This window comes from Streptomyces sp. NPDC058246, assembly GCF_042881985.1.
GTDB lineage: Bacteria > Actinomycetota > Actinomycetes > Streptomycetales > Streptomycetaceae > Streptomyces.
The window spans coordinates 510,343-556,284 of record NZ_JBHVWZ010000001.1 but is presented as its reverse complement, the minus strand read 5'-3'; the positions used below and the strand labels follow the sequence as shown (position 1 = coordinate 556,284).

General features: G+C 70.3%; 46 protein-coding genes and 1 pseudogene (1 of these 47 only partly in view). 27 read left to right on the top strand and 20 right to left on the bottom strand.

Translation table 11 applies throughout. The features are described from left to right. Window positions 1-92: 92 nt before the first annotated feature. Window positions 93-2,321, bottom strand: a complete 2,229-nt coding sequence (gene katG / locus ACFVXA_RS02475; RefSeq protein ID WP_390023516.1) for a catalase/peroxidase HPI — start codon at window positions 2,319-2,321, stop codon at window positions 93-95. 421 nt (window positions 2,322-2,742) lie between these two features. Between katG and ACFVXA_RS02470 the strand changes: the two genes are divergently transcribed. Further along, window positions 2,743-3,153: a Fur family transcriptional regulator gene (locus tag ACFVXA_RS02470; RefSeq protein ID WP_362030068.1), complete on the top strand. Its 411-nt coding sequence runs from the start codon at window positions 2,743-2,745 to the stop codon at window positions 3,151-3,153. Between the two features lie 45 nt (window positions 3,154-3,198). Here the strand turns inward: ACFVXA_RS02470 and ACFVXA_RS02465 are convergent, their stop codons facing one another. Further along, complete coding sequence (locus ACFVXA_RS02465) at window positions 3,199-4,422, bottom strand: GDSL-type esterase/lipase family protein (RefSeq protein WP_383745713.1); 1,224 nt, start codon at window positions 4,420-4,422, stop codon at window positions 3,199-3,201. 81 nt (window positions 4,423-4,503) lie between these two features. Next, window positions 4,504-6,303 carry a 3-oxosteroid 1-dehydrogenase gene (gene kstD, locus ACFVXA_RS02460; protein ID WP_390023514.1) on the bottom strand — a complete coding sequence of 600 codons (1,800 nt, stop codon included), beginning with the start codon at window positions 6,301-6,303 and terminating at the stop codon, window positions 4,504-4,506. A gap of 284 nt (window positions 6,304-6,587) precedes the next feature. On the opposite strand from kstD, the gene ACFVXA_RS02455 reads away from it, so the two are divergent. After that, entirely contained in the window at window positions 6,588-8,231 is a 1,644-nt protein-coding gene (locus ACFVXA_RS02455; protein WP_390023512.1) for a GMC oxidoreductase, read from the top strand. 63 nt (window positions 8,232-8,294) lie between these two features. Here the strand turns inward: ACFVXA_RS02455 and ACFVXA_RS02450 are convergent, their stop codons facing one another. Together ACFVXA_RS02450 and ACFVXA_RS02445 are read right to left on the bottom strand one after the other, a co-directional pair. Continuing rightward, window positions 8,295-8,774, bottom strand: coding sequence for a carboxymuconolactone decarboxylase family protein (locus ACFVXA_RS02450; protein ID WP_362030090.1), 480 nt, complete (start codon window positions 8,772-8,774; stop codon window positions 8,295-8,297). Window positions 8,775-8,783: 9 nt separating this feature from the next. Beyond that, the gene (locus ACFVXA_RS02445) at window positions 8,784-9,857 is read right to left on the bottom strand and encodes a dihydrodipicolinate reductase (RefSeq protein WP_383909607.1); all 1,074 of its coding nucleotides are present in this window, start codon (window positions 9,855-9,857) and stop codon (window positions 8,784-8,786) included. A gap of 147 nt (window positions 9,858-10,004) precedes the next feature. On the opposite strand from ACFVXA_RS02445, the gene ACFVXA_RS02440 reads away from it, so the two are divergent. Continuing rightward, the gene (locus ACFVXA_RS02440) at window positions 10,005-10,625 is read left to right on the top strand and encodes an L-threonylcarbamoyladenylate synthase (RefSeq protein WP_362030053.1); all 621 of its coding nucleotides are present in this window, start codon (window positions 10,005-10,007) and stop codon (window positions 10,623-10,625) included. 152 nt (window positions 10,626-10,777) lie between these two features. Here the strand turns inward: ACFVXA_RS02440 and ACFVXA_RS02435 are convergent, their stop codons facing one another. Further along, entirely contained in the window at window positions 10,778-12,052 is a 1,275-nt protein-coding gene (locus ACFVXA_RS02435; protein ID WP_389470058.1) for an ArgE/DapE family deacylase, read from the bottom strand. 171 nt (window positions 12,053-12,223) lie between these two features. Between ACFVXA_RS02435 and ACFVXA_RS02430 the strand changes: the two genes are divergently transcribed. After that, window positions 12,224-12,661 carry an Lrp/AsnC family transcriptional regulator gene (locus ACFVXA_RS02430; RefSeq protein ID WP_362030048.1) on the top strand — a complete coding sequence of 146 codons (438 nt, stop codon included), beginning with the start codon at window positions 12,224-12,226 and terminating at the stop codon, window positions 12,659-12,661. A 225-nt stretch (window positions 12,662-12,886) separates the two neighbouring features. Here the strand turns inward: ACFVXA_RS02430 and ACFVXA_RS02425 are convergent, their stop codons facing one another. After that, window positions 12,887-14,104 carry an acyl-CoA dehydrogenase family protein gene (locus tag ACFVXA_RS02425; protein WP_390023510.1) on the bottom strand — a complete coding sequence of 406 codons (1,218 nt, stop codon included), beginning with the start codon at window positions 14,102-14,104 and terminating at the stop codon, window positions 12,887-12,889. A 251-nt stretch (window positions 14,105-14,355) separates the two neighbouring features. Continuing rightward, complete coding sequence (locus ACFVXA_RS02420; protein ID WP_383745722.1) at window positions 14,356-14,436, bottom strand: putative leader peptide; 81 nt, start codon at window positions 14,434-14,436, stop codon at window positions 14,356-14,358. A gap of 467 nt (window positions 14,437-14,903) precedes the next feature. Between ACFVXA_RS02420 and ACFVXA_RS02415 the strand changes: the two genes are divergently transcribed. Together ACFVXA_RS02415 and ACFVXA_RS02410 are read left to right on the top strand one after the other, a co-directional pair. Further along, on the top strand, window positions 14,904-15,197 hold the full coding sequence (locus tag ACFVXA_RS02415; RefSeq protein WP_362030039.1) for a hypothetical protein: 294 nt from the start codon (window positions 14,904-14,906) through the stop codon (window positions 15,195-15,197). A gap of 219 nt (window positions 15,198-15,416) precedes the next feature. Continuing rightward, window positions 15,417-16,718, top strand: a pseudogene (locus tag ACFVXA_RS02410) (ISAs1 family transposase). A 168-nt stretch (window positions 16,719-16,886) separates the two neighbouring features. Here ACFVXA_RS02410 and ACFVXA_RS02405 read toward each other — a convergent pair. Then, window positions 16,887-18,668 (bottom strand): PucR family transcriptional regulator, encoded by a 1,782-nt coding sequence (locus tag ACFVXA_RS02405; RefSeq protein ID WP_390023508.1) that lies wholly within the window; start codon window positions 18,666-18,668, stop codon window positions 16,887-16,889. 485 nt (window positions 18,669-19,153) lie between these two features. Here ACFVXA_RS02405 and dnaK point away from each other — a divergent pair, with 485 nt between their 5' ends. From dnaK to ACFVXA_RS02370, 7 genes are all read left to right on the top strand, one after another. Beyond that, window positions 19,154-21,049: a molecular chaperone DnaK gene (gene dnaK / locus ACFVXA_RS02400; protein WP_390023506.1), complete on the top strand. Its 1,896-nt coding sequence runs from the start codon at window positions 19,154-19,156 to the stop codon at window positions 21,047-21,049. A 9-nt stretch (window positions 21,050-21,058) separates the two neighbouring features. Beyond that, window positions 21,059-21,604 (top strand): nucleotide exchange factor GrpE, encoded by a 546-nt coding sequence (locus tag ACFVXA_RS02395; protein WP_390023504.1) that lies wholly within the window; start codon window positions 21,059-21,061, stop codon window positions 21,602-21,604. Between the two features lie 6 nt (window positions 21,605-21,610). Further along, window positions 21,611-22,576 (top strand): DnaJ C-terminal domain-containing protein, encoded by a 966-nt coding sequence (locus tag ACFVXA_RS02390; RefSeq protein WP_362030027.1) that lies wholly within the window; start codon window positions 21,611-21,613, stop codon window positions 22,574-22,576. After that, on the top strand, window positions 22,573-22,968 hold the full coding sequence (locus ACFVXA_RS02385; protein WP_389470047.1) for a chaperone modulator CbpM: 396 nt from the start codon (window positions 22,573-22,575) through the stop codon (window positions 22,966-22,968). Before ACFVXA_RS02390 ends, ACFVXA_RS02385 begins: the two co-directional genes overlap by 4 nt. Beyond that, window positions 22,959-25,601, top strand: coding sequence for an ATP-dependent chaperone ClpB (clpB, locus tag ACFVXA_RS02380; protein WP_389470044.1), 2,643 nt, complete (start codon window positions 22,959-22,961; stop codon window positions 25,599-25,601). Before ACFVXA_RS02385 ends, clpB begins: the two co-directional genes overlap by 10 nt. Window positions 25,602-25,606: 5 nt before the next feature. After that, the gene (gene trxA / locus ACFVXA_RS02375; RefSeq protein ID WP_383745721.1) at window positions 25,607-26,050 is read left to right on the top strand and encodes a thioredoxin; all 444 of its coding nucleotides are present in this window, start codon (window positions 25,607-25,609) and stop codon (window positions 26,048-26,050) included. A gap of 116 nt (window positions 26,051-26,166) precedes the next feature. Continuing rightward, window positions 26,167-26,712 (top strand): GNAT family N-acetyltransferase, encoded by a 546-nt coding sequence (locus ACFVXA_RS02370; protein WP_384403551.1) that lies wholly within the window; start codon window positions 26,167-26,169, stop codon window positions 26,710-26,712. Here the strand turns inward: ACFVXA_RS02370 and ACFVXA_RS02365 are convergent. After that, entirely contained in the window at window positions 26,684-26,923 is a 240-nt protein-coding gene (locus tag ACFVXA_RS02365; RefSeq protein WP_362030015.1) for a DUF6296 family protein, read from the bottom strand. The two genes, ACFVXA_RS02370 and ACFVXA_RS02365, sit on opposite strands and share 29 nt — an antisense overlap. Window positions 26,924-27,098: 175 nt before the next feature. On the opposite strand from ACFVXA_RS02365, the gene ACFVXA_RS02360 reads away from it, so the two are divergent. Continuing rightward, a complete protein-coding gene (locus ACFVXA_RS02360) occupies window positions 27,099-29,831 on the top strand; it encodes a SpoIIE family protein phosphatase (RefSeq protein ID WP_384021207.1) in 2,733 nt (910 codons plus the stop codon). A gap of 31 nt (window positions 29,832-29,862) precedes the next feature. On the opposite strand, the gene ACFVXA_RS02355 is transcribed toward ACFVXA_RS02360, so the two are convergent. The 4 genes from ACFVXA_RS02355 to ACFVXA_RS02340 form a co-directional block, all read right to left on the bottom strand. After that, window positions 29,863-30,723, bottom strand: coding sequence for an ABC transporter permease (locus tag ACFVXA_RS02355; protein WP_362030009.1), 861 nt, complete (start codon window positions 30,721-30,723; stop codon window positions 29,863-29,865). Beyond that, window positions 30,683-31,483 carry an ATP-binding cassette domain-containing protein gene (locus ACFVXA_RS02350; protein WP_390023545.1) on the bottom strand — a complete coding sequence of 267 codons (801 nt, stop codon included), beginning with the start codon at window positions 31,481-31,483 and terminating at the stop codon, window positions 30,683-30,685. Before ACFVXA_RS02350 ends, ACFVXA_RS02355 begins: the two co-directional genes overlap by 41 nt. Before the next feature lie 86 nt (window positions 31,484-31,569). Next, complete coding sequence (locus tag ACFVXA_RS02345; protein WP_390023501.1) at window positions 31,570-32,025, bottom strand: MarR family winged helix-turn-helix transcriptional regulator; 456 nt, start codon at window positions 32,023-32,025, stop codon at window positions 31,570-31,572. Window positions 32,026-32,437: 412 nt separating this feature from the next. Then, window positions 32,438-32,872, bottom strand: a complete 435-nt coding sequence (locus ACFVXA_RS02340) for a MarR family transcriptional regulator (RefSeq protein ID WP_362030000.1) — start codon at window positions 32,870-32,872, stop codon at window positions 32,438-32,440. Between the two features lie 364 nt (window positions 32,873-33,236). Between ACFVXA_RS02340 and ACFVXA_RS02335 the strand changes: the two genes are divergently transcribed. Genes ACFVXA_RS02335 through ACFVXA_RS02315 form a run of 5 tightly spaced genes read left to right on the top strand, consistent with a single transcriptional unit; the run spans window position 33,237 to window position 37,819 of the window. Beyond that, window positions 33,237-34,136 (top strand): STAS domain-containing protein, encoded by a 900-nt coding sequence (locus ACFVXA_RS02335; RefSeq protein WP_383745682.1) that lies wholly within the window; start codon window positions 33,237-33,239, stop codon window positions 34,134-34,136. Beyond that, a complete protein-coding gene (locus ACFVXA_RS02330; protein WP_362029994.1) occupies window positions 34,133-34,552 on the top strand; it encodes an STAS domain-containing protein in 420 nt (139 codons plus the stop codon). Before ACFVXA_RS02335 ends, ACFVXA_RS02330 begins: the two co-directional genes overlap by 4 nt. Window positions 34,553-34,599: 47 nt before the next feature. Next, window positions 34,600-34,995 carry an anti-sigma regulatory factor gene (locus tag ACFVXA_RS02325; RefSeq protein ID WP_362030084.1) on the top strand — a complete coding sequence of 132 codons (396 nt, stop codon included), beginning with the start codon at window positions 34,600-34,602 and terminating at the stop codon, window positions 34,993-34,995. Then, window positions 34,992-36,065 carry a SpoIIE family protein phosphatase gene (locus ACFVXA_RS02320; RefSeq protein ID WP_390023499.1) on the top strand — a complete coding sequence of 358 codons (1,074 nt, stop codon included), beginning with the start codon at window positions 34,992-34,994 and terminating at the stop codon, window positions 36,063-36,065. The genes ACFVXA_RS02325 and ACFVXA_RS02320 overlap by 4 nt, the downstream gene beginning before the upstream one ends. Next, a complete protein-coding gene (locus ACFVXA_RS02315) occupies window positions 36,062-37,819 on the top strand; it encodes a PP2C family protein-serine/threonine phosphatase (RefSeq protein ID WP_390023497.1) in 1,758 nt (585 codons plus the stop codon). The genes ACFVXA_RS02320 and ACFVXA_RS02315 overlap by 4 nt, the downstream gene beginning before the upstream one ends. Before the next feature lie 254 nt (window positions 37,820-38,073). Here the strand turns inward: ACFVXA_RS02315 and ACFVXA_RS02310 are convergent, their stop codons facing one another. Both ACFVXA_RS02310 and ACFVXA_RS02305 read right to left on the bottom strand, forming a co-directional pair. Continuing rightward, the gene (locus ACFVXA_RS02310; RefSeq protein ID WP_390023495.1) at window positions 38,074-38,559 is read right to left on the bottom strand and encodes a MarR family winged helix-turn-helix transcriptional regulator; all 486 of its coding nucleotides are present in this window, start codon (window positions 38,557-38,559) and stop codon (window positions 38,074-38,076) included. A 161-nt stretch (window positions 38,560-38,720) separates the two neighbouring features. Then, the gene (locus tag ACFVXA_RS02305; protein WP_390023493.1) at window positions 38,721-39,131 is read right to left on the bottom strand and encodes an ATP-binding protein; all 411 of its coding nucleotides are present in this window, start codon (window positions 39,129-39,131) and stop codon (window positions 38,721-38,723) included. Between the two features lie 470 nt (window positions 39,132-39,601). Here ACFVXA_RS02305 and ACFVXA_RS02300 point away from each other — a divergent pair, with 470 nt between their 5' ends. Beyond that, a complete protein-coding gene (locus ACFVXA_RS02300) occupies window positions 39,602-40,816 on the top strand; it encodes a phosphatidylserine/phosphatidylglycerophosphate/cardiolipin synthase family protein (RefSeq protein ID WP_390023491.1) in 1,215 nt (404 codons plus the stop codon). A 44-nt stretch (window positions 40,817-40,860) separates the two neighbouring features. On the opposite strand, the gene ACFVXA_RS02295 is transcribed toward ACFVXA_RS02300, so the two are convergent. Then, window positions 40,861-41,565 carry a GAF and ANTAR domain-containing protein gene (locus tag ACFVXA_RS02295; protein ID WP_362029977.1) on the bottom strand — a complete coding sequence of 235 codons (705 nt, stop codon included), beginning with the start codon at window positions 41,563-41,565 and terminating at the stop codon, window positions 40,861-40,863. 213 nt (window positions 41,566-41,778) lie between these two features. Between ACFVXA_RS02295 and ACFVXA_RS02290 the strand changes: the two genes are divergently transcribed. From ACFVXA_RS02290 to ACFVXA_RS02270, 5 genes are all read left to right on the top strand, one after another. Then, window positions 41,779-42,039, top strand: a complete 261-nt coding sequence (locus ACFVXA_RS02290) for a WhiB family transcriptional regulator (protein WP_362029974.1) — start codon at window positions 41,779-41,781, stop codon at window positions 42,037-42,039. A 168-nt stretch (window positions 42,040-42,207) separates the two neighbouring features. Beyond that, window positions 42,208-42,642, top strand: coding sequence for an ATP-binding protein (locus ACFVXA_RS02285; RefSeq protein WP_362029971.1), 435 nt, complete (start codon window positions 42,208-42,210; stop codon window positions 42,640-42,642). A gap of 137 nt (window positions 42,643-42,779) precedes the next feature. After that, window positions 42,780-43,097, top strand: coding sequence for a hypothetical protein (locus ACFVXA_RS02280; RefSeq protein WP_362029968.1), 318 nt, complete (start codon window positions 42,780-42,782; stop codon window positions 43,095-43,097). A gap of 123 nt (window positions 43,098-43,220) precedes the next feature. After that, window positions 43,221-43,565: a hypothetical protein gene (locus ACFVXA_RS02275; protein WP_383745668.1), complete on the top strand. Its 345-nt coding sequence runs from the start codon at window positions 43,221-43,223 to the stop codon at window positions 43,563-43,565. Between the two features lie 134 nt (window positions 43,566-43,699). Next, window positions 43,700-44,191: a hemerythrin domain-containing protein gene (locus ACFVXA_RS02270; protein ID WP_384021194.1), complete on the top strand. Its 492-nt coding sequence runs from the start codon at window positions 43,700-43,702 to the stop codon at window positions 44,189-44,191. A gap of 115 nt (window positions 44,192-44,306) precedes the next feature. On the opposite strand, the gene ACFVXA_RS02265 is transcribed toward ACFVXA_RS02270, so the two are convergent. The 3 genes from ACFVXA_RS02265 to ACFVXA_RS02255 form a co-directional block, all read right to left on the bottom strand. Continuing rightward, on the bottom strand, window positions 44,307-44,480 hold the full coding sequence (locus tag ACFVXA_RS02265) for a CsbD family protein (RefSeq protein ID WP_362029960.1): 174 nt from the start codon (window positions 44,478-44,480) through the stop codon (window positions 44,307-44,309). A gap of 83 nt (window positions 44,481-44,563) precedes the next feature. Further along, complete coding sequence (locus ACFVXA_RS02260; protein WP_383745666.1) at window positions 44,564-44,857, bottom strand: LuxR C-terminal-related transcriptional regulator; 294 nt, start codon at window positions 44,855-44,857, stop codon at window positions 44,564-44,566. Between the two features lie 166 nt (window positions 44,858-45,023). Continuing rightward, the gene (locus tag ACFVXA_RS02255) at window positions 45,024-45,176 is read right to left on the bottom strand and encodes a hypothetical protein (protein WP_389749596.1); all 153 of its coding nucleotides are present in this window, start codon (window positions 45,174-45,176) and stop codon (window positions 45,024-45,026) included. 68 nt (window positions 45,177-45,244) lie between these two features. On the opposite strand from ACFVXA_RS02255, the gene ACFVXA_RS02250 reads away from it, so the two are divergent. Both ACFVXA_RS02250 and ACFVXA_RS02245 read left to right on the top strand, forming a co-directional pair. After that, a complete protein-coding gene (locus tag ACFVXA_RS02250) occupies window positions 45,245-45,625 on the top strand; it encodes a hypothetical protein (RefSeq protein ID WP_389472446.1) in 381 nt (126 codons plus the stop codon). Next, window positions 45,622-45,942, top strand: partial view of a peroxiredoxin gene (locus ACFVXA_RS02245; protein WP_383909654.1) — the 5' portion only. Its footprint extends 147 nt past the window's final position; 321 of the gene's 468 nt are visible here — the first part of the coding sequence; its start codon is at window positions 45,622-45,624; its stop codon lies beyond the right edge, outside the window. The genes ACFVXA_RS02250 and ACFVXA_RS02245 overlap by 4 nt, the downstream gene beginning before the upstream one ends.

The following is a 45,942-nucleotide window of genomic DNA, read 5'->3' as shown; positions in this document are numbered from 1 at the left end:
CGGACGTCTGGATCCGTGGGAACGTGGACGACTGGATCCGTGGTAACGTGGGCGTCCGGGTCGGCCCGCGCGGGCCGACCCGGACGTCATGATCAGACGAGGTCGAACCGGTCGAGGTTCGTGACCTTGACCCACGCCGCGACGAAGTCGTTCACGAACTTCGCCTTGGCGTCGTCACTCGCGTAGACCTCGGCGAGCGCGCGCAGCTCGGAGTTCGAGCCGAAGACGAGGTCGGCACGGGTGCCGGTCCACTTGACCTCGCCACTGGCGTCGCGACCCTCGAACGTGTTCGCGTCCTCCGACGTCGCCTTCCACGTCGTGCCCAGGTCGAGCAGGTTGACGAAGAAGTCGTTGGTCAGGGAGCCGGGGGTCGTGGTGAGGACACCGAGCGACGACTGCTGGTAGTTCGCGCCCAGGACGCGCAGGCCACCGACGAGAACCGTCAGCTCAGGGGCGCTCAGGTTCAGCAGGTTCGCCTTGTCGATCAGCAGGTACTCGGCCGGCAGCCGGTTGCCCTTGCCCAGGTAGTTGCGGAACCCGTCGGCGGTCGGCTCGAGCGCGGCGAACGACTCCACGTCGGTCTGCTCCTGCGAGGCGTCCACGCGGCCCGGCGTGAACGGAACCTGGACGTCGACGCCACCGTCCTTGGCGGCCTTCTCGACCCCCGCGGCACCGGCGAGCACGATGACGTCGGCGAGCGAGATCTGCTTGCCGCCGCTCTGGCCCGCGTTGAAGGACTCCTGGATGCCCTCCAGGGTGCGCAGCACCGTCGCCAGCTCGTCCGGCTCATTGACCTCCCAACCGCTCTGCGGCTGGAGGCGGATGCGCGCGCCGTTGGCGCCGCCGCGCTTGTCGCTGCCGCGGAAGGACGAGGCCGAGGCCCACGCGGTGGACACCAGCTGGGACACCGACAGGCCCGAGGCGAGGATCTGGCCCTTGAGGGAGGCGATGTCCGCGGCGTCGACGAGCTCGTGCGTCACCGCGGGCAGCGGGTCCTGCCAGACCAGCGTCTCGGCCGGGACCTCCGGGCCGAGGTAGCGCACGACCGGGCCCATGTCGCGGTGGGTCAGCTTGAACCAGGCGCGGGCGAAGGCGTCAGCGAACTCGGCGGGGTTCTCGTAGAAGCGCCGCGAGATCTGCTCGTAGGCCGGGTCGAACCGGAGCGCGAGGTCGGTCGTCAGCATCGTCGGGGCCAGGCTCTTCGACGCATCGTGGGCGTGCGGGATGGTGCCCGCGCCGGCACCGTCCTTCGCCACCCACTGGTTCGCTCCGGCGGGGCTCGTGGTCAGCTCCCACTCGTAGCCGAACAGGTTCTGGAAGAAGCCGTTGCTCCACTGGGTCGGCGTGCTGGTCCAGGTGACCTCGAGGCCACTGGTGATCGTGTCGGCGCCCTTGCCGGTGCCGAAGGAGTTCTTCCAGCCGAGGCCCTGCTCCTCGATCGAGGCGGCCTCGGGGTCGTCGCCGACGTGGTCCGCCGGGCCCGCGCCGTGGGTCTTGCCGAAGGTGTGACCGCCCGCGATCAGCGCGACCGTCTCCTCGTCGTTCATCGCCATCCGGCGGAACGTCTCACGGATGTCGCGGGCCGCGGCGAGCGGGTCCGGGTTGCCGTTCGGGCCCTCGGGGTTGACGTAGATGAGGCCCATCTGGACCGCGCCGAGGGGGTTCTCCAGCTCACGGTCGCCGGTGTAGCGCTCGTCGCCGAGCCAGGTGGTCTCGGGACCCCAGTAGACGTCCTCGTCGGGCTCCCAGACGTCCGCACGGCCGCCGGCGAAACCGAAGGTCTCGAAGCCCATCGACTCCAGGGCGACGTTGCCGGCGAGGATCATCAGGTCGGCCCACGAGAGGCTCTGGCCGTACTTCTTCTTGACCGGCCAGAGCAGGCGGCGGGCCTTGTCGAGGTTGCCGTTGTCCGGCCAGCTGTTGAGGGGGGCGAAGCGCTGCTGCCCGGCCCCGGCACCGCCGCGGCCGTCGCTGATGCGGTAGGTGCCCGCGCTGTGCCACGCCATCCGGATCATGAAGGGGCCGTAGTGGCCGAAGTCGGCGGGCCACCACTCCTGGGAGGTCGTCAGCACCTCCGCGATGTCCCGCTTCACGGCCGGGAGGTCGAGCGTCTGGAACGCCTCGGCGTAGTCGAACTCCTCGCCCAGGGGGTTGGCCACGGCGGGGTTCTTGGCAAGGATCTTCAGGTTCAGCCGCTCCGGCCACCACTGGCGGTTTCCGCCGCCCTGAGTCGGGTGCGGGGCGCGTCCGTGCGCGACCGGGCAGCCCCCTCCGCCCTCCGTCTTCGCGTCAGTGACGATTGCGTCGTGGTTCTCGGACATGGAAATCCTTCCGGACGGGGCGGATCACGTTTGTACAGGAACTGCGGGCGGTGGAACGGTCGGGACACAGGCCCCAGTTGACGACCTCGGCCTCCTCCAGCGAGGAACCGCGGTCGGCGGAGACGGTCGGCAGGAGCCTCGCCGGCCCTGTGGGCGGCGTGGCGACGACACGACGCGACCGGGGGAAACGGCCCCACGCGACGGCGCACCCCGGAGGCGATCGCCTCAACGCGGAGGGGGTCTTGTCACGTTTCCGTCTCCTGCCGTACCAGAGTCTTCCTGTCCCTTGGCTATCACCGGAACTGATCCTACGATGGACAGAGTCCAAGTCAATAAGCGCGCCAAACCCATATCCAATCGGAACCCGGATGTCCACCGGTAAACTTGGGGTATCCCACCGAACCTGAATAGGTGAACCGATATGAGTGACCTGCTGGAGCGACTGCGCGGGCGTGGCTGGCGAATGACCTCCCAGCGACGTGTCGTTGCGGAGGTCCTCGACGGCGACCATGTGCATCTCACGGCCGACGAGGTGCACGCCCGCGCGGCACAGCGGCTGCCCGAGATCTCCCGGGCCACCGTCTACAACGCCCTGGGCGAACTGGTCTCCCTCGGCGAGGTGATAGAGGTCTCCACCGACGGCCGCGCCAAGCGCTACGACCCCAACGCACACCACCCGCACCAGCACTTGGTGTGCTCCAACTGCGGCACGGTCCGTGACGTCCACCCGGCCGGCAATCCGCTGGCCGACCTCCCGGCGGACGAGCGGTTCGGTTTCACGGTCTCCGAGGTCGAGGTCACCTACCGCGGGCTGTGCCCGTCCTGCGCCTGAGCGCGGCCGGACAGCGCGGCCCCCTGCCGCCTGCCGCCGGGCGTCTCAGGCCTGCTCGGCGATGAACGGTCCGCCGCTGCCGAAGGCCAGGTCGGCGAAGCGTTCGCCGATACGGCGGTGTGTGGCGGCGTCGGGGTGGAGCTGGTCGGGCAGCGGCAGTTCGGCGAAGTCCGCCTCGCCATAGAGGGCACGGCCGTCGAGATAGTGCAGGTGCGGGTCGTCGGCGGCCCGCTGCTTCACGATGCGCGCCAGCTCGTCCCGGATGACGTTGAGCGTCAGCTTCCCGCCGGCCCGTTCCGCCGGGTCGCCCATGGCCTTGAACTGGATTTTCCCAGCGCTGATGTCGCTGAGGTCCGGGACGCTCGGGCCGGGGGTGTCCTCATGGATGGGACACAGAATGGGCGACACCACCAGCAGCGGAGCGGTGGGATGGCCCTCGCGGATGGTGTCCAGGAAGCCGTGCACCGCGGGGCCGAAGGCGCGCAGGCGCATCACGTCGGCGTTGACCACATTGATGCCGATCTTGACGCTGATCAGGTCCGCCGGGGTGTCCCGCAGAGCGCGGGCGGTGAACGGGTCGAGCACGGCGCTGCCACCGAGTCCCAGATTGGTCAGTTCCACGCCGCCGAGCGACGCGGCCAGCGCCGGCCAGGTAGTGGTGGGGCTCGCGGCGTCGGAGCCGTGGCTGATCGAACTGCCGTGGTGCAGCCACTTCTTGCGGCCTCCGTCCGGCAGGGGCTCGACGGGGGCGTCGGTGCGCAACGCGACCAGTTCGGTGATCTCGTTGTACGGCAGCCAGATCTCGACGTCCTTGACTCCGTCGGGGAGGCCGGAGAACCGGACGGTGCCGACCGGGCCCGGCCGGGTTTCCGCGGACCCGGTGGTCATGTCCAGCATCAGCACGTTGCCGCCGGTGACACTGGCCTGCCCGGTCAGTCGGCCGTCGACGAGCAGGTCGTACACGCCGTCGGGGCGGGACGGCACGCCCACGTAGGCGTTCTTGGTGCGCAGTGCGTCCAGTTCGACGACGGTGGCCCGCGTGCGGAACACCAGCCGTACGCCGGAGGGCTGGGACTCCGCCATGGCCAGCTGTCCGTCGGTGGCCTGGGCGCGGGCCCGGGCCGGCAGCCGGTGTGGCAGCACCCCGTGTTCGGTGCGCTCCAGATCCAGGGCGCCACGCAGGATGTCCATGGTGAGGGGCGTGCTGATCCAGTCCGTTGCCCGGGGCGTGGCGGAGGAGCCGGGGTGGGGGTCACGGTGAGAACTCATGATCTCAGCCTGTCAACCGGATACCTGTTGCGCACATGCTTTTCCCGCGGTTCTCGCTGCCGACGGTTCACGCCCACGGCTTCAAGCCGTCGCCGCCGCGATGTCCAACGCCGCGATGTAGCCGAACGTCATCGCCGGACCGATCGTCGAGCCCGCGCCCGCGTAGCTGTGCCCCATGACGGCCGCGCTCGCGTTCCCCGCCGCGTACAGGCCGGGAATCACGGAGCCGTCCGGGCGCAGCACGCGTGCGCGGGCGTCCGTGCGCATGCCGCCTTTGGTGCCGAGGTCGCCCGGGACGATCTTGAAGGCGTAGTAGGGGGCGAGCCACAGTGGCGCCAGACAGGAGTTCGGGAGGATCGCGGGGTCCGTGTAGTAGTGGTCGTAGGCGCTGTCGCCGCGGTGGAAGTCGGCGTCCTTGCCGCTTCGGGCGAGGCTGTTGAAGCGGCTGACGGTGGTGCGCAGGGCGGCCGCGGGCACGCCGATGCCGGCGGCCAGGGCGTCCAGCGTCCAGGCCTTGTACGCCGCGCCGGAGGTGTACCACGTGTCGGGGAACGTGAAGGTCGGCGCGACGTCCTTGAACAGGTAGCGGTTGCGGTAGTTCTGGTCGACGATCAGCCAGGCCGGGATGTCGGGCGCGGCGGCGTTCCGCTCGTACATGGTGTGGACGACATCGCTGTAGGGGGCGGCCTCGTCGACGAAACGCGCTCCGGCGGCGTTGACCAACAGCCCGCCGGGCAGGGTGCGTTCGGCGAGGCAGAAGTAGGGCTGGTCGGGCAGCGGGATCGCCGGCCCCCACCAGGCGTCGTCCATCAGGTCGAGCGCGGCGCCGGCCCGCTCCCCCGCCCGGATGCCGTCGCCGGTGTTCTCCTTGGCGCCGACGGTCCACGCGGTGCCGATGGGCTGCCGCTGGTACTGGGCGCGCATGGCCGCGTTGTGCTCGAATCCGCCGGAGCCGACGATCACCCCGCGCCGGGCCCGAACCAGGCCGGGTGTGCCGTTCCGGGTGACGACGGCGCCGGTGACGGCTCCGCTCTCCACGTACAGGTCGGTCAGCGGGGTGTTCAGCCATACCGGCACCTGCGCGGCGAGCAGTCCTGCGCGCAGGCCGGCCGCCAGTGACTGGCCCATCGTCAGGGGCTTCTGGCCGAGGAGTGCTGCCTTGGTGCCGCGGGCGAGGCACTCGGTGGCGACGGAGGCGCCCTTCGCGCTGACCGCGGAGAGCGTGAGCCATTTGTAGTCGGCGCTGAAGACGACCATGCCGCTCGGGACCGTCATGTACGAGGGGTTCAGATGGGCGAGTTCGGCGCCGAGGATGTTTCCGTCGAGCTGGTCGGGTTCGATGGAGCGGCCGTTCGGCAGGCCGCCGGGCAGCTCGGGGTAGTAGTCGCTGTAGCCCTCCATCCAGCGGAAGCGGAGCGGGCTGGCCGCCATGACGAAGGAGATCATGGCGGGTCCGTGGCCGAGAAAGGCCTGTTGACGGTCGGCGGGGACATCGGGGCCGACCACCGCGGCGAGGTAGGTGGCGGCTTTCGCCGGGGTGTCGGGGACACCGGCGGCGAGGATCACCGGGTTGTTCGGGATCCAGATGCCCGCGCCCGAGCGTGCCGCCGAGCCTCCGAAGGTGGCCGCCTTCTCCACGACGACGCAGCTCAGTCCCTGCTTCGCGGCCGTCAGTGCGGCGGTCATCCCCGCCGCTCCGGAACCGGTCACCACGACGTCGTACGTCCCGAGCAGGGGCAGATCGGCCGCCTCGGCGAGGCCCGGGAGGCCGGCCCCGAGCGCGAGCCCGGCTCCTGTCGCGGCGCGGAGCAGCCGGCGCCGTGACGGGCCGGGGGCGGCGGAGGGTTCGGTACGTCTGGCGGGGTCCGCGCTCGGGGACATGGCAGGGCACTCCAGCGGGGTGAGGGAAATGTGACGGTGCGCTGTGCCTCGGGCAGCAACGGACCTCTGCCGTCCTATTTCTGATGCAGCGTCAGAAATGTGGCGCGGGGGTCTTGTGAAGTCAAGAGGACGTGGGCCGCACCCTCCTCAACCGTCCGAGGGCGCGCACGGCGGCGTGCCCAACCATCCCAAGATCGGACAGAAGTTACCTAGAGGTATGTAGTGACTTAACACGCAAGCAACAGTAGAACGTGTTCCCACTCATCGAGAGTGAGGAGCGTCACATGGGTGACACCACCCAGCACAACAAGGCTTCCAGAGGAGTCTCACGGAGAAGATTCATCGCTGGAACCAGTTCTATTCTTGGAGCCGTGACTCTCGCGGGTCACGCGGCGGCGGCTCAGGAACAGGCCGTCACGGCGGCCGGGCCGATCACCTCCGGAGCCCATGTCCCCGTCCTGGTCATCGGCACCGGATACGGCGGCTCCGTCGCCGCCCTGCGGCTGGCCCAGGCCGGTGTCGACGTACAGATGGTCGAGATGGGCATGGCCTGGGACACCCCCGGCTCGGACGGCAAGATCTTCGCCAACACCACCAGCCCGGACTACCGTTCGTACTGGCTGCGCACCAGGACCAAGCAGCCCCTCAGCAACTTCCTCGGCTTCCCGATCGACAAGGACGTCCCCCGCTACACCGGGATCCTGGACGCCGAGGAGATGGGCGGCATCATCGTGTACCAGGGCCGCGGTGTCGGCGGTGGCTCGCTGGTCAACGGCGGTATGGCCGTCACCCCCAAGCGGGAGAACTTCGGCGCCGTTCTCCCCTCGGTCGACCCCGCCGAGATGTACGGGACCTACTACCCGCGGGCGAACGCCGGGCTCGGGGTCGGCACCGTCGATCCGACCTGGTTCGACAGCACCGACTGCTACCAGTACGCGCGCGTCGGCCGGAAACAGGCCCAGCGGTCCGGCTTCCCGTTCGTCTTCGTGCCCGACGTCTACGACTGGGACTACATGAAGCAGGAGGCCGCCGGCACCGCCCCCAAGTCGGCGCTCGCGGGCGAGATCCTCTACGGCAACAACTACGGGAAGAAGTCGCTGCAGAAGACCTACCTCGCGCAGGCGAAGGCCACCGGCAGGGTCACCATCTCACCCCTGCACAAGGTCACTTCGGTCTCCCCGGCGGCCGGGGGCGGCTACACGGTCCTCATCGACCAGATCAACACCACCGGCGACACCACGGCCACCAAGACAGTGACCGCGGACCGGGTGTTCTTCGCGGCCGGCAGCGTCGGCACCAGCAAGCTGCTGGTCAAACTGAAGGCCACCGGCGCGCTGCCCAATCTGAACGGCGAGATCGGCAAGGGCTGGGGCGACAACGGCAACGTCATGTGCGGTCGCGCCAACCACCTGTGGGACCCGACCGGCGCACTCCAGGCGAGCATTCCCTGCGGTGGCATCGACAACTGGGCCGCCGGTGGCGCCTTCGCCGAGGTCGCGCCACTGCCCACCGGGATCGAGACCTTCGCGTCGTTCTACCTGTCCATCACCAAGAACCCGAACCGCGCCCAGTTCTCCTGGAACGCCGGCACCGGCAAGGTCGACCTGAACTGGCAGACCGCCTGGAAGCAGCCGGCCATCGACATGGCCAAGTCCATCTTCGACAAGATCAACGCGACGGAAGGGACGATCTACCGCACCGATCTCTTCGGCGTCTACAAGATCTGGGGCGACCACCTCACGTACCACCCGCTCGGCGGCGCGGTGCTCAACAAGGCCACCGACAACTACGGCCGTCTCCAGGGCCATCCGGGCCTGTACGTCATCGACGGCGCGCTGATCCCGGGCAACACCAGCGTCAACCCGTTCGTCACCATCACGGCACTCGCCGAACGGAACATCGAGAGGATCATCGCCGCCGACCTCTAGCGGTGGCCGGGCCGACCGGGCGGCCCGGACCCCTACCAGTCGGCCCAAGCGGCCCAGGCCCGCTCAGTGGGTGGGCAGCACGCACACGGCGTCCAGGCCGAGCACATGGTTGAGCCGGCCGAACGCCAGCCAGGAACCGATGCTCATGCTCAGCTCCACGATCTCGCGCTGGCTGTACCGCGCGGTCATCCGAGTCCAGAACTCGTCGTCCAGACCGTGGTGATCCAGGGCGTACCGCTCGGCGTACTCCGCGGCCAGCCGTGTGCGGTCGTCGAAGGCCTCGGTGGTGCGCCACTGGGTCACCGCGTCGGCGAACTCCTCCTCGACCTTCTGCCCCTCGCGCTCGGTGCGCCAGTCCAGGCAGAACAGGCATCCGTTGATCTGCGCGATGCGCAGCCGCGCGGCCTCGAACTCGCGCAGGCCCAGGGTCGTGTGCTCGTACACCGACAGCGAGAAGTTCGCGGCGGCCATGCCGATGCCGGGGACCATCTCGCCCCACACGTACCCGATCGGCTCCTGATCCTCGGGAATGTCGATGTGCATGGTCATGGGTCACTTCCTTCCGAGTCTGCCGACTGCGGGACGCAGCGGGACGTCGAGCGCGTCGTAGAGTCCGGGATCCGCGTCCACGAGCCAGTCGAGGGCGCCCACCAGCCGGCCGACCGCGGTGGCGTTCCCGCCCGCCGAGCGGTTCTCTCCCTCGTCGGTGGCCTCGACGGTGACCTGGATCCGGGGGCGGCCTTCGATGATCACGCGATGGGCGCCGTCGCCGTCGGGCGGTGTCGGCCAGTCCGGTGCGCAGGACGGGTGGATGCGGGTGATGTGCTCGATGACGATCCTCGGTTCGCTCCCGACGATCCCCTGCACCTCGAACCGCACCGCGCCCTGGGTGCCGGCCTCGAACTCCCCCATCGTGCGGGTGCTCACCGTGGCCTCCAGCGGCCGCCGCTCCAGCGTCTCGCGGATCTCGTCGAGTTCGACGCCCAGGGCCCTGGCCATCAGCCGTATCTGGCCGCCCCACACCATGGTGGGGATCGACGGCGCGAGCATCAGCGGCTGGTAGTCCATCGGCTGCCCCATGCCGACCAGGTGGCGCACTGAGTCCTCCTGCTCGTACGTGGAGTAGTCGAAGATCTCCTGGCAGCGGATGGCGTCCACCTCGGTGCCCAGACCGCTGATCAGCAGGGGCAGTACGTCATTGCCCCAGCCCGGGTCGACACCGGAGACGAACAGCGAACCTCCGCCCTCCGCGATGGCCGCGAGCATCGGCTCCCGGAACTCCGGCGGGGCGTTGCGCTGGTCGTAGAGCGGATACAGCGCGGGGGTGACGACCACCGCGCCGGCCCGGATCGCCCGGCCGATGTCGGCGAGGGCCTCGTCGGGACGGATGTCGCCGGACGCCGCGTACACCACGGCCCGGGGGCCGGCCGCCAGTACGGCGTCGATGTCGTCGGTCGCGGCGAGCCCCAGACTGTGCGCGAGCCCGGCGAGCTCGCCCGCGTCGCGGCCGACCTTCTCGGGGTTGTGGACGAGCACGGCCGCGAGTTTCAGCGCCGGGTGGGCCTCGACGGCGCGGATGGCCGCGCGGCCGACGTTGCCGGTACCCCAGACCACCGTGGAAATCATGCGCGGAGGGTAGCGAGAGGACCTGAAGGTTCATAGTGCCGTGAACCGGTGAAATCGTGCCGTGCACCGGTGGCGAGGCCCGCACCCGAAACCGAGGACCGAGCGCCGCTGGACAGGACGGGACCGTCACGGACCTAAGCTCGGTGTATGGCCAAGTACTTCGACGTGCACCCGGAGAACCCGCAGCGACGCATCATCGGCCAGGTGGTCGAGATCGTTCGTTCCGGAGGGCTCATCGCCTACCCCACGGACTCCTGCTTCGCCCTCGGGTGCGCGCTGGGCAACCGGGACGGACTCGACCGCATCCGCTCGATCCGCCGGCTCGACGAGCGGCACCACTTCACCTTGATGTGCCAGGACTTCGCGCAGCTGGGCCACTTCGTCCGTGTCGACAACGCGGTGTTCCGCGCAGTCAAGGCGGCGACTCCCGGCAGCTACACCTTCATCCTCCCCGCGACGAAGGAGGCGCCGCGCCGTCTGCTGCACCCGAAGAAGAAGACGGTCGGCGTCCGGATTCCTGACCATGTCGTCGCCCAGGCGCTCCTCGCCGAACTCGGCGAACCGCTGCTGTCGAGCACACTGCTCCTTCCCGACGAGGACAAGCCGCTGACGCAGGGGTGGGAGATCAAGGAGGAGCTCGACCACGTGGTGGACGCGGTCCTCGACTCCGGTGACTGCGGCACCGAACCGACGACCGTCATCGACTTCTCCGGCGGGGAGGCCGAGATCGTACGCCTGGGTGCGGGGGACCCCACACGGTTCGAGTAGTCCGTCCACCCCATGACGGCCGAGCCGCGCCCGGGCTCGGTGTGCGGCACGTGTGTCGGCACTACTTGATGCCCACCGCACGTGTGGCGGCACACCTTGTGCCCACCGCACGTGTGACGGCACACCTTGTGCCCACCGCACGTGTGTCGGCACTACTTGGTGCCGACCGCACGCAGTGCGGCCAGCACCAACGCACGGGTCACGGTCACGACTTCGGTGAGGTGGACCTGCTCCCGCGGCCCGTGCGCCAGTCGCACGTCGCCGGGCCCGTACTGGACGGTGGGTATGCCTTCCGCGTTGTACAGCCGCAGGTCGCTGCCATAGGGCGCACCATGATCGTGCGGGCGGTGGCCTTCGGTGACCTCGGCGTGCGCGTCGCCGACCAACGCCGCGAGAGGGTGCCCAGCCGGCAGCCGCCCGCTGGCGAACTGGCCGCCGGGCCAGGTCACCGTGGCGGGGTGAGTGCGCAGCCACGCGTCGTCCGCGCACGCCTCGGCGACGCACGTCTCCAATTCCGTACGCGCCTGGGACGGGTCCTCGCCCAGCCGGACTCCCAGCCTGCCTTCGGCCACGAGCAGATCGGGGACGCTGCTGGCCCAGTCGCCCGCACGGACCGTGCCCACGGACAAGGGGTAGGGGATGGGGTATTCGGCCATCAGCGGGTGCGGGTCGGCGTTGCGACCGGCCTCCAGACGGCCCAGTGCGCGGTGAATCGGCAGGTAGGCGTCGAGGGCGCTGACTCCCTCGTACCGTGTGCTGCCGTGGGTGGCCTTGCCGGGCACTTCGATCCGGAAGGTCAGCGCACCGGCGTTCGCGGTCACGAGCGTGGCGCTGGTCGGTTCGGTGATGATGCAGGCGTCCCCGGCATGGCCACGCTGGAGGGTGCCGAACGCACCGAGCCCGCCGTCCTCCTCGCTGACCACGAAGTGCGCCGCCACGCGCCCGCGCAGCCTCGCCCCCGCGGCGCGGATCGCCGTCAGGGCGGCGAGCACGGCCACCACTCCCGCCTTCATGTCGCATGCGCCGCGGGCCCGGATCACGTTTCCGGCGCAGCGGCCGACGAACGGATCCCCCGCCCACTGAGCCCGGTCGCCGGGCGGCACGACGTCAACGTGGCCCTGGAGTATGAGGGTTGGTCCGTCACCGCCGTTCCCCGTGCTGCCCACCAGTCCCCACGCCTCCTCGCGTGGGGCCTCACAGCCCGGGAAGCCGGGATGCTCGCGCAGCTCGGGCACGTTCATGGACCACAGGTCGACGTCGAGGTCCAGCCGTTGCAGGTGCCGGGCCAGGATGTGCTGCAGTTCGGACTCCGCGGCGCTGCCCGTCACGCTCGGCACGGCGAGCAGTTCCAGCAGGACCTGGGCGATGGCCACGTCGTCCACGGCGGCCAGCGCGGCCGCTTCCACATCGCTCAGGATCGCTGTCATGGCGCTTCCGCTCCCGGCACGTCGACATCAGGTCGAGCGGAGACTATGGCCGCCAGGTCGACGCAAACAATCGCCATTCACTGTCGAGCACAGGCGATTTATTGCAATGTTCGAGATGCCTTGGACAATCATTGCGTACCCGCCTGACCCCCTGACACCCGGAGGCCGCTCGTGGACACGATCGACGAGGAGATCATCCGCTGTGTTCTGCGCAATGCCCGATCCACCTACGCCGAGATCGGCAAGGCGGCCGGGCTGTCCGCGCCGGCCGCCAAACGTCGTCTCGACCGCCTGGTCTCGACCGGCGCCATCCGTGGTTTCACCGCCATCGTCGATCCCCAGACACTGGCCTGGCGCACCGAGGCGTTCGTGGAGGTCTACTGCCGGGGCAATCCGACTCCCGCCGAGCTGCGCCAGGCACTGGAGGACATCCCGGAGGTCGTCGAGGCGTGTACGGTCTCCGGTGCCGCGGACGCTGTCCTGCACATGCTGGCCAGGAACATCACCCACCTGGAACAGTCCATCCAGCACGTCCGGGCCACCGCCCCCGTCGAGCGCACCGAAAGCGTTATCGTGCTCTCCCGACTGATCGACCGGCCACGCGTGTAACGGCGGCTGGTGAGCCGTCGGTCGATATCGCCCGCATGTGGGTGGAGGACCTGCCCTCCGTGGAACCCGGTGGACGGTGCCGAGTGTGACTCGTCCCCCTCGATCCCGCCCGGTGGCGGCATCTTGAGCCGGGCCGTCGGATCACCACGCACGAGGACCGGTTCCTGGCAGGCACCGCGGTCGTCCTGGAGGTACGCCCTCCGGCCCACGCCGAGTAACGGAGTGTCAGGAATACCACGTCGGTTCGGGGAGTTCCCCGGTCAGTACGTTGCGGCCGACCTCGCGGCGCTTGTAGGCCACCGGGTCGTGCAGGGTGTGGGTGCGGACGTTGCGCCAGAAGCGGTCCAGGCCTTCGGCGGAGGCAGTGGCGCGGGCTCCGGTGACCTCGAAGATGCGGTGGGTGATCTCCAGGGCGACATCGGTGGCGCGCGCCTTGACCGCGGCGACCCGGACCTCGAAGGCGCCGCGGGTCTGCTCGGTGACGGCGTCGGGATCGCCGTGCAGCTTCTGCCCCTCCTGGGCGACGGCGTCCGCGAGCGCCTCGACCGCCCAGAGCTTCGCGGTCAGGTCGCCGTAGGTGTCGATGACGTACGGCTCGTCGACCGCCTTGTCGTGGCCACCGTGCAGCCAGGAACGCGACTTGGTGCGGGTGTAGGTGGCCGCCGCCTCCAGCGCGCCGCCCGCGATGCCGAGGTAGAAGTTCACGAAGACCAGCTGGATGGTGGGCACGTTGAGGGTGTTGTACACACGCGGCCGGAACACCTTGTCGACGTAGCCCGCGGCGGAGGCCCAGGGGGTGCGCACGCCGTCGAGGGAGACGCTGCCGCTCTCGGTGAGGCGCTGGCCGATGTTGTCCCAGTCGTCGTGGAAGGTCAGGCCCGCCGAGTCGGAGGGGACGATGGCGAAGACGTGCTGGTCGGTGCCGCCCAGGACGCCTTCGAGGACGGTCACGTCGGAGACTTTGCTGCCGGTGGAGAAGGTCTTGTGGCCGGTGAAGACCAGGTCGTCGCCGTCCTCGGTGACGACCACGTCCGTGTCCCGGGGGTTGACGGCCCCGCCGAAGAACCACTTCTCCCGGGCCGCCCGCGCCTCGACCTCCTCCCACTGCTCACGGGTGCCGACGAGCCGGGCGGCCCAGAACCACAGGTAGTGGTAGCCGAGGAGCTGTCCGATCGAGCCGTCGGCCTTGGCGACCTCGCGCACGACACGGTAGGCGGTGGGCCACTCCTGTCCCCCGCCGCCGTGCTGCGCCGGACCGAGCAGGGTGACCAGGCCGGAATCCTTCAGCAACTGGACCTCGGCGTAAGGGGTTTCGCCGGCCTTGTCCCGGTCGGCGGCATCGGTGGCCAGCACGGCGGCGACCTCCGCGGCGCGCTCGATCCAGCCTTGCGGGTCCTCGGGGGCGGGGGCGGACTTCCACTGGGTGGGGGCGACGGTGCTCATGGCGTAACTCCTTTGGTGATGTACCGCTTGAAGACGCACGGGCTGAAGATGCGCAGGGTGTCTGCGTGGGAGTTGTTCGCGTGGGGTCTCCGCGTCGGATCTCCGCGTGGGGTCTCCGCGTGGGGTCCTCGCGTGGGTCTTTCGTGTGCGGGCAGCCTGAATTCAGCCGTGCTGGAACACGGCTGAATGATCGACCGAGGCCCGCCTTCGACCATTACAGCGGGAAAGGGAGCGGCTGCTGTCGACGCTCGCTACGCCCGACGGCGACAGGTGGAGCTGGAGACCCGCGCCAGATCGACATGGCGTCGGTGCGTGAGGTCCTGTCCCTTCATGTCACCGATGCAAGCAGCGAGGGCTGGACCGGTCAAGAAAGTATTTCCAGGGCCCCGGAGTGTTCCGCGAATGCCCGGGTTGATCATGGGATGCCGTGGAGGGTGAGGACGGCTTCCGGGTCGGTGTGAGCACGCCGCCCGCTGGCGGTATTGGCCCATCCGGCCTCACCGCGCCCGGCCATGCCGCATCCGCTGACGGTCACGGTGCCACCGAAACCGATGACGGCTACAACGCGATCACCCAGGTCGTCGACTGCGGTGTCAACACAGCCTCCATCGCGGGTTTGGGGTCAGAGGGAGCAAGCTCGCAGTCCAGCCAACCGTCCCTTTTCCCTCCGCAGGCGGGATTCCGTCAACTTTCCCTCCGCAGGCGGGATTCCGTCAACGCGGGCACTGGAATGGAGACTCTCCGTCATGGGATGCTCACGTTTGGTCGGCAAGGGGTCGGTCAGGGAGGGAACATAGCCATGCCAGACGAGCAAGTCGGTATCCAGGCAACCGAGGTGGAGTTGATCCCGGCCACGAGGACCGTGGCCGAAGTCCCCGCAGCCGCTGACGCCCGCGACGCGCTCCTGCAAGCCATCAGCCAGGAAGCGCGGAACGTCGCGGACAAGTCTCAGGGGCAGGCATCCACGGCGCTGGAGCAGCTTGCCCGTGCATACGCCCTGGTGGTGTCCGGATATGCCCCGACGGCGTCGATTCCAGGCGCCGGCGCCGAGCCGGTCCGCCTGCAAAGCCGTGCCGAATGGGGCATTGATTGACCATCCCGGAGGGCCCCTGGCTGGATTCGGGGCTCTGATGAAACCTTGGAGTCCTAGGTACGCCCCCTTTCTGTGCCCGATCCAGCACCCAGAGCCCCGGAGCGTTCCGCGGTTGCCCCAGTTTGAACGGGGACCGAGCAGGCGCTGACCTGGGCATGAAGCGAGCACGGCACCCATAGTTCATGGAGTTCTTCACGCTTCAAGATCTACGAGGGTGCCGTGCTCGTCGCTCCATCATCCCCCACGCTCCTGGCCGAGCTCACCGGGCCCATCCTGGAGGGCGGGGCCAGCGCGCGAGCCGCCGCCCGGGCGGCCGGACGAGCCGCGGGCCTGTTGTCCCGCCTGTCCCAGATCCCCGACCCCAGGGACCCCCGCGGAGTGCGCTACCCGCTGGCCACCCTGCTGGCGATCGGCGTGTGCGCGATGACCGCACCCGGCCACAACTCCCTGGTCGCGGTGGCCGAGTGGGCCCACCGAGCCGGGGACGCGGTACTGGCCCGGCTCGGCGTCCCCTTCGACCCGTTCACCGGACGGGCCCGCATCCCGGACGAGCGCACCCTGCGGGAGACCTACAGCCGGGTGGACCCGGCCGCGCTGGCCCGGGCCGGATTCGCCCGCCTGGCCACGCTGACCGCCAAGGACCCCGGTGCTCACACCCCGGACGGCCACCCCGAGCGTGAACAGCGCCGTGCCCACCGCGCCCGGCTGCACACCGAACCGCTCCAGCGACGGCGGATGGCCTACGCGGTGGACGGCAAGTGCCTGCGTGGGGCCAAGCGCGCCGACGGCACCTAGATCTATGTGCTGTCCGCTGTGCGCCACCACGACGCGGTCACCGCCGCCGCCCGCGAGATCGGCGCGAAGACCAACGAAATCCCCGAGTTCGCCCCGCTGCTGGACCAGATCGACGACACCGACGTCCGCGACGCGATCTTCACGGTGGATGCCCTGCACGCCCAACGCGCCCATGTCACCTATCTGGTCGAACGCCGAGGGGCGCACTACCTGCTCACGGTGAAGGACAATCAGCCGACCCTGGCCGAGCAGCTCCGGGCCCTGCCCTGGAAGGAAGTCCCTGTCCTGCACCGCCAGGACGGGCGGGGGCATGGTCGAGAAGAGATCCGTGAGCTGCAGGTCTGCAGCGTCGACAATCTCGTGTTCCCGCACGCCCGACAGGTCGTGCGGATCCGCCGCAAGCGCCGCCGGTTCGGGGTGAAGAAGTGGCAGAGCGAGACCGTCTACGCGGTCACCGATCTGAGCGCCGAGCAGGCCAGCGCGGAAGAGCTGGCCACCTGGGCTCGCGGCCACTGGATCATCGAGAACAGCGTGCACTGGATCAGGGACTGCACCTTCGGCGAGGACGCCAGCCAAGTACGCACCCGCAACACCCCGGCCGTCCTGGCCAGCGTCCGCGACCTGGTGCGCGGCACCCTTCGGCTGGCCGGATGGGCCAATACCGCCAGCGGGCGGCGTGCTCACACCGACCCGGAAGCCGTCCTCACCCTCCACGGCATCCCATGATCAACCCGGGCATTCGCGGAACACTCCGGGGCCCTGGGGTGATTTCACATACCAGACATGGGTGCCGCACCAAGGAAATGGCGTATACACGAATGCGCTTAAAGGGGTTCGCCGACGCGCAGCGAGTAGGTGGGGGTCGCCTGACAATTGGCCGCCCGCAAGCTCGACTTACAGAGCGAGGCCGCTCACTTTCCAGATCCGGGTGGCCACTTGGAGGTGGAATCGGTTGTCCACGTCGTCAAGTCGTCGGCCGCTGACCTCCCGGATGCGCTGCAACCGGTAGCGCAGTGTGCTGCGGTGGATGGCGAGGGCCTGGGCCGTCTCGTCGTAGTTGCCGCCGTGGTCGAAGTACTGGGCGAGGGTGAGCACCAGATCCGTACCGTGGGCCTCGTCGTAGTTCAGCAGCGGACCCAGCCACTCGCGGACGAAGTTGTCGACGTCCTTGGAGTCGTTGCCTCGGGCGAGGATGCGGTACAGACCAAGCTCCTCGTAGGTGGTGGTGCCGTAGGCGGGCTCCGACTGCCGACGGACGTTGAGTGCCCGGACCGCCATGTCGAAGGAGTGGGGGATGTCGGCCGTGACCTCGCACAGGCCGCCGATTCCCACCACGCCCTGCCGGGAGCCCAGCTCCTCGGCGACGGCCTCGTACAGGCCCGTGTCCCGCGGCTCGCCCTGGACGACGAGGACCGCCATCTCCGAGCGCCGGGCGAGCAGCGAGCGCAGGCCCATGCCCTGGGCGGCACGGGCCACCGACGTGATGAACCGGTCGTCGGCGACTCTCCCCTGCCATTGGACGACCACCACGTACTGCGGGCCGTGCAGATCGTGTCCGACGGCTTCCGCCCTGGCGCAGGCCCCGTCCTCGTCCGCACCGGTGAGCAAGTCGTCCATCAGTTCCCTGCGCATCCGCAGCTCCGTCTCGGCCAGGCTGCGCCGGTGAGCCAGTTCGAGGGCCAGGGTCGTGCAGGCGTGCCCCAGGGTGAACTCCTCCGCCCGCCCCGCCTTGGCGGTGGGATCGATGAGTGCGATCGTTCCCAGCACCTCGCCGTGGTGGCGGGCCAGCCCGATGAGACGGCCGCCGTGGCGGACCGGGGCCAGCGCGCGCATCGCGGCCTGCACGATCTGCCGGCGCACCACGGGATCGGGCTTGCCGCCGGCCTCGGCGAGACCTGGGCCGGCCCAGGAGAGAAGGTTCCCGAAGCGGTCCTCGACGCAGGTGGGGAGGCCGGTCAGTTCGTACACGGCGCGGGCGATGCCGTCCTCGCCCTCGTCGGCGAGACTCGACCGGGCGAGGACTTCGTGCACGTTGCGCTGGCCCTCCAGCTCCGCCACCAGCGCGGTGAGCCGTGCGTTGGCCGCCTCCCGCTCCTCGATCGCCCGGAAAAGCTGCCGGGCGTATTCGCGGTCGCGGCGGCGGGCGTCGGCGTTGAAGAGCGCGGCGCCGGTCGGCTGGGCCAGGGCGTACGCGAGAAAGCGCGCGTCGTCGGGCGGCGGTTCCCGCGCGCTGACGACGAGGTAGCCGAGCAGTGCTCCGCCGCATCGCAGGCCGACCGCCCATCCCCAGCCGCCCTCCCGGAAGCCGATTTCGCCGTCCCGCCCGTGCAGCGCGGTCAGCTGATCGGCTGTTTCGGACAGGTCGCGCGGGGCGCGTCCGCCGAGGAGCTCCGCCCCTGGAGCCGCTTCGAGCTCGAAGCGTCCGTCCCGGAGCACGAAGCCGCCCTCGGGCCGGCAGCCGACCAGGCGCGGCACCGCGCCCAAAGCCAGCTGCAGGACCTCATCCGCGGGGCGGCCGTCCAGCATGGTCACGGCCAGCTCGAACACGCCGTACAGGCCGTCCGGCTGACGGTGCTCCCAGGAGGCCTGGGCAGTGCTCGGGGCCTGGCTGTGGGGCCGGCTGGGTCCGCCGATCCGGTGGGCCGCACCGGATCGGTCGTCCGCCACGCCAGGCATGTCGCCATAGTAACTTTCGCCCCATCTCACCGCTTCCTCACCGCTTCCCGTGCGCAGGCGGGTGGCGGGGCCGCACCGGGGCGAGCGGGAGTCTCGGGAGTCAGCGGACATGCCTTCCGGGCGGCGCACGGCGGACGGGCGTACACGGCCGCCCCCACGCGAGGCGTACACCTGTTCCCCTGCACTGTCAGGCGGACTCCGCGGACGGAATTTGGCCCCGCCGGGAGCAAGCGGTCGTCCCGCTCCCTGCCACACGCTGGCAGAGACGGGAGCCGCGAACCGTGAATCCGCGTTCATAGCGGGCGCCTCGGGCGCCGCCGGCGAAGGGAGCCGACGCCTCCGCGGTGGCGCACGGGCTTACGGGCTTACGGGCTTACGGGCTTACGGGCTTACGGACGCACGGACGCACGGACGCACGGACGACACAACCCTCACTTGAGCACAGCCGCCCCCATGGGGACGGGCGGTCGGCGAAGGAGTTCCTCATGGCCAAGGCAGTCGGAATCGATCTGGGCACCACCAACTCCGTGATCGCCGCGTGGGAGGGCGGTGAAGCGACCGTCATACCGAACGCCGAGGGCTCGCGTACGACACCCTCCATCGTCGCCTTCACCGAGGGGGGCGAACGGTTGGTCGGGCAGCTCGCCAGGCGCCAGGCGATCCTCAATCCCAAGGGCACCATCTACTCGGCCAAGCGGTTCATCGGCCGGCACTACGACGAGGTGTCCGACGAGGCCAAGGCCGTGGCGTACGACGTCGTCGAAGGCGAGGGCGGGGTCGCGCGCTTCAAGGTGCGCGACAAGCTCTACGCGCCGGAGGAGATCAGCGCCCTGGTGCTGCGCAAGCTGGCAGACGACGCGAGCAAGCAGCTGGGCGAGAAGGTCACCGAGGCCGTCATCACCGTGCCCGCGTACTTCAACGACGCGCAACGCCAGGCGACCAAGGACGCAGGGCGCATCGCGGGCCTCGAAGTCCTGCGGATCATCAACGAGCCGACGGCGGCGGCGCTGGCGTACGGCATGGAAAAGAAGCAGCACGAGACGGTGCTCGTCTTCGACCTCGGTGGCGGCACCTTCGACGTGAGCATCCTGGACGTCGGCGACGGGGTGGTGGAAGTGCGTTCGACCGCGGGTGACAGCCACCTCGGCGGCGACGACTTCGACCGCCGGCTCGTCGACCTGCTGGCGGACGACTTCCAGAAGGAGAACGGCATCGACCTGCGCAAGGACCCACAGGCGCTGCAACGGCTGTTCGAAGCTGCGGAAAAGGCCAAGACCGAGCTGAGTTCGGTCACACAGACACAGGTCAGCCTGCCGTTCGTCACCGCGGACGCGGCCGGCCCCAAGCACTTGACCGAGACGATCATGCGTTCCACCTTCGACCAGATCACCGCCGATCTGGTCGAGCGGACCATGGAACCGGTCAAGCAGGCGATGGCCGACGCCAAGGTCAGCGAGAGCGACATCGACGAGGTCATCCTCGTGGGCGGCTCCACGCGCATACCGGCGGTGCAGAACCTGGTCCGCCGGCTGACCGGTGGCAAGGACCCGAACATGAGCGTCAACCCGGACGAGGTCGTGGCGCTGGGGGCCGCGATTCAGGCGGGGGTGCTCAAGGGCGAGGTCAAGGACGTCCTGCTGCTCGACGTGACACCGCTGTCGCTGGGCGTGGAGACGCGCGGCGGCGTGATGACGAAGATCGTCGACCGCAACACCACGATCCCGGTACGACGCTCGGAGACCTTCTCCACCGCCGAGGACAACCAGGAGGCGGTGGACGTGGTCGTCCTCCAGGGCGAGCGCGAAATGGCCGCCGACAACCGGGTCCTGGGCCGGTTCCAGCTGAAGGACATCCGCCCGGCACCGCGCGGCGAGCCGCAGGTCGAGGTCACCTTCGACATCGACGCCAACGGCATCCTGAACGTCACCGCACGGGACAAGGACACCGGCAAGGAACAGACCATCACCATCAGCGAGGGCTCCAACCTCGACCAGAGCGAGGTCGAGCGGATGGTCCGGGAGGCCGACCAGCACCGCGGCGAGGACCAGGCACTGCGCGACGCCGTGGATGCCCGCAACGAGCTGGACGCCGTGGCCTACCAGGTCGAACGCCGGCTGAACGAGCTGGGGGACGCCGTGCCCTCGCACGAGCGGGCCCGGGCGGAGATGCTCGTCGCCGACGCCCGCGAGGCGGTCCAGCAGGAAGCGCCGCCGGACAAGGCCAGGCCGCTCACCTCCGAACTGCAACAGATGCTGGCCTCGCTCGCCGCCACCCAGCAGGCGGGTCCGACCGCGCAGGCCCAGACCGGAGCGGAAGGAACCGCGGGCGTCTCCGCGGGTTCCGACGACGACGTGATCGACGCGGAATTCGACAAGAGCTGAGGTGCGGTCATGGCCACCGGACAGGAGCCGATGTCACCTCCGGAGCAGGAGTTGCCACAGCAGGAGCAACCGGGCGAGACCTCCGCGCCCACCCAGCCGCCGGCGGCAGCCGCGGACGACCAGTCCGCAGCCCTCGACGAACTCCGCGACCGCTGGCACCGCGCCCTCGCCGACCTGGACAACCTCCGCAAGCGCCACGTGAAGGAACTGGAACGCGCGCGCAGTGACGAGCGCGCCCGTACGGCGGCCGCCTGGCTGCCCGTCCTCGACAACCTGGAGCGGGCCCTGGCCCACGCGGACGCCGATCCCAGCGCCGTGTTGAAGGGCGTCGAGGCCGTACGCGACCAGGCCGTCGAGGTGCTGCGCGGCCTCGGATACCCACGCTACGAGGAGACCGGGGTGCCCTTCGACCCCACCCGGCACGAGGTCGTCGGCGTGATCGACGCCCCGGACGCGGAGCCGAACACCGTGGCCCAGGTGGTGAGTCCGGGCTACGGCGCGGACGACAAGCAGTTGCGCCCCGCGTTCGTCGTGGTCAGCAAGCGGCAGGAGTGACGCCCCATGGCCCGCGACTATTACGACGTGCTCGGGGTGGCGCGCGACGCGAGCTCCGAGGAGATCCAGCAGGCCTTCCGCAAACTGGCGCGCAAGCACCACCCCGACGTCAACAAGGATCCCGCGGCCGAGGAACGCTTCAAGGAGATCAATGACGCCTACAGCGTGCTGTCGGACCCGAGGACACGGCAGCGCTACGACCGCTTCGGTGAGAACTTCCGGCAGATCCCGGAGGACTACGACGAGCGGGTGGCCGCCGGGGCGGGCGCCCGCGGCGGCTGGGGCGGAGGCGGTGGACGGGGCGGCGGCTCCCGGGTCCGGTTCCGCACGGACGAGGGCGTCGACTTCGACGGATCCGGCATCGACTTCGAGGACCTGTTCGGCGGGATCTTCGGACGCGGCGGCGGTGGCGGCGGCGGGGGATGGGGTCCTGTTCCCGGCGCCGACCAGGAGGCCGAGATCGAGCTCGGCGTCGCGGAGGCGTACCGGGGCGGTAAGCGCAGCATCACCCTGGGCGGCCCGAACGGGCAGCGCACATACGACGTCACCATTCCGCGCGGCGTGGTCGACGGGCAGCGCATCCGGCTGGCCGGAGAAGGCGGCAGAGGCAGCGGCGACGCCCCGGCGGGCGATCTGTATCTGCGGGTGCGGATCAAGCCCGACGGACGGTTCCGGCTGGAGGGCCGGGACATTCACGTCGTCCTCCCGGTGACGCCGTGGGAGGCGGCGCTCGGCGCGACCGTGCCGGTGCCCACCCCCGGCGGCACCGCCAAGGTCACGGTCCCCGCGGGCTCCTCCAGCGGCCGCCGGCTCCGGCTGCGCGGCGAGGGCATGCCCAACCCCCGCGGTCAGGACGGCGACTTGTACGCGGAGGTCCGCATCATGGTGCCGCCCGAGCCCACCGCACGCGAGCGTGAGCTCTTCGAGGAGCTGGCCGCCGTGTCCCCCTTCGATCCGAGGAGGTCCCGATGACGACTGCCCCTGGTCCCGCAGGCCAGCACCGCCGGACGGCCACCCCGGTGCCCGCGCGCGGCCTGACCGTCACGACCCGCACCACCACCCTCGCGCCGGTCCGCCGGCTCGGTCTCGACGTCGTCGCCCGGCGCTCCGGCCTCCACCCGGATCTCGTACGACGCTTCGTCGCCCTCGGTCTCGTCGACGCCACCCGGGACACCGCCGGACGGCTGTGGTTCGAGCAGTCCGCGCCCGCCACCCTCGCCCGCATCCAACGACTACGGGCCGCGCTCCCCCTCAACTACGCCTCCCTGGGTCTGGTACTCGATCTGCTCGACCGGATCAGCGAGTTGGAAGCCGCCTTGAGGCGCAGCAACGCCGGCTCCAGGAGTGATGAATCGTGGATATGAACCGGCTCACCCAGAAGTCCCAGGAAGCGCTGCAGGAAGCGCAGACCATCGCCGGCCGGCTGAACCAGACCGAGGTCGACGGCGAACATCTGCTGCTCGCCCTCCTCGACCAGCCGGACGGCCTGATCCCGCGGCTGATCGACCAGTCCGGCGCCGACACCCGGGCGCTGCGCACCGCGCTCTCCGACGAACTGGCGCGCCGTCCGAAAGTGACCGGCCCCGGCGCCTCCCCCGGCCAGGTGTACGTCACCCAGCGCCTCACCAAGGTGCTGGACGCGGCCGAGCAGGAGGCCAAACGGCTCAAGGACGAGTACGTGTCCGTCGAGCACCTGGTGCTGGCGCTGGCCGACGAGGGCTCGCGGACCGCGGCCGGACGCCTCCTCAAGGAGCACGGCGTCACCAAGGACTCCTTCCTGTCGGCGCTGACCCGGATCCGGGGCAACCAGCGGGTCACATCGGCGACGCCCGAGGCGTCGTACGAGGCCCTGGAGAAGTACGGCCGTGATCTGGTCGCGGAGGCGCGCAGCGGGAAGATGGACCCGGTGATCGGCCGGGACGCGGAGATCCGCCGCGTCATCCAGATCCTCAGCCGCAAGACCAAGAACAACCCCGTACTCATCGGTGACCCGGGCGTCGGCAAGACCGCGATCGTGGAGGGCCTCGCCCAGCGCATCGTGCGGGGCGACGTGCCCGACGGGCTGCGCGACCGCACGATCTTCTCCCTCGACATGAGTTCGCTGGTGGCGGGCGCCAAGTACCGGGGGGAGTTCGAAGAACGTCTCCAGGCCGTGCTGAGCGAGGTCAAGGCCGGCGAGGGCCGCATCCTGCTCTTCGTCGACGAGTTGCACACGGTCGTCGGAGCGGGCGGCGGCGCCGAGGGCGCGATGGACGCCGGGAACATGCTCAAGCCGATGCTGGCACGCGGCGAGCTGCACATGATCGGCGCGACCACGCTGGAGGAGTACCGCAAGTACGTCGAGTCCGACGCCGCCCTCGAACGCCGCTTCCAGCAGGTACTGGTGGACGAGCCGAGCGTGGAGGACACCATCTCGATCCTGCGCGGGCTGCGCGAGCGCCTGGAGGTCTTCCACGGCGTGAAGATCCAGGACACCGCGCTGGTCGCCGCCGCGACCCTCAGCCACCGCTACATCTCCGACCGGTTCCTGCCCGACAAGGCCATCGACCTCGTCGACGAGGCGTGCGCGCGGCTGCGGACCGAGATCGACTCCATGCCGGCCGAACTCGACGAGATCACCCGCCGGGTGACCCGCCTGGAGATCGAGGAGGCGGCCCTGGCCAAGGAGACCGACACCGCGAGCGCCAAGCGGCTCGAAGAGCTGCGCCGCGAACTGGCCGACCTGCGCGCCGAGTCCGACGCCATGCACGCCCAGTGGGAGGCCGAACGTCAGGCCATCCGCCGGGTGCAGGACCTGCGCCAGGAGCTGGAGCGGGTGCGGCAGGAGGCCGAGGAGGCGGAGCGCAACTACGACCTCAACCGTGCCGCCGAACTGCGCTACGGCACGCTCACCGAACTCGAACGCCGGCTGGCGGCCGAGGAGGAGCGGCTCGACTCCAAGCAGGGCGACAACCGGCTGCTGCGCGAGGTCGTGACCGAGGACGAGATCGCGGAGATCGTGGCGGCCTGGACCGGTATCCCGGTCACCCGCCTCCAGGAGGGCGAGCGCGAGAAGCTGCTGCGGCTCGACGAGATCCTCACCGAGCGGGTGGTCGGCCAGGACGAGGCGGTCAAGCTGGTCACGGACGCCATCATCCGGGCCCGCTCCGGCATCCGCGACCCGCGCCGGCCCATCGGCTCGTTCATCTTCCTCGGCCCCACCGGCGTCGGGAAGACCGAGCTGGCCAAGACGCTCGCCGCGGCGCTCTTCGACTCCGAGGAGAACATGATCCGGCTGGACATGAGCGAGTACCAGGAACGGCACACCGTCAGCAGGCTCGTCGGTGCGCCTCCCGGGTACGTCGGCTACGAGGAGGGCGGCCAGCTCACCGAGGCCGTGCGCCGCAAGCCGTACTCCGTGGTGCTCTTCGACGAGATCGAGAAGGCGCACGCCGATGTGTTCAACACCCTGCTCCAGGTGCTCGACGACGGCCGCATCACCGACGCCCAGGGCCGCACCGTCGACTTCCGCAACACCGTGGTGATCATGACGTCCAACATCGGTTCGGCCCATCTGCTCGACGGGGTGACCGCCGACGGCGAGATCAAGCCCGACGCGCGGGCCCTGGTGATGAGCGAACTGCAGAGCCACTTCCGGCCCGAGTTCCTCAACAGGGTCGACGACATCGTGCTGTTCAAGCCGTTGGGCCTGCCCCAGATCGAGCACATCGTGGAGCTGCAGTTCAACGACCTGCGCCGCCGGCTGGCCGAGCGGCAGATCACCGTCGAACTCACCGAGGCCGGCCGTCAACTCATCGCCCAGCAGGGCTTCGACCCCGTGTACGGCGCACGTCCGTTGCGCCGGTACATCTCGCACGAGGTCGAGACACTCGTCGGCCGGGCCCTGATCCGCGGTGACGTCCAGGACGGCTCGACGATCCGCGTCGACGCGCAGAACGGCGAACTGGTCGTCACCTACGCCGATTCGCCCGAGCCGGGCCTGCGGAAAGCCGCGTGAGTCCGGTGGCCACGAGCCCGGGCACCACCGTCGTCTGCGATCGGTGCGGACGCCGGAACCGGATCCCGGCGGCGGCGGACGGCACCCCCCGCTGCGGCAACTGTCATGCTCCACTGCCCTGGATCGTCGACGCGGGCGACCAGGACTTCGCGGAGATCGCCGAGCAGGCGAAGCCGTATGTGCTCGTGGACCTGTGGGCCACCTGGTGCGGGCCGTGCCGGATGGTCAGCCCCGCGCTGGAACAGGTGGCCCACCAGCTCGCCGGACAGGTCAAGTTGGTCAAGGTCGACATCGACCGGAATCCGCGGCTCGCCCAGCGCTTCCAAGTGCAGGCCGTGCCGACCTTGTTGTTGCTCGAGAAGGGAGAGGTGATCTCCCGCAAGACCGGCGCTGCGCCCGCTCCTGCCCTGAAGCAGTGGGTCGAGGAGAGCCTGGCGGGCCGCCGGTGAGAACGTGCGTCGCGGTCACCGGACGTCGGTCGGGGGCGCCCCGACGTCCCCGGCACGCGGGCGTGACAGGACTCCCGGCGGTGTGCCCGCGGCACCCGCGCGTCTAGCATGGCCGGATGCCTCGACTCGAACTCCTTCGCCGCGACCACGCGCCGGCCCTCCTCGAGTTCGAACGGGAGAACAGGGCGTACTTCGCCGCGTCGATCCCCGACCGCGGCGACGCGTACTTCGCCCACTTCGACGCACGCCACCAAGAGCTGCTCGCCGAGCAGGCGTCGGGGCTGCACTTCTTCCATCTGCTGGTGGACAGCGAGGGCGCGGTGCTGGGGCGGGTCAACGTGATCGACGTGGCGGACGGTTCGGCCGAACTGGGTTACCGGATCGCCGAGCGGGCCGCGGGGCGCGGGCTCGCCACGGCCGCCGTTAGCGAGGTCTGTGCCTTGGGCGTCACGACGTACGGCCTGAGCACGCTGCGGGCCGTCACGACGGTCGACAACGCCGGATCACGAGCCGTCCTGGCCCGTACGGGCTTCTTGCCCGCCGGGGACATCGAGCTGAACGGCCGACCGGGTCTTCGCTTCGTCCGCGACCTGCGGGGCACCGACGGGGCGGCGCCCGAAGACGTGCACATGGTCAGGGGATCGGTTCGGCGGCGGGGTTGATCGGCGACTGGTAGGCGCCGCTGGCCAGCATGCGCACCTCGCCCGCCGCGCTGATCTCGGCACGGAGTATGCCGGTGGGATCGCAGTACACCGGGTTGCCGCCCGGTCCGAGGGTGTCGGTCCTCTCGACGACGACCTCGTCCGTCACGACACCGGCACTGCCCGATCCTGCCTGGGTGAAGGTAAGCCGATAGCGGTCCGGGGTTTTCATGACGACCTCCCGCGGGTGGATCGCAAATGCGGGTGAAGGGATCCTTTCCATCATGCGGCCAGATCCCTGCGTCGGCAGCACCCGCTCATTTCGGCGAGTACCCCGCCCCGGCCGCCACCGCTCACTATGTGTGACGCCCCTCGCCACCGGGCGCCGGGCAGTGTAGACATAGCACATGGTCGGACTATTGGGTCGAACCCGGGCTCAGTCGACCCGCCGCCTCAGGACGCCGCTCGTTCAGCGTGAGCCACAAGGAGGCAGGCACCGCCGTAGCCCGGCCACCGGGCCCCGGACGGCGCTGAGCGGGCGCAGTGTCGCAGGGCAGGTTTTCGTCCTGCAAGTGGTGATCGTGCTGCTCCTGGTCGTGTCCGCCGTCGTGGCCCTGGTGCTCCAGGTACGCCACGACAGCACCCAGGAGGCCCGCAACCGCTCGCTCGCCGTCGCCGAGACGTTCGCCAACGCGCCGGGCACCCGCGAGGCACTCAGCGCCCCCGATCCGACGGCCATCCTCCAGCCACGGGCCGAAGCCGCCCGCAAGGCGTCGCACGTGGACTTCATCGTCGTGATGAACACCGACGCGATCCGCTACACCCACCCCAAGCCGGACCGCATCGGAAAGAAGTTCGTCGGGACCACCGCACCCGTGCTCGCCGGCCAGTCGATCACCGAGCAGATCACGGGAACCATCGGGCCTCTGGTGCAGGCCACGGTCCCCATCAAGGACCCCGACGGCAAGGTCGTGGGCATGGTGTCGGCCGGCATCACCACGGCCAATGTGGGCGGTGTCGCCGACCGGCAGCTCCCCCTCGTCCTGACCGCCGCGGGCGTGGGTCTGGCCCTGGCCACGGGGGGCACGGCACTCGTGAGCAGACGCCTGCTGCGCCAGACCCGCGGCCTGGGCCCGTACGAGATGACCCGCATGTACGAGCATCACGACGCGGTGCTGCACGCCGTCCGGGAGGGAGTGATCATCGTCGGCGGCGAGGGACGGCTGGTGCTCGCCAACGACGAGGCGCACCGCCTGCTCGACCTGCCGGCCGACGCCGAGGGCCGGGACGTGCTCGACCTCGGTCTCGACACGGACACCGCCGAGCTGCTGGCCTCGGGACGCGTCGTCACCGACGAGGTGCACCTGGTGGGCGACCGGCTGCTGGCCATCAACCAACGGCCCACGGACCTCCAGGGTGGCCCGGCCGGCAGCGTCGCGACCCTCCGCGACTCCACCGAACTGCGCTCGCTGTCCGGCCGGGCCGAGGTGGCACGCGAGCGACTCAAACTGTTGTACGACGCGGGGGTGGGCATCGGTACGAGCCTGGACGTGACCCGCACCGCCGAGGAACTGGCGGAGGTGGCCGTCCCCCGGTTCGCGGATTTCGTCACCGTGGATCTGGCCGACGCCGTGCTGAACGGGCAGGAACCGGACGCGGGCACCGATCTGCGCCGCACGGCGTCCGGCGGAATCCGCGGGGACGCCCCGCTCTATCCGGTGGGCGAGCAGATCGGTTTTGTCCCGTCCACTCCCCAGGCCCAGAGCCTCCGTACCGGGGAGGCGGTCGTCGAGCCCGACCTCGGCGGGTCCCCGGGCTGGCTGGCACAGGATGTGCAGCGCACCGGCCGGGTCGTGGACTACGGCATCCACTCCCTGATCACCGTCCCCCTGCGGGTGGGCCCGCTGATGATGGGCGTCGTCAACTTCTGGCGCTCAGAGCGGCCCGACCCCTTCGACACGGAGGATCTGGCCCTCGCCGAGGAGCTGGTCGCCCGCGCGGCGGTCTCCATCGACAACGCGCGCCGCTACACCCGCGAGCACACCATGGCCGTCACCCTGCAGCGCAGTCTGCTGCCGCGCAGTCTGCCCGAGCAGAGCGCCCTGGACCTCGCCTACCGCTACCTCCCGGCCCAGGCGGGGGTGGGCGGCGACTGGTTCGACGTGCTGCCGTTGCCGGGGGCGCGTGTCGCGGTCGTGGTGGGCGACGTGGTCGGCCATGGACTGCACGCCGCGGCGACGATGGGGCGGCTGCGTACCGCGGTGCACAACTTCTCCGCGCTGGACCTGCCGCCCGACGAGCTGCTCGGGCTGTTGGACGAGCTGGTCGGCCGTATCGACCAGGACGAGGTCGCGGAGGACAGCGGAGCCGCCGTCACCGGCGCCACCTGCCTGTACGCCGTCTACGACCCGACCTCCCGGCGCTGCACCGTCGCGCGGGCCGGCCATCCGCCACCCGCGCTGGTGCGTCCCGACGGCACCGTCGAGTTCCCCGAGGTGCCGGCCGGCCCGCCGCTCGGCCTCGGCGGCCTCCCGTTCGAGACGGCCGAGCTCGAACTGGAGGAGGGCACTCGCCTCGTTCTCTACACGGACGGGCTCGTCGAGGACCGGGAACGGGACATCGACGTAGGTCTCGAGATGCTGCGCACGGCTCTGGCCGGGACCGACCGCTCGCCGGAGGAGACCTGCCGGGCCGTGCTCGACGCCCTGCTGCCGGCCCGGCCGAGCGACGACATCGCCCTGATCGTCGCCCGCACCCACGCGCTCGGTGCCGACCGGATCGCCGAGTGGGAGGTGCCGTCGGACCCGGTGGCCGTCGGCGAGGTGCGCGCCTCGGTCACCCGGCGGCTCGCAGAGTGGGGGCTGGACGAGATGGCGTTCACCACGGAGCTGATCCTCAGCGAGCTGGTCACCAACGCGATCCGTTACGGCAGCGGTCCGATCCGGGTCCGTGTGCTGCGCGACCGCAACCTGATCTGTGAGGTCTTCGACGGCAGCAGCACCTCACCCCACCTGCGCTACGCGGCGAGCACCGACGAGGGCGGACGCGGCCTGTTCCTGGTCGCCCAGATCGCCGAACGCTGGGGCACCCGGTACAACCCCGCCGGAAAGGTGATCTGGGCCGAGCAGCCGCTGCCCTGAGCCCCGCGACCCGGCCGGTCCGGCCCGGGTTTCAGCGGGCCAGGCGGCCCAGCAGGGACGAGGCGGCCAGGATGCCGAGGGCCGCGGCGAGGACGAGCACCCCGAAGTCCAGCGCAAGGTGGGCGGGCGTCCCGAGCAGCAGGCCGCGCAGTGCGTCCACCTGGTAGCTGAGCGGGTTGATCTTGCTGATGGCCTGGAGCCAGCCCGGCATGACGGCCACCGGGTAGAGGGCGTTGGAGCCGAAGAACAGCGGCATCGTGATGGCCTGTCCGATGCCCATGAGCCGGTCCCGGGTGAGCACGATGCCCGCGATGGTCATCGAGAGGCAGGAGAAGAACGCCGAGCCGAGCACGACGGCCACCGCGACGCCCAGCAGACGCAGCGGGTTCCAGGTCATCGCCACCCCGAGCAGCGCGGCGATGACGACGACCACGACGGCCTGGATCAACGCCTTCACCCCGGCGGCGAAGGCCTTGCCGGTGATGAGCGCCGAGCGCGGGGTCGGGGTGACCAGGAGCTTGGTGAGGATCCCGGCGTCCCGCTCCCAGATGATCATGATGCCGTAGAAGATGGCGATGAACATCGCGGACTGGGCGATGATGCCGGGCGCCAGATAGTCGAGATAGGGGATGCCGCCGGTGGGTATCGCCTTGATCCGGGTGAAGGTCTCGCCGAAGATCAGCAGCCAGAGCGCCGGCTGGACGGCCCGGGTGTAGAGCTCGGTGCGGTCGTGGCGCAGCTTCTGCAGTTCGACCGCGCACATCGCGCCGACCCGGGCGGGCAGCACTCGCCAGCCGGTACGGGCGCGGGGCGGGGTCAGCAACAGGTCCAGGCCCGCGGGGTGGACGAGGTCAGCCGACACGGGACGCGGTACGGCGGGTGCTTCGGACATCGCTGAAGTCTCCTGACTGGTCGTGGAGGCCACTGCCGGCGATGTCGCGGAAGACGTCCTCCAGCGTGGGCAGTTCACCGTGGTGCGCGTCGCCGCGCCGCTCGCCGAGGCCCCGCCGCAGCTCCTCGGGGGTGCCGAGGGCACGCACCCGGCCGCGGTGCATCAGCGCGACCCGGTCGCAGTACTGGTCGGCCTCGTCCATGTAGTGGGTCGTCACCAGGACGGTCATGCCGGTGGCCTCGCGTACGGCGTTGATGTGCTCCCACACGCTCGTCCGGGCGATCGGGTCGAGGCCGATGGTCGGCTCGTCGAGGATCAGCAGCCGGGGCGCGCTGACCAGTGCCTGGGCGAGTTCGAGGCGGCGGACCATGCCTCCGGAGTACGTCTTCGCCAGCCGTTGGGCCGCGTCGGTGAGGTCGACCGCGGCGAGCGCCTGGTCGACGCGCGCCGCGCGCTCCTTGCGGGAGACGTCGAAGACACGGGCGAACAGCTCCACGTTCTCCCGGCCGGTGAGCCCGGCGTCGGCGGAGAGCTGCTGCGGTACGTAGCCGAGCAGGCGGCGTACCGCCATCCGTTCACGTGCGGCGTCGTGTCCGAAGACGCGGACCATGCCGGCCGGGACCGGCAGGAGCGTGGTGATGCAGCGGATCGCGGTGGTCTTGCCCGCGCCGTTGGGACCGAGCAGTCCGAACACCTCGCCGTCGCGGACGGAGAGTTCGAGCCCGTCGACCGCTCTGGTCTCGCCGAAGGCGTACACCATAGCGGCACAGGTGACGGCGTCCGTGCCGGCATCCGCCACCGCGCCCGCCTCCTCGCCGGGTTCTGCCTCTCCGGTCGTCGTCCGCGTCATGTCTCCTCGGCCTCCTCGTGCAGGTTCGCCGCCAGTGTGCGCAGGGCCGGAAGGGCCGCCTCCAGGGCCGCCCGGTCGGTCTCGTCGAGACGGGCCAGCTGACCGCGTACGAGCGCGGCACGCCTTCGGCGCCAGTCGCGCAGCCTCTCGTCGGCCGCCGGTGTGGGCAGCAGTCGCACCGCGCGCCGGTCGGTCGGGTCCGTCTCGCGGGTCAGGTAGCCGTCCCTCATCAGCTGGTTGACCAGCGTGGAGACCGAATTGCCCGCCAGGTAGAGCTCCTTGGCGGCCTCCGACACACGGATGCCCGGCCGATCCACGACCAGGCGCAGCAGTTCGACCTCGGCGCCGCGCAGCCGCGGGGCGCTCGTGCCCCTGCGCAGCCGTCGCCTGATCAGCCGCTGCACACCGGCCAGGGTGTCGGCCAGTGCCTCGGGAAAGCCCTCTGACTCCACCCTTCGAGAATAGCTCTGTGTCAGAGGTATTCCGGGAAAGGGAGGGTCAAGAGCGTGCAAGCGGCGGGCCAGGGGCGCTCGTCGACGACGGAACGCGTCCTCACGGCCCGGGTGGGGGGCTCGTCAAAACGTGAGGTGTGCCCCGCGCTTCGGCGGGTAATCGTGGTCGTGCTCGGCGAGTCCATACAGCGGATGGATCCCGTCAACACACCCGTCGGAAAAGACGCGGTGCCGAGAACACCTGCACAACAGTTGCCATTTGACAACTGTAGCGATGAGGCAACAAAGTGATCGACGTCGGACAGGGGAAAGGACCTGAGATGGTGCGGTGGGTGAGGTCGGCTGCCCACGCGGGAAAAGCGCGGCACCCGGGCCCGCGCACACCGACATCCGAGACCCGTCGACGCGCCGGTCAGGCCGTACGGGCATCCAACACGTCGTCGTCCTCGTGGATCTGCGCCGCCGCGGCCGCACAGAAGGCCTCCAGCCCTTCCACGAGCGCCGTGCGCTTGGCCGCCGGCATCTGCGCCAGAACCGCCTCCAGGGCGTGTTCGCGACGCGCGCGCAGCTCCGTGAGGAACGACCTGCCGCGACGGCTCAGGAACAGGCGCAGCTCGCGCCGGCTCGTGACGCCCGGCTTCCGCTCGACATATCCCACGGCCTGCAGCCGGTCGCAGAGCCTGCTGGTCGAGGGAGGAGTGGAGCCGAGCGCGTCGGCGAGCGTCCGCAGATTGATGCCCTCGTTGTGCTCCAGGACGAACAGCACCCGCAGCTGGGACGCCGAGACCGGAGCCGTCGAGGCGCGCCCCCAGAGGATTTCCAGCAGCTCGGCCGCCTCAGAGGTCATACGAGCCACCTCGATGGGCTGCGGACGCGGGCCGGAGGAAGTCACCGTCTAACTCTCCCATCTTCTTACGCACTGTCAGCCTGCCGAGGCGACGGCAGGAACAAAACATAAGGCGCCGGCGCAGGCCGTCGCCGCCACGCGGTCGCTGCCCGCCACGGAGGTGCCCCGCGCGGTACTCAGAGAGCGGGTCAGGACCGCCGCCCACGGACCCAGGTGGGCAGCGGGCCAGGAAGCGGTCTTCGCGGTGCGGGCGGGTGCCGTACACGCGCGGGCCATGGCTGCTGTTGCCGTACGACAAGAGATCACCCCAGCGGCAGATCCCCGAATGCCGACGAAGAAGCGAACCTACGAAGGAGACGAGCACGTGGCGGATCACGAGACAGCGGTACAGCAGAGGGCGTCGGCGCAGGATGTCGGTGCCTTCCTGCGCCGCCGCTGCGAGCAGATCGCCCAGCGGTGGGCCGACGAGGCACTCTTCCGCACCGTCTTCACCGTGTCACGGGACGAGGCCGTGGAAGCGGGCCGGGCCGTGGTGGAGGCGCTGGCCGCGGTGGCGGCCACGGGGCAGGTCGAGGACCTGGGGGCCTCCGGCTTCGCCACGGTGCGCGATCAGCTGGGCCGCATGGCGGCCTCCCGGGCGCGCGCGGGTGCCACGTCCGTGCAGATCGCCGCAGAGGTGGCCGCGCTGCGCCCCTCGGCCGCCGAAATACTGCGTGCCGAATTCTCCGGCGAACCGGGCGGCCAGGCCGAGGAGGCCGCGGTCGCGCTCACCGCGCTGCTGGGAACGCTCCGGCTCGTCGTGCTGGAGACGACGCTCAGCGCGGGACAGGAACTCATCGACCGGCAGCGCCTCCAGTTGCTGGAAGTGGCCACGCCCGTCATCAAACTGTGGACCGGGGTAGTCGCCGTCCCGCTGATCGGCACGCTCGACAGCGCCCGCAGCCAGGTCGTGATGGAGAGCCTGCTCGACGCCGTCGTCGACCAGCAGGCCCGCTTCGCCATCCTGGACATCACCGGCGTGCCGACCGTCGACTCCCTCGTGGCCCAGCACCTGATGAAGACCGTGGCGGCCGCGCGCCTCATGGGAGCGGAGTGCATCGTCTCGGGCATCCGGCCCGCCATCGCCCAGACCATCGTCCACCTCGGCATCGACCTCGGGACGGTGGTCACCCGTGCCAGCCTCGCCGACGCCCTCGCGTACGCCCTTCACCAGCAGGGCACCGTCCTCGTCGACCAGGACCGCACCGGCACGAGCGCGCGGTGAGCGCCCCGATCGCCGGCTCCTCGGGCGCCCATGTCCCCGTACTCAAGCTCGGCCATGTCCTTCTGGTCACGCTCCAGGGCGATCTGCACGACCATGCCGCCGAACAGTTGCAGCAGGACATAGGCGAGGCCATCGCGGCCAGTTCCGTCACAGGCGTCGTCATCGACATCTCGGGCGTCGAGATCGTCGACTCCTTCCTCGGCCGGGTGTTCGCCGAGATCGCGGCGCAGGCCGAGCTGCTGGCGGCGCAGACGGTCGTGGCGGGAATGCGGCCCGCCGTCGCCATCACCCTGGTCGAACTCGGCCTGACCCTGCCCGGGTTGCGCACCGCGCTCGACACCGAAGAGGCCATGCGGTTGCTGAACCCGGCGTCGACGCCCCTCCACCACAGTCCAGCACGCCAGGAGAGCCCGTGACGGAAACTTCCGGCTGCGTCACCGCCTGCCTGCCGATTCGCACCGACATGGATCTCGCATGGGTGCGTCAGCACGTGCGCCAGGCAGCCGCCCAGCTCGGTTTCGGTCTGGTGGAGCAGACGAAGCTGGTCACGGCGGCGAGTGAGCTCGCCCGCAACACGCTGGTGCACGGCGGAGGCGGCCAGGTCGAGTCCACGCCCCTGGAAAAGGGGGTGGCGCGAGGCCTGCGCCTGACGTTCTCCGACGAGGGGCCCGGCATCCCCGACGTCGAGCGGGCGCTCAGCGACGGATACACCTCGGGCGGCGGCCTGGGCCTGGGGCTGGGCGGAGCCCGACGTCTGGTGCACGAGTTCTCCATCGACACCCGGCCGGGCGAGGGCACCGACGTCACCGTGATCTGCTGGGTCGCCGGTCCCCCGCGGCCACGCGAGGAGAGCCGATGACGCGTGTCTGGGACGTGCCCGTGCACGACTCCACCCGCGTCCGGGACGTGCGGGTGGCCGCCGAGCACGCCGCCGAGCACGCCGGGCTTGACCAGGACCGCACGGCCGCAGCCGCGCTCGTCGCCACGGAACTGGCCACCAACCTGCTCAAGCACGGCGGTGGCGGACAGATCCTGATCGACACCGTGGACGCCGACCTCTGGCTCCCCGGCGCCGGGCGAGGGGCGGCCGTGCAGATAGCGGCGATCGACCACGGACCGGGCATTTCCGACCTCCCGGCCGCACTGCGCGACGGCTATTCGACAACCTCCTCACTGGGCGCGGGACTTGGCACCTGCCGTCGTATCGCCGACGACTTCGACGTGCACTCCGCGCCCGGCCAGGGCACCGTCGCCCTGGCCCGCGTCTACGCGGTACGCACGCGACGGCCCGGACGCGGTGACACCGGCGCCCCCGTGCCGGTGCGCGCGGGAGGGATCAACATCCCCCTCGCGGCCGCCGAGTACTCCGGCGACGCGTGGGCCTGCGTACGGTCGGGCGACCACGTCACGCTGCTGCTGGCCGACGGTCTCGGCCACGGCCCCGCCGCGGCGAAGGCATCCACCGCGGCCGTACGTCAACTCCGCCACTCGGCGCATCTGCCACCCCCGGAACTGCTCGGGCAACTGCACACGGCACTGTGCGACACCCGGGGCGCCGCGGTCGCGGTGGCCCGCCTCGACCTCGCGGACGGGCACCTCGACTTCGCCGGGATCGGTAACATCGGAGCCCGGCTGCGCTCCGGCGACACCTGGCGGCCGCTGCTGTCCCGCCCCGGCATAGTCGGCGCCCACCGTCCGGCGCGCCTGCCGCACACCCGGACGCCCTGGAACGACGACAGCCTGCTCGTGCTCCACAGCGACGGACTGCCCAGCCGGTGGACTCCCCCTCCCGTCGCCCTGCTCGCCTCGCTGGACCCCGCCGTCGCGGCCGCCGTGATCGTGCGTGATTCCAGCAGTGCCGCCCGCCCCGTGCGGGACGACACGACCGTGGCCGTGCTGACCCCCACCCCGCAGGATCATCAGACATGACCCAGACCTGGCAGATCACCACGGTCGACGACGCCGCCGCCGCCCGTATCGCCGCCGCCCGGCTCGCGGCCGCGCACGGTGTCTCCACCCTCGAACGCACCCGCCTCGTCACCGCGCTCAGTGCCCAACTGCGTCAGTGCCTGGTCAAAGGGGGCACCTGGCTGCTGACCTTGCGGACCACCGTGCCCGCGGCCGGGCAGGGCCCCGGTCGGCTCACGGTCGCCGTCCGAGCGCGCGAGGGGAACGGAAGCGGGACGCAGGCGAGTTGGGAAGCGTCCGTCGACGTCCCGGAACCGGGCAACGGCGTCGGCGCGGCTCAAGTGCCAGGCGATCGTACGGCCTTCGCCGACGCCCTGCTCAGCGCCGACGAGGACACCTCCCGCGTCCTCGCCAGGCTCACCGAGCAGGAGGAGCTGGTCGCCTTCCACCGGGACGAACTCCACCAGACCAACCAGGGCGTCCTGGCGCTGCACGCGGAACTCGAGGCGGCCGGCCGGGTGCAGCGCGAGCTGTACACCGCCGAACGCCACGCCCGTACCGAGGCCGAGAACGCCCGCCGCAGACTGACCTTCCTCGCCGACGCGAGCGCGGCCCTCACGGCGTCGCTCAACCACGAGGAGATTCTGCGCCGCCTGCCCCGACTCCTGGTACCCGCCTACGCCCAGAGCGTCGACGTATGGCTCTTCGCCGACGACGAGAAGGCCGGCAAGCACGGCCCCCACCCAGCGGCGGCCGTCGTGGCCGCCCGCACCGGCCGCCCGCAGTTCGCCGCCGACCACCCGGGCGGCCTCCCCGGCGTCGACGACCACCCTCCCTCGGCCCTGCACCCGACGCAGCCCCTGCTGTGCGTCCCGCTGCCGACACGCCACGCCCCCCTCGGCGTGCTGACGCTGACGTCGCCGCAAGAGCGGTGGAACGCCGACGACGCCATCATGCTCGTCGAACTCGGCCGCCGGGCCAGCGTCGCGATCGATCACGCGCAGCGCTTCGAACACAACCGCGACATCGCCGAGACGCTGCAACGCGCCCTGCTCACGGACCTGCCCACGACACCGGACCTCAGCCTGGCCGCGCGCTACCTCCCGGCCACACACGGACTGAACATCGGCGGGGACTGGTACGACGCCTTCCGGCAGCCCGACGGCAGTCTGGTCGCCATCGTGGGAGACGTGACGGGCCATGGGCTGCACGCCGCCGTCATGATGAGCCAGTTGCGCACCGCGCTGCGCGCCTACGCGGTCGATGGAGGGACGCCGGGCCAACTCCTCACCCGCCTGCACGTGTTCCTCCACCACCTGCAACCCGATCTGTACGCCACCGCGGTCATCGCCCGATTCCGTCCGGACGAGTCCACCGTCACCTGGGCCGCGGCCGGACACCCGCCGCCGGTGCTGCGCACCCCGGGCGGCCGGGTGCGCGTCCTGGACGACAAGCCCGGCGCCATGCTCGGTATCCCCCTCCACCAGGACATCCGGGACCACACGGCGGACCTGCCGCCGGGATCGACTCTCGCGCTGTACACGGACGGGCTGGTGGAGCGGCGGGCCCAGGGAATCGACCCGGGCATCCAGCGGCTTGCCGACGCGCTCTCCGCTCAGCGTGCCCGCGATCTGGGCCGCGACCTGGAACGGGCGGCCGACCGGATCCTGGATCCGATGCTGTCCGACTCGCAGCGGGACGACGACGTCTGTCTCCTGCTGTGCCACATCAGCGGCTCGGCGACGAGGCGGACTCCCGGCCGGGCACCGGCCTGAAATCCCGCCAGGCGGTGCGGGGCCCGGGGCCAACACCTGGCGCGCGTTCCCTTTGGGACTCGTCCGGAGCTCATCGGCCGTCGTGCGGCGCGTGGGAGAGTTACGGGTGCTCGTACGGCGGGTGCTGCGTTGCGCTCAACGGCCGGCGCGTGGCGGGTGGCGCGTGGCGCTCATCGGTCGTCGTGCGCCGCGTGCCACGCGCCGCGTGCCGCCTGCCGCCTGCCGTCTGCCGTCTGCCGTCTGCCGCGCAACGGTCATTGCTCCTCGCGCGTCGTGGCGCGCTCATCGGCCGTCGCGTGCTGGGCTGCGCGGAACGCGTGCAGGCCCTCCTCCAGCGACTCGCGCTGCGCCGGGGGCATGGCCGCCAGCACGGCCGCCAGGCTCAGGGACCGCCGCTCGTCGATCTCCCTGAGGATCCTGCTGCCCTGGGGCGTGAGCAGCAGCTGCAGGGCGCGCCGGTTGCCGGGGTGGGGGACGCGCTGCAACAGGCCCGCGGCCTCGAGGCGATCGCACAGACGGCTCGCCGCCGGCAGCGCGATGCCCACGCTCTCGGCCAGTGCGGTGAGGTTGAGTCCGGAGCGATACGCGACGGCCTTCAGGGCCTTCAGCTGGTGCGCGGACAAGCGCGGGCTGACCGCCTGACCGGCCGAGGTCCAGAGCTCGACGATTCCCTCGACGACCTCCGCCACCCGGTCGGCGACCGCCTCCGGGCGAGTGCCGGGCGCTACGACGCGGTTCACGTCCCCGTCATCCGCCACGGATCATCACGTACTCCCCCGGTGCCTGATCACGACGCGCTCGCTCGTCGGACGAACGACTCCGTCACGGTCGGCTGTCGCTGCTGGATCGCGAATGATGCTTTTCCCCAGAACTCTTCGAACTTGTCGAACGCGTCGATGCGTCAAAAGCGCACGACGGCATGAACGGTCTTGCCGTCCGGGCGGGAGTCCACGGACACCTCGGAGGACAGCCGCCGCACCAACGGCCAGCCGAAGCCGCCTTCCCCGCCCAGATCCAAGCGTCGTGGACGCGGCGGCGTGGGATCGTCGTCGGAGACGGAGATGCCCACACCGTCCCCCATGTCCCGCAGATCGAGGCCGCAGCGCCGACCGCGCGCATGGCGCACCACGTTCGTCACCAGCTCCGACACCACGAGCGTGGTGGCCTCGACGGCCTCGCGCGGCACCTGACGCGGCAGGCCGCCGAGAAATGCCCGGGTCACGTCCCTGGCCCGAACTGCTGCCTGCGGGCTTCTTTCCAGCCGGGTACCGCGCACAGGGCCGGAGTCGGGGAGCCGTTCGGCGGTCGTCATGCCTTCGCCTCCTTGCCGTATCTCCCTCGTGTTCGCCGTGCACGCAAACGCCGCCGGTGCGCGACAGGCGTTGCGGGCAGACTCCTCTCCTTCTGCCCGCCGTGCCTGGGCCCATGTCATGGGCTCGCTCACCTTCACACGGCGGTCACAGGACCCTTCACGCACACAGCGGCCACAGGACCCTTCGCGCCGGTGCGTCCGCCCGCTCTCGACACTGGGGATCCCGTGCGCCCGCACAGGACTGCGTCGCCCGATCCGGGGCAACTGTCCACGCGTCGCCGACGCCCCCGCGGGCACCTCGGTGACGCTGCTCCCGTGTCGGGCGAAGGAGGCGGGCGACTCCGACACCGGCGCGGTCGAGCGGAGGGGTGGTGGCCCCGCAGGGCAGGTCCCGACGGGCGCCACCGCCCCTCGTCGGACGTTCACCGAGACGGCGACACGTTCACCGAGACGGACACAGGAGACAGCGCATGTCCCAGCCGCACACGGCACGACTCCGCCACGACACCACGGCGGACGAGGCGGAGATCCACCTGCGTAAGCAGCGGCTTCGAAGACGTCTGGAGCGACTCATCGGCATCGCCGCGACCGAGGGCAACGAGCTGGTCCCCCTGCGCAACGGTGACGAGATCTTTCCCGCCATGCTCGACGCGGTCCGTTCGGCCGAGCACACCGTCGACCTGATGACCTTCGTGTACTGGCGTGGGCAGATAGCCCGGGACTTCGCGGCCGCCCTGGCCGAACGCGCCCGTGCGGGGCTGCGCGTGCGCCTGCTGCTGGACGGCTTCGGAGCGAAGGAGATCGAGCAGGACCTGATCCGGTCCATGAACTCCGCCGGCGTCCAGGTCGCCTGGTTCCGCAAGCCCCTGTGGCTGTCCCCCTTCAAACAGAACCATCGCTGCCACCGCAAGGCCCTCGTCGTCGACGAGCACACCGCGTTCACCGGCGGGGTGGGCATCGCTGAGGAGTGGTGCGGCGACGCCCGCGATCCGTCCGAGTGGCGGGACACGCACGTCCGAGTACGGGGACCGGCCGTCGACGGCATCGCCGCCGCGTTCGCCCAGAACTGGGCCGAGTGCCACGACGAACTCTTCGACGACCGCGACCGCTTCACCGAGCACGATCAGCCGGGCACCGCGACCGTCCAGGTGGTACGCGGTTCGGCCAGTTTCGGCTGGCAGGACATGCAGACCCTGATCCGCGTCGTGCTCGCCTCCGCCGAGGAGCGGTTCCGCCTCGCCACGGCCTACTTCGCACCCGACACCTACTTCGTCGACCTGCTCTGCGCGACGGCCCGCCGCGGCGTACGGGTGCAGATCCTGCTGCCCGGACCGCACACCGACCAACGGGCCTGCCAGCTCGCCGGTCAGCATCACTATGCCGCCCTGCTGGACGCGGGGGTCGACATCCGCCAGTACCAGCCGACCATGCTGCACACCAAGATCATGACCGTGGACGGAGTGGCCTCCCTGATCGGCTCCACCAACTTCAACCGTCGCTCCATGGAGCACGACGAGGAGGTCATGCTCGCCGTGCTCGACGAGACGTTCACCGCCGTACTCGACCAGGACTTCGAGAAGGACCTGGAGCGGGCCGTGGCCGTCGATCCGGTGCGCTGGCGGCGCAGGCCACTGCGGCAACGGTTCAAAGAGGTGGCCGTCACGCCGGTGCGGCGCTTTCTCTAGCCCCACCCGAGCCGCGCGTCGACGTCACGGGCGCCGCGCGGCGGTCAGGTGGGTCTGTCGCCGGTCTCGCAGACCCGGCGGGCGACCGCGCGCAGTTTGATGTTGTGGTCCTGGGAAGCCTTCTTGAGGACCTTGAAGGCGTCCTCCTGGCTCAGGCCGTGGCGCTCCATGAGAATGCCCATGGCCTCACCGATCTCGTGACGGGTCTCCAGGGCGTCGCCGAGCTGCTGCTGCGTACGGGCCGCGGAGAAGGCAACGGCCGCGTGGGAAGCAAGGATCCAGCCGGCCAGCCGGGTCGACTCGTCGAAGGTGTTCGGGCGCCGGGAGTACACGTTGAGCGCGCCGAGTTCGTCGTCCTCGGTGAAGAGCAGAAAGCCCATCATGCTGCCCATGCCCAGCTTCCTCAGCTCCGGAGCGAAGTTGGCCCAGCGATCGTGCGGCTGCCGCAAGTCCTCGATGACGTAGACCTGTTGCCGGTCGTTGACGGCGTCGAAGCACGGGCCCTCGCGCAGGTCCTGCTGGATCCGGTCCGCCATGCGCACCACGTCGCTCGTCGCCGACAGCGCACGCACCTCACCTCGACGCACCGTGAGGATGCCGGCCTCGTCGCATCCACGGATCAGCACCGTCGCGTGTTCCACGATCCGCTCCAATGTGGCCTGGACCGTGTCCTGAGCCAGCAGGTCCCGCGCCATGTCCGCCAGGGCGACGGCGAACTTCTCCCAGATTTCGCCGGACTCTCGCGCCATGTGCCACCTGCTCATTCGTAGAAACGCAACGGCCGCTCACCTGGGGTTCCATCTTGCCATCCGGCCGCGCCCGCCGCGCCGGGCTGTGGGCCGTGAGATGTCCGCAGGATCTTTCTGAGCCTGTTCTGTTTCACCTGTGGAATCAAGGGTGACCCGGGAGAGGACCCCATCCACACGAATGACACTGACACCATTTCGGCCAGAGGAGGCTCCATGGACGCCTGGCGCGACTCCGCGGCATGCCGCACCGTCGACCCTGATCTGTTCTTCCCCATCGGCGAGACAGGCCCCGCCCTGCTGCAGATCCAAGCGGCGAAGGCCGTCTGCCAAGGCTGCCCGGTCCGCGACGAGTGCCTGCGCTGGGCGCTCGACACGGGCCAGAGCTCCGGAGTCTGGGGCGGCACCAGTGAGGCCGAACGGCGCGCGCTTGCGCGGCGCACGTCCCGCCGTCGGGCACGGAACAGCACGGCGTAGGCGAGTCGGCGGGAGGTCCGGCTGCCTCGCGTCACTGGGCGCGGGACGGCTGCCTGCCCTTTGAGCACGGCGCGGGAGGGCCGGCCCGCCCCTGTCGCGGAGCCGACCCAGCCGCGTGCCCGTGTCGCGGCGAGGGGCATTCCGCCGACCAGTCACAGGAAGGGCGCGATGAAAATCGATCCGAGCCGGGACGAGAACCTGTCAGGTACCGAGTTCGAGAGTCTCACCAGCACCTTTGCCGGTCAGCTGCGGAATGTGACCGACGCACGCCTTGCCGCGGAGGACTACCTGCGCGCGCTCGCGCGGGCGTCACCGCCCTCGGCTCCCGAGCACTGGGACGACATCCTGCTGGTGGTGACAGAGCTGGCCGCCAACGCGATCCAATACGCTCCGGGCCCCTTCGAGCTCCACATGCGCCCCACCTTCGACAGCGTGCACGTCACACTGAGTGACAGCAGCACCACACCCCCCGCGCCACGCCGCTTCCGCCCGACCCAGGGCGGCGGCGGTATCGGCTGGCACCTGATCCACGCACTGAGCGACCAGGTCAGTGTGGTGGTGCGGGAGGACGGCAAGGACGTACACGTCTTTCTCCCCTGGTGATCCCCCCGCCCCGCTCCGCCGAACGGCCGCTGCGCCTGCCGAATCTCTCCTGCCGAGAGGTGTCGGTCCTCTCAGCGAGGGCAGACGGTACTGCTCCAGGACCTATGAGCAGTCGGTGACGCGAACGAGGTGGAGCAGTGTCGGAGCCCTTCGAGGACAACGTGCCCGAGCCGTCGGCACAGGAGCACGCCGCCTGGGCACGGGTACGCCGTTCGGCCACGGGGATGAGGCACCACGAGGCGAGGACCGCGCTGGAGGCGGCCCGGAAGGCGGCCGGGGACGGTTCACTCGGCGCTGGGGACGCACTGATCGCGCGGGCGGAGGCCGATGAGTGGGAGCGCATCACCGAGACCCTGGTCGACCACGCGGGCACGTACGACCCGGCCGGTGACCCCTTCGTCCAGGGCGAACTCGCCGGCCGGGCCCATCGCGGAGAAGCCCCTGCCCACCGCTGACCGTGCCCGGTCTCCAGGCGCAGCCGCGCTGTCAGTGCCCTGCGGAACAATGCTGAGCAGCGAGAACGTCACCGCCCTGGGCGGCCACGCAATCGAACCCGTCCGTCGAAAGGCCGCATGCACATGACGCCCACCCGCCACCGCCGCGCCGTGCCGCGTGACCCACTCAGCCCTGGCGGTGCCGAGGTCCTGCGTCTGATCACTGAGCAGGGTTTCCCCGTCTGCCTCACCGTGCACGCCAACGGGCGCCGCCGGTACGGCTATTGGCTGCCCCTGGCCGCCCAGGCCGGGCGCGGCGGCTGTTACGTGGCGCTGCCCACCGACGAGTGCGACGCGCTGTACGCCGCGGGCCGGATCGTGCTGGGGGATCCGCTGGTGGACCCGGCGAAGACCACCTATCCGGTACGGGCCGCCGCGCGGGAGGCGGATACCGCGGCAGGTGCGTCCCGTCACGCCTTGACGGCCTGAGCGCCTCGCGCCCTCAGGGCGTGAGCGGCGGACGGAAACGGGTACTCGTTTGAGGGGACCCGACTGATGGGGAACACCTTCGGGATTTCCTCCGAACTTCTTCTGAGTCCTTTCCAGGAAAGGCGTGCCACACCATGACCCAAACGCAGGATGTCGTCGAAATCATTCTGGAGGACCACCGCAGGATGGAGGAGCTCTTCCGCCGGATGCGCAGTGTCGAGGCGGACCGGGCGGCGGCGCTGAAGGAATTCGCCGACCTGCTGATCGCCCACGCCATCGCGGAGGAGGCCGAGGTCTATCCGGCCCTCAAGCGCTACAAGAACATCGACGACGACGAAGTGGAACACGGCGAGTCGGAACACGAAGAGGGCAACAAGGCCTTGCTCGCGCTCCTGGAGGTCGACGAGGTCGGGTCCGACGACTGGGACGAGAAGCTGGAAGAGCTGGTGGAGGCGGTCGCCCACCACACCGACGAGGAGGAGCGCACCATCCTCAACGGGGCCCGCGAGAACGTCCCCCTGGAACGCCGTGACGAGCTCGGAGCGGCCTTCCTCAGGGAGCGGGCGAATCAGCTGAAGGCCGACTGCGGCTCCATCGAGAACATCCGCAGCATCGTAAAAGGCTGACATCGTAGATCGTCGAGGTCCGAGTCGCACATGCCGTAGGGCCCGTCACGCGGTCGCGTGACGGGCCCTACGGCATGTGCGTCCTGACGGGCGCCACATGTACGTCCCAATTGGCTCAGTGGCGGAAGACGTCCTTCGTCTTTTCCTTCGCCTGCCGGGCATCGCCCTTTGCCTGCTCGGCCTTGCCCTCGGCGGTCATCCGCTCGTTGCCGACGGCGCGCCCGGCGGCTTCCTTGGTCCTGCCCTTCGCCTGCTCGACCTTGGATTTGGACTTCTGATGCTTGGCCACCGTAGTTCACGTCCTCACTGGCTCGACAATGCGATCCACTCCTACGGCTCACCATGAAAGGCCGTTCCAAACGCCGACGATCATTAATTCACCGCATTCGGTTCATGGATGACGGCGGCGAGTTCAGCTCTGCGGCGAATACCGAGCTTGCGGTAGGCGCCGGTCAGATGAGTCTCGACGGTGCGCCGGGCCAGCTGGAGCAGCCCGGCGATCAAGTCGTGGGCGTCCCTCAGATCGAAGCTGTCCGTGAGTCGGGTCGCCTCTTGTGCGCGGCCGGTCTCGACCAGCGCCACCACGGCGAGTGCGTGGGCGTTGGCCGGGTCGGTCCGGTGCTGACCGGTCCCGGCGAACGGCAGGACGACGACCCGGTTCCTCACGCTCGACCAGAGTGCCGGCGGTCAGCGCCGCACGTTCCGGGTCGGTGACGTCACGTCGGTCCGCTTCGTCATCCGCTCGTCGTACGGCGCCGCCACCGACAAGCAGGTCTCGATCGCCGAGATCGAGTTCTTCGGACCGTCCAGCGGCGACAACTGACCCGCCTCGTCAGCGGCCTCCGAGTTCGTCGATCCGGACGGGTCCACCGACGGTCACGGACTCGATGGCGGCGAGGGCGACGGCCAGGGCAGCGCGGGCGTCCTCGCCGGTGACGGCGGGGGCCCGGCCGGTGCGGACGCGCTCGGTGACCCGAATCGACATGCGCACGCCGATCCACCGCCACTTACCGTCCAGTAATATCGCGCGACAGGCCCCCCAGAGGAGGAACCGTGCCACGGTCGGAACGCTCGCCCTTGTTGCTCGCCGGCCTATTGGCCGCCGCGGGCGTCACCCACTTCGTCGCGCCACGGCAGTACGACGCGGTCATCCCGCGCGCCCTGCCCGGCGCGCCGCGCACCTGGACCTACGCGAGCGGTGCCGCCGAACTGGTGCTGGCGGCCGGGGTGGCACTGCCCCGTACCCGACGGGCCGCCGCACTGGCCACCGCCGCCTTCTTCGTCGGCGTGTTCCCCGGCAACGTCCAGATGGCGGTCGACTGGCGCCACCGGTCCACGCCCCTCAAGGCCGCGGCGCTCGCGCGGCTGCCGCTGCAGGTTCCGCTCGTACTGTGGGCGCGCGGTGTCGCCCGGAACGGGGAGGGCCGGTCATGACCACTCGACCGAACATCGGCGACACCGTCGAGGACTTCACGCTGCCCGACGAGACCGGGGCGAGCAGGAGTCTGTCCGAACTGCTCGGCGACGGACCGGTGGTGCTGTTCTTCTACCCCGCCGCGCTCACCGCCGGCTGCACCGCCGAAGCCTGCCACTTCCGTGATCTGGCGACGGAGTTCGCCGCGGCCGGCGCCCGGCCTGTGGGCATCAGCGGCGACACGGTCGACAAGCAGCAGGAATTCGCCGGGCGCCACACGCTCGGATTCCCGCTGCTGTCCGACACCGACGGAACCGTCCGCGAGCGGTTCGGGGTC

Coding starts and splice junctions, on each gene's coding strand:
- ACFVXA_RS02300 (WP_390023491.1), top strand. CDS start 39,602: ATGTCCCAGCCGCACACGGCACGACTCCGCCACGACACCACGGCGGAC.
- ACFVXA_RS02340 (WP_362030000.1), bottom strand. CDS start 32,872: ATGACCTCTGAGGCGGCCGAGCTGCTGGAAATCCTCTGGGGGCGCGCC.
- dnaK (WP_390023506.1), top strand. CDS start 19,154: ATGGCCAAGGCAGTCGGAATCGATCTGGGCACCACCAACTCCGTGATC.
- ACFVXA_RS02370 (WP_384403551.1), top strand. CDS start 26,167: ATGCCTCGACTCGAACTCCTTCGCCGCGACCACGCGCCGGCCCTCCTC.
- ACFVXA_RS02305 (WP_390023493.1), bottom strand. CDS start 39,131: ATGACGACCGCCGAACGGCTCCCCGACTCCGGCCCTGTGCGCGGTACC.
- ACFVXA_RS02455 (WP_390023512.1), top strand. CDS start 6,588: ATGGGTGACACCACCCAGCACAACAAGGCTTCCAGAGGAGTCTCACGG.
- ACFVXA_RS02365 (WP_362030015.1), bottom strand. CDS start 26,923: ATGAAAACCCCGGACCGCTATCGGCTTACCTTCACCCAGGCAGGATCG.
- ACFVXA_RS02350 (WP_390023545.1), bottom strand. CDS start 31,483: ATGGTGTACGCCTTCGGCGAGACCAGAGCGGTCGACGGGCTCGAACTC.
- ACFVXA_RS02390 (WP_362030027.1), top strand. CDS start 21,611: ATGGCCCGCGACTATTACGACGTGCTCGGGGTGGCGCGCGACGCGAGC.
- ACFVXA_RS02385 (WP_389470047.1), top strand. CDS start 22,573: ATGACGACTGCCCCTGGTCCCGCAGGCCAGCACCGCCGGACGGCCACC.
- ACFVXA_RS02405 (WP_390023508.1), bottom strand. CDS start 18,668: ATGCCTGGCGTGGCGGACGACCGATCCGGTGCGGCCCACCGGATCGGC.
- ACFVXA_RS02325 (WP_362030084.1), top strand. CDS start 34,600: ATGGATCTCGCATGGGTGCGTCAGCACGTGCGCCAGGCAGCCGCCCAG.
- ACFVXA_RS02450 (WP_362030090.1), bottom strand. CDS start 8,774: ATGCACATCGACATTCCCGAGGATCAGGAGCCGATCGGGTACGTGTGG.
- ACFVXA_RS02445 (WP_383909607.1), bottom strand. CDS start 9,857: ATGATTTCCACGGTGGTCTGGGGTACCGGCAACGTCGGCCGCGCGGCC.
- ACFVXA_RS02355 (WP_362030009.1), bottom strand. CDS start 30,723: ATGTCCGAAGCACCCGCCGTACCGCGTCCCGTGTCGGCTGACCTCGTC.
- ACFVXA_RS02425 (WP_390023510.1), bottom strand. CDS start 14,104: ATGAGCACCGTCGCCCCCACCCAGTGGAAGTCCGCCCCCGCCCCCGAG.
- ACFVXA_RS02440 (WP_362030053.1), top strand. CDS start 10,005: ATGGCCAAGTACTTCGACGTGCACCCGGAGAACCCGCAGCGACGCATC.
- ACFVXA_RS02465 (WP_383745713.1), bottom strand. CDS start 4,422: ATGAGTTCTCACCGTGACCCCCACCCCGGCTCCTCCGCCACGCCCCGG.
- ACFVXA_RS02315 (WP_390023497.1), top strand. CDS start 36,062: ATGACCCAGACCTGGCAGATCACCACGGTCGACGACGCCGCCGCCGCC.
- ACFVXA_RS02295 (WP_362029977.1), bottom strand. CDS start 41,565: ATGGCGCGAGAGTCCGGCGAAATCTGGGAGAAGTTCGCCGTCGCCCTG.
- ACFVXA_RS02320 (WP_390023499.1), top strand. CDS start 34,992: ATGACGCGTGTCTGGGACGTGCCCGTGCACGACTCCACCCGCGTCCGG.
- ACFVXA_RS02360 (WP_384021207.1), top strand. CDS start 27,099: ATGGTCGGACTATTGGGTCGAACCCGGGCTCAGTCGACCCGCCGCCTC.
- ACFVXA_RS02285 (WP_362029971.1), top strand. CDS start 42,208: ATGAAAATCGATCCGAGCCGGGACGAGAACCTGTCAGGTACCGAGTTC.
- ACFVXA_RS02270 (WP_384021194.1), top strand. CDS start 43,700: ATGACCCAAACGCAGGATGTCGTCGAAATCATTCTGGAGGACCACCGC.
- katG (WP_390023516.1), bottom strand. CDS start 2,321: ATGTCCGAGAACCACGACGCAATCGTCACTGACGCGAAGACGGAGGGC.
- ACFVXA_RS02470 (WP_362030068.1), top strand. CDS start 2,743: ATGAGTGACCTGCTGGAGCGACTGCGCGGGCGTGGCTGGCGAATGACC.
- ACFVXA_RS02255 (WP_389749596.1), bottom strand. CDS start 45,176: ATGTCGATTCGGGTCACCGAGCGCGTCCGCACCGGCCGGGCCCCCGCC.
- ACFVXA_RS02420 (WP_383745722.1), bottom strand. CDS start 14,436: ATGAAGGGACAGGACCTCACGCACCGACGCCATGTCGATCTGGCGCGG.
- kstD (WP_390023514.1), bottom strand. CDS start 6,303: ATGTCCCCGAGCGCGGACCCCGCCAGACGTACCGAACCCTCCGCCGCC.
- ACFVXA_RS02275 (WP_383745668.1), top strand. CDS start 43,221: ATGACGCCCACCCGCCACCGCCGCGCCGTGCCGCGTGACCCACTCAGC.
- ACFVXA_RS02290 (WP_362029974.1), top strand. CDS start 41,779: ATGGACGCCTGGCGCGACTCCGCGGCATGCCGCACCGTCGACCCTGAT.
- ACFVXA_RS02415 (WP_362030039.1), top strand. CDS start 14,904: ATGCCAGACGAGCAAGTCGGTATCCAGGCAACCGAGGTGGAGTTGATC.
- ACFVXA_RS02395 (WP_390023504.1), top strand. CDS start 21,059: ATGGCCACCGGACAGGAGCCGATGTCACCTCCGGAGCAGGAGTTGCCA.
- ACFVXA_RS02435 (WP_389470058.1), bottom strand. CDS start 12,052: ATGACAGCGATCCTGAGCGATGTGGAAGCGGCCGCGCTGGCCGCCGTG.